Genomic DNA, 45,996 nt, shown 5'->3' with positions numbered 1-45,996 from the left:
GCACCGCACAATCCGAGCGCAGGTCGAACACACCCTGGCCAGGATGAAGAACTGGAAGATCCTGCGCGATTACCGCCGCGCCGCCCGCACATTGATCGATGCCGCTTCCGGCATCGCCAACCTGCACAACATCGCCCTGACCTGGTGACAACCAACCCGCCTACGGGCAACGCCTCGACCCAGTTACGAGACAGCCCTTAGATCCCTCGTCCCCGCCCAAGAGCGCCGACGGGCGACCAGCTCGCGAGGAATGAGGATGAGAGTCTCCCGCTTGCGAGCTGCGTTCGCCGCAAGCCCACCGGGCGGCGACCGTACGACGGCATTGCGATCGGGCGCAGGCAAGTACAGTCACCCGGGCAGCGGTAAGCCAGCGAGAGGGCGATGACATGGCTGACCCGTCCATCCGGTTGAGGCCGGTAGTCGAGAATGATCTGGCGATGTTTCGGCGATTCGCGATTGAGCCGGGCTTGATCGGTCTGGACTGGGCGGGCTTCCGCGACGCCCAGGCGCCTGCACGGCGCTTCGCAATTGACGGCTACCTCGGTCCAGATGACGGCCGGCTCATGGTCGAAGTCGAACAAGAGCGCGTCGCAGCCGGCTTTGTGAGCTGGCACGCCGGCTCGTACGGCGCCACGGCGAAACACTGGGAAGTCGGGATCGCGTTGCTGCCGGAGTGGCGTGGGCGGGGTATCGGTTGGCGCGCGCAAGCCATGCTGTGCGATTACCTTTTTACGCACACACCGGTCCAACGAATCCAGGCCGGCACCCATCCGGAGAATGTCGCTGAGCAGAAGTCGTTGGAGAAGGCGGGGTTCCAGTTAGAGGGCGTGGTACGAGCGTGCGAGTTCCGGGCCGGTCAGTGGCGTGATGGGTATCTCTACAGCCGCCTGCGTGACGACCCGTCGCCGTTGTGACGTCCTACTCAACCCTCGACTGCTTACCAAAGTAGTCGGCGGCATAGGGCCTTCTACCCGACCGACCGCCCCCGGCGACCGCACTCTCATCGGCACGAGCGGTCGGCTGACTTGTCGGTCTCGCAGGTGCGGCCCCTGACGCCCGCTCGGCGGCATGTGCGGATGTCCCGCATTCGGGTCAGCGCCCTCGTCTGTCACCATGGGCTCGTGGACGAGCAGATCACGTCGATCCTTCGCACCAACAATGCTGAAGCTGCCGTGGCCTGGTATGCGCGGCTGGGCTGGCTCATCCCAAAGGCGGTCGGTGCGCCGCTGATCAAGTGGCTCGCCCACCGCGCCCGCACAGCGAACGTGACCGTCCCTACCGTTGTCGGCGACGAGGTTGCGCCGTGAACGCCGGCGCGATCAGACTTCGCCGCGGACAGCACCGGCAAGGAGCGGACGTGCTAGTCGCGAGCCACGCCGCCTACCCGGCATTCCGCCACGTCTTCCCTGACCCTCGGCGCCGCTTGCAGGCACTGCGTCCGTTCTTCGAAGCCGCCGTGCGCGACGCGATCCCGTTCGGCTCCGTGTACGCCAGTACCGATGCCGACGCAACGGCCGCCGTCGCGGTTTGGCTGCCTCCGGGCGCGTTCCCCTGGACCGGCACCCGGCAGGCGCGGGCCGTGCCCGCACTCATCCAGACCATGATCGCCGCGCCCCGATCCTTCCCCGCCTTCATGCGTCTTGGATCCAACGCCGCACGCGCACACCCCACCGAGCCGCACTGGTACCTCGTCGTGCTCGGAGTACGTCCGAGTCACCAGGGCCACGGCCACGGATCCCGGCTCGTCGCCGCGGGACTTCGGCATGCCGACCGCGCCGGCACCGCCTGCTACCTGGAGACCTCCGACCCGGACAACGTGGCGTTCTATCAACGGTTCGGCTTCACCGTCGTCGACGACGCGTTGCCCCTCGTGCCCGGCGGCCCGACCCACATCGCGATGCGCCGCCCACCGGTCAGGTAGCGACCGCCGATTTCAGATTCCGAGCCCGCAGTCAAGCGAGCTCCTGGCCCGCCTGACCGGTCCCACTTGACGCTCTGATCGAACGTCCCCAATTCGGCAGGACAGCGCCTCGGTGTGAGCCGGCGACAGCAGGGCATCATTACGGACGGCGGCGGATGGCCGCCTGCCCGGCGCTCGCCGGCCGGCACGGAGTACGTTGCGTGACCATGTGGAACGCTTTGTAACCCGTTGGTGGCGGCGTAGCCCAGCACTATGGACGACCATTCGGGACGACCCAGCCGATGAGGGCGGGGCAGTTCACTGTTTGATCGCTCTGCGTCCTGTGAGTTTGATCAACGACAGCGTGTGCGCGACGAGAGTGATGGGGACGCCGAAAGCTGGGATAAGGCTCATAGGCAGTGTGGCCATGATGCCGGTGTTGACGTCACCATGCAGGACGCCGACCGGGTTGTCCGAGTAAAGGACACCGAGCGTGACGGCGGCGATGAGGTCGGCGATTCCCAGTGCCGTCCAGGCGATGAAAAGACGGTTGGAGCGATGGATCACGAACAACGCCACGAACGGCGCGGTCAGCCCGATAGCCACATCGCCGAGACCGGCGGGCATGGCGAAGCCGTCCGGCAGGGCGTCGACGGCGGCGAGCGCCAGAAACGCTAGCCCCGCGACTCGCCAGGTTTGCAGGAGGGTGAGGAACCGCAGATCGAGGCTTCTGGCCCAGGCGCGGAATCGCGACGAGCCGAGAGCGAGTATGAGTACCGCTAACGGCGCAGCGCCGGCGGCAAGTGCGAGCGCCACGGGGGGCGCGCCCTGTGGCGTACGGAAGGCGCCGAGGGCGCTTGCGGCGAGTGCGGCACCGAACCATCCGATGGCGATGGCCGCAGCCGGGGTCAGCGAGCGGGGGGATTGGGTGAGCGGTGGCACGGTCTTTGATCCTCCCGTTACTTGTGTTTTGCAAGTGACCTTAGGAGGGTAACTTGTACGATGCAAGTGACGAGGAGGTGCGAATGTCATCGGCCCGGAATCCGGCCCCGCGCTCGGACTGCGCCATTGCCGGCACGCTCGATCTTCTCGGCGACAGATGGTCGTTGCTCATCGTGCGCGACCTGCTGTTCCGCGGCGAACTGCGATTTGCGGACCTAGCGACCTCAGCCGAGGGCGTACCGACGAACACGCTCGCAGACCGGCTGCGTCGGCTGGAGGAGAGCGGCATCCTCGCTCGCCGTCCTTACAGCGAGCGACCGCGGCGATATCAGTACCGGCTGACTGAACGTGGCCGGGACCTCGCTCCGGTCCTCGACGCCATCGCCACCTGGGGAGTCACCCACCTGCCCGGTACGCGACGGCTGGGTAGCCCCTGACGGCGCCGCAAGAAATGCCGTAGGTGCTCAACCCTTCCGGTGTACACCGTCGACGTGCGACCGCTCCAACACTCCCACAACCAACGCGCTCACATCGGCCAGATCCGCACCGTGAGCCCCGAGCGGTCACGTAGACCTCCGTAGCGCGGTCGACGCCGTGTTTGCAGGGCTGCGCCGACATCCGATGTAGGCCCCCGAGGACACCCGCTATCGCGAGGAAAAGGGGCTCGAAGGGCTGCGACGTCGCGATTGCACGCTCTGTGCATCGCGCACACGTCCAGGAACGGCCGCACGCTCGGAGCTTCGTCCATACCAGTGCTCCTCAGCGTGCTTCCGTCCGGCGTGGTTGCTGTCGACAGCCACCCGCCTCGCTGGTTCGCCGCGCCTGGACCTGGTCCTCGTCGACTCGCCCGGAGCACGCCCGGCAGCGTCGGGCTCAACTGCAACTCCGCTCAGCGCCCATGGTGCCCATACGCCACATCCCGCCGCATGTTCGTTGTCGGATGACAGCCCTGCCAGAATTTGGAGATGATCCCGCGAGGGCTGGTCTGTGATCTGCCGGTCTTGATCTTGTCGGGGGCATCGTTCACATACGAGGCCGGTACCTTCTACGTCGATCTTCGTTTTCGGCCCTGCCCGGGGACTCACCACGAGATGAGCTTGTGCTTCTCGGGCTCCTGGTTCGACGCGGTAGACGAGCCCGATCTGCCGTCTGAGGAGCGCCGATACCGAGCGTGGTACGGGGCGACTGTGGGCAGTACCGGCAACTGGGTCGATGGCGGCGGTGTGGCCTTCTGTGGGATGTCTCGTGGGGTGCTCTACCTTGAGTGGCTGCCAACCGCGGCGGCGGAGCTGGGCCTACCGCAATTCACCGTGATCGAGCTACACGTCGACAACAACACGGTCGAGGAACTTCGTACCGCGTTGAGGTCGCTGTTCGACTGGAACATGCCGGACGGGCCTCGGCTGGAACTCGCACGACCGACGGGGCCAGCCGTCGAGCAGCTTGAGTTGTGGCTTCCCTAGCGTTCGCCCACACCCCGCCCTCTTCGAGGAGACGCCGTGCGGGTGCCCTACGTCAAGCAAGCCCTGACAGCTCGTGCGGGTTGGCGGGCGCCCGTTCCGCTCACCGGCAGCGCTGGCAAGCCCCTGAGCTCACCAGGGACGTCCGGGCCGCGCTCGCTGAACCTGCCGTTCAATCTCCCTCATAACCTCGGCGATTTTTCTTCAACTCCCTTTCAGGGTCCGCGTGCCAGCGGTCGTGCAGCCTCCTGTCACCCATGGCCGCACCGCATTTCTGGCAGATCGGGTACTCGATCTCATCTCCTCCGGCTTACACGTCCCGAAGGCTCGGGTAGAACTCCTGCGACTGGTGGCCGACGCGACGGTCTCGCCACGTCACGACAACCCAACGCGGCCTGGCCGAACCAACCCACAGCCCGGCTCCGCTGCGCTACGCCGGGCGCTGCCGCCTGCCCACTCGCTCACCGATTTTCGAGTCTGGAAGGACGAAGACCACCGCCAGAAAGCACCCGGTGGCCCAGGTCAAGGCAGGAGACTTGTGACCGCTTGTGCCCCCGGTGACCGTCTGGGGTACCGGCTACTGGCACGTGGGTGGCGCGGCGAGCGTGTCGGTCAGCTTTCAAAGATCCGGCGATGCCCTTCTCGGCTAATCACCTTGAGCGTGGCAGACGGCGCGGCGGGGGACGGCCAGATCTGCAGCAGGTACTCGTCAACAACCTCGTAATAATCCCAACTGCTATCTCGAGCCTCGTCCATCCCCCGGCAGTGGTAGCGCATCCGGTACGAGCCGGAACCGGCCGGAAGTCGCGGCAGCGCGTGGGACTTTTCTCCGGCCCATTGAAAGAGCTTCAATTCGGCCCTGGACGTCTCGAACGGCACCTCTACCACGTCTTCAAACCCGTCAAGGTCAGCCCCTGGATCGTCATCGTTGACCCTGACCGCGTACCCAACGGTGCCGGTATGGCGGCCCGTGACGAGGAAAACTTCGCCTGGAGAGGTGGCGATGAGGCCGGTCGGGCGCCTGCCGAAGAAGACGTTAGCCCAATCGGTCCGGCCATAAGATTTATCGTCGGCGATCTCAAGGAAGCCGTAGTGCACTCCGATATGCGCTCGAAACTCCGCCACGCCGCGACAATAATGCACCCTGCGCCGCGATGGCTCCCCCACGTGACGCCGGTTTGGTTCGTCTACGCCGATGGCATCTGGTGGATCGGATGCGACGGTCGCAGCGCCAAGGCCCGGAACGTGACGGCCGACGCTCGGGTGTCCCTAGCCTTGGAAGATGCGGGCGCTCCCGTCGTAGCAGAGGGCGCCGCCCATGTTCACCGCGACTTCCCAACCGAGGTCGTCGAGGCGTTCGTAAGCAAATATGGAGGGTGGGACGTCAGGCAGCGGGTCATGAAGGAGGGTGACCGGGTATTGCTGGAGATTCCTGTCCGACGGTGGTTGCTCGCGGGCACGGCTCAGTGATCCGTGACAGCCGCCGAGACGCTCGCGTGCCCGCCTTTCGGTTTGTGAGTGCGCCGCCACGGTTGCTCAGATGTCACAGCCTGTAGCTGGGTTGGCCGAGCGGGTGCGCAGCATCATCCTGTGTCATCCCGTGCTGTTTCGTCGCGCCGACCATGGCCGCCATGCGTGCCCCGGCGATCGTTGTCGCCCGGGGAGGAGGTTCTCGCTGCCGTCTCGCTGCCTACGCGCGCCAACGCCGCATTGGCCGTGCGGCTCATGGATGGTCGCACCACGGCGGGTGAAGCCACCGCCGGCATCATGATCACGGTGCCTGCGATGTAGGGCCGGTGAGGCAGCGGGCCGATCCACTACCTTGGTGGGCGGGTTTGCTGGGCGTCGATGGTCATACGGTGCGGCGCTCGGAGCAGAGGTCGGCCGCAGGTTGTCAACCGTGGCGCGCTGGTCAGGGGACGGGCCGTCGTTGGCCTCACGCCCGAGACGCTCCGCCCGACAGGGCCCGCAGTTGTGCGCCGGTGATCCGCGGTGCTGGGGACATTGCCGAGCCCGGACGTCGGCTGGTGAGGCGATGCGGCGTCGTGGGCGCGCGCGTGTTTGGTTCTGGATGGTTAAGGACGGTTCGTCGGACGTGTGCGTCCGGTCGTTCGGACGTGTACGTCCGGCCGTCTGGACGTGTGTGTCCGGCCTGTGGATAACCGGGGGGACGTGGACGTCCTCCCGGTTATCCACAGGGTTGTGGACGTCGGTGGGGCGGCCGGGTTGCGGTTCGGCGTCCGGGTCGAGGCTTGCTGGCAGCGGGCGGCGGCGGTGCGTCGCGAGGTCCCAGACGACGGGCCGGCGGTCCGCGGGCAGGAATGCCGTGTGGCGCTGGTTGCCGCGGCGGATGAGGTCGAGGCGTTCCAGTTCGTCGAGGTCGCGGCGTACGGATCGCACGGTCTTGCGGGCGTAGTGGGCGAGGCGTTCCTGGGAGGGGAACGCGGCGCGCCCGGCGGCGTCGGCGTGGTTGGCCAGACCGATGAGGACGGCGAGGCACTGTGGTGGGACGTCGGGGGCATGACTGAGCGCCCAGGAGACAGCTTCAATGCTCATGGCGGGGCGGAATCTCCGATGCTTGTCGGTGGTTCACAGGGCGGAGCCCGCAACCCGGAGCGTGCGTACGGCTCACGGGCGGCGGTCGCAGGTGCGCCATAGCGGGCCGAGCAGCAGTTCCCCTGCTCGCCCCTGCGGCGGCCTGGCGGCCGCGCTTGGTGGCGGCGTTGAGGCATCGACAGGCCCTACAGACGGGTAAGCGGAAACCCTGCGCCGTGTGGCGGGTTCGGCGACGGGCCGGTGTACCGCCGGACGTCACCGCGTGTGCTGACCAGGCCGTCAGGCGGCACTCGGTGTGGGCAGTAGCCGGTGTGGGGGTGCCAGCGGTCGTGCGGGCCGGAACCAGTCGGCGTACCGCGCGGCAGCGGCCGGGGTAGCGACTTGCGCCCGACCTCGTGCGAATGGTCGGGGACGGGTCGCCGCCTGGTAGGCGCGGTGGGCGTCGCGTGCCGGCGAGCACGGGTACGGCTGGCCGGCGCAGCGCAGGTTGGCGCAGCGGCCGGGATGGTGGGCGTGGGGGAGGTGAGCGGAAGCGACATCGGTGGCGAGCAGCCACAGCAGCACGTCGGTGACGGTGGGGGGTACGGGGCGGCGGTGCGGCTGGTTCATCGGTTATCCCTTCGCGGGCGGTGTCGGCTTGGGTGGCTGCCACCCCGGCCAGCGCTGTGGGGATGTGCGCTGTCGGGTACGCCGGGGTGGCGGCCGCACGAGTGACGCTCGACTTTGCGCCTAGATCAAGTCGCCGACCGGCTTCTGGGATCACCAGCCACAGGCGGCCGGGGCGGGTGTCCTCCGCGCCGACCGGTCACGCGGGTCTGGCCGGAGCTGCGGGCGCCGGATCGGTAAGGAGGCAGCCGTCGGCCGGCTGTCTGGACGGCCGTCGCCGGCCCGTTGCCAGGGCGGGCGGCTGGCGTCGCCATGGCGATGCGGACGCCAATGCGAGGGACGCCGGCTGTGCTCGTCACTGGTCGAGGCCTGGGTATTCGGCTGCGGTGACGTCGAGCTCTCCGGGGTCGGCGTTGTCGCGTTCACGGCCGTCCCACTTCGAGTTCGGCGCCGGTGAGGGCGGTCTCGACGGCGGCTTCGGCGGTGTCGAACGCGTCCTCACGGCTGGTGGCCGTCACCTCGGTGACCACGGTCAAGATGAGGCGGACCTGCCAGCGGCGCGGCAGCAGCGGCAGGTCCACGGCGTCCAGGACGTGGTTGGCGGCATCGACGTCGATGTCTTGTGAGATGACCGCGTCGCGTAGCGCGTGCCACACGCAGCTGCGCAGCTGCAGCAGCGATTCCGCGGGCACGGTCGGCGGCTGCGTCTGCGGGTCGGTGTGGTGGTCGTCCAAGTAGGCCTGGATTTGGGTGGTGGTGTGGGTGAGCCATCCCAGTGGGGCGGGCTGGCCGGGATGGAAGGCGTCCCAGGCGTGGCGCAGGACGGATTCGAGTATCGGCGGTGCCTGGCTGGCCGCCGTGGGTTCGGTCATTCCGGTTCCTCCGTGGCGTACTTGGGGGCGCACCCGCCGCCTCTGTCAGACGGCGGGTGCGGTCGTGGTCAGGGCGTCGCCCGGCGCGTCGAGGTGGATGCGCGGGGCAGGCGGTCAGGCAGTGGGCTGTTCGGGGTGGGGCCAGCCGTCGAGCACGGACGGGGGCAACCCGGCACGCAGCGCCCGGTCGATGAGCTGCGCGAGGGTGTAGCCGGGGTGGGCGGCCAGAGCGCGGTCGATGGCGACGCAGGCGAGCGCGCCCTCGCCGCGGCGCCACGCGGCGAAGGCGAGCAGGCTGGCCGGTGGGGCTGCGAGGGGCGGGTGGGCGCGTCGGGTGATGTCGGCCCACATGGCAACCTGCCAGGGTTTGTCGTCGGTGGCCCGCCAGGCGGCGTCGCGGATCGCCGGGACGGGGAGCAGGACGGTGAGCCAGGCCAGTTCGTCGTCGGTGAGGGTGTGCTCGGCGGCGTAGCGGGCGAACGCATCCCGGACGGCGTCGTCGCCGGCGCGGATCAGCCCGTCACGTCCGGCCTGGATGATCAGGGCGCGGCGGCGGGATCTTGCGTGAGCGGTGGCGCGGGTGACGGCGACTCGGGCCGGCCCGGTGGTGGGCGCGACGCTGGCGACGAGCGCGGCCCGGTCGGGCAGGGCGTGGCAGCCGGCGACAATGGCGTGCAGCGTGATGTCGCTGCGGCGCGGGTCGAACGGCACCCCGTCGACGGGGCAGCAGGCGGGGTCCTGGCATGTGTAGGAGAAGTAGCGGCTATCGGTGACTCGCAGGGCGTCGAAGATGTCGATGCCGGCGGCGGTCAGCCGCGGGATGACGGTGTCCATGACCCTGGTGACGGTGGTGGCAGGCCCGTAGCCGACGGCGATGGCGCGGGTGGCCGACACGTTGGCGAGCATGCGGATCTGCGTCGGGGTGTATTCGTCGGCCCAGGCGGCGACGCCGCCGGGGTGGGGGAGGTCGGTGCGGCTGGCTACGACGACGCGGGCGCCGGTGAGGCCGAGGATCACAATGCTATCGATGGGATTGAAGCCGAGCAGGTAGGGCACGGCGGTGAGCAGGTCGCCGGTTGAGGTGATCGGTAGCCGGGGGATGTTCGGGTCGCTCACGATGTCTCCTGTTGTTCCGAGATGAGGGCCCGGGCACGGCTGATCGGCCGTGCCCGGGCTGGAATGCGCGAAGTGGCCGGGCATGCGGCCGATAACGGTGGGGTGGCTTCTCAGCCGGTTGCCGCTCACCGCCGTGCGGGCCAGTCATCTGGTGGACCGCGAGGGGCTCGGCGAGCGCGGAGGCCTGAGCAGTCAGGCGTGCTCGAGGGCGGTGACGGCGGCGTCGGCGATGTGCCCGATCGCCTGCACCGGGTCGGCGACCTCGATGGTGATGGTGTGGGCGAACGTGTGCCCCGGCAGGTCGGCGGGGCGTAGCCACAGCACCGGGCAGCCCGCCTGGTGCAGTGCGGTGATGAGGCGTTGAGCGGGACCGGTGTCGGGCAGGTCGCCGTCGGAGACGACGGCGAGCATCCGCAGCCGGCCGGGCTGACGCAGCTGTAGGAGCTGGTCGGCGAGTTTCACCGCGTCGGTGAAGGCCCTGCTGCCACCGGCGGCAGCGAGTTCCAGCACCTGGCTGGGCCGACGCCGGGGCGGCACGAGCAGGGTCGCTCTGCTGCCGAAGGCGATGGTGGCGGTGACCGCCTGGTTGCTGCCGGCGGCGTGGGCGAGGATCCACCCGGCCGACGACATCGGCGCCGCGTAGGGGTGCATCGAGTAGGAGGCGTCGACGATGACGCCCAGGTGCAGGGTTGGTTTCGGTGGCGGCAGCTGCGTGCGTCGCGCCCACGGTGTGGCGGTGGGCAGGGTGCCGGCGGCGATCTGCGCGTGGGCGGTGATGGCGTGGCGGGTGCGCAGTCGTCCCGGCGGAACCTGGCTGGGTCGGGTGTCGGGTTCGGGCTGGTGGGTGCGGGCGCGGCGCAGCTGGGCGGCGAGGTGACGTGCGGCAGCGTGTTCGGCGTCGGTGGGGTCGCGGCGGGTCCACCTGGCCGGTGCGGAGAACCGGCCGGTGAGCTGCTGGTCGCGGTATTGCGCGGGCGTGAGCCCGGCAGTGTGGGCGAGGTAGTCGGTGAGCGCTTGGGCGAGCAGGCCGGCGAACACGCCCGCGTCCGGGACGGGTGTGTGGGGTTGGCGGTGCGGGTTGATGTCGAGGATCCGGCACCACCGCCACGCCAGGTCGATCATGGTGTCGGCGTCGCTGTCGTCGGCGTTGTGGGCCTGCCGCCACAGGTCACGCAGCTGCAGCAGCCGCTTGCGCCCAAGGACGGTGGTGATGGCGGCCCGGATTCCTTTGGTGTCTTTGGCGGTGAGGATGCGGGCGTCGACCCGCGCCAGCAGAAGACCGGCAAGGTGTGCGGCGTGCCACGGGTCATCAACAGCCCCGTCGTCGGGGCTGATCAGGGTGGTGACGGTGTGCCGCAGCCACCTGCGGTCACCGCGCCGGCGGCTGCGCTGCCGGTACTCGATGCGGGACTCCTCCAGCAGCTCCGTGACGGCGGCGACAACAGCCGGGGTGCCGGGCGGGGTGCGCCACAGGCTGTGGGCGGCGTGAGCGGCTTCGTGCACCAGCAGCCCGTACGCGGTCGGGACGAGGCGTTTGTGGCCTGCGCGGCGGGGGTTGGCGACGTCGGGGGCGCCGATGTAGGTGGCGTCGACCTCGATGCGGCCGGCGTCCGGGTAGCAGCAGGCAGGGGCGCCGCCACCGGCGCCGGGAGCGACGGTGACGGTCAGGTCGGTGCGGCCGGTCAGGGTCGGGATGTGCCGGGTCCAGGCGTCGCTCCACACCTGCCAGTCCGGGTCACCCGCCGTGGTCGCGGCCGGGCCGGTCTGCAGGTGGCTGTGAGGGTGAGGCATCAGGGTCTCCTTGTCAGCGCTGTTTGCCGAGGGTCAGCGCGGTGATGTCGGTGCCGAACTGCTGCCGCAGCGCGGAGAGGACCTGCTCGCGGTCGTCGGTGGGGGCGCGGCCGGCGAGGTTCGCCACGGCTGCGGCGAGGCCGAGGGTTTTGCGGACGCGGGCGAAGCCGAGCAGCTCCCGCAGTTGCGGCGCCCAGCCGATGCGTCCGGCGGCGAGGTCGGTGTTGAGGGCGATGGCGGCTTGGACGGCGGGGTTGGGGACGCCGAGGTGGCGGGCGAGGTCCCAGTCGGTGGTGACCTCGACGTGCACGTCGAACCGGGAGGCGAGGGCCTCGGTGAGGATCGCGCCGTGTACGCCGGGGTTGTGGCCGGCGATGACGTAGAACCCGTCGACGGCTTCGACGCGTTCGTTGCGGTAGCCGGGGATGGTGATGACCCGCCGGCCGTCCATGGCCGGGTAGAGCACGGCGAGGACTTTCGGTGGGATGAGGGTGGCGTCGTCGACCAGCAGCGCCCGCCCTTCGCGCATGGCGGTGACGAGGGGGCCGTAGACGAACTCGAACCCGCCGTCGGGGAGGGGGATGAAGTTGCCGAGGAAGTCCTCTACGACCGTGTCCCCGGTCCCGGCGACGGTGAGCAGGTCGGGGAAGGCGGCTTCGACGAGGGCGGTCTTGCCGGTGCCGGGCGGCCCGTACAGCAGCACGGGGATGCGCTTCTCCCGCAGCCTGCGCAGCACGTCCACGTCGGTGGCGCCCGCGAGCTTGCGGGGGAAGTACAGGTCACCGTTGGGGCGAGCGACGGGTTGCCGCCGACCTGCCCCTCGGCCGCTGCGGGGTGTGCGCGGGGCGGGCGGTGGCATCGCCCCGGCCGCGTCGATCCCGGCTTGGGTGATCTGAAACCGGTGCGGGCCCGTCTGGTGCGCGGCGTACCCGGCGGCGGCCATTTTCTTCAGGGCTTCGAACACCGCTCCGGTGGAGCGGGCGGCGATCGCCGTGGTCAGCTCCCCGACCTTGAACACCTGATCGGGATGGGCGGCCAAGTGAGCGGCCACTTGGCGGTAGAGGTAGCCGGGCCGGCGGCCGTCACCCGGGTCTGGCGGGGGAGAGGCGTCGCCGGCGATCGGGGTTGGGCTTGGGGTTGCAGGGTCCATGCAGGCCTCCTGTGATCTGGGATTGGGCCCGCGCACCCCCGTCTCCGGGTGCGCGGGCAAGCTGGTGCGGTGTCCGCGCAGTGGAGACGGGGCGGTTGACGGGCCGGGCCCCGTTGGCAGGACGACCGGCAAGCTCCGTGAGGCGCTCAACAGGCAGCCCGAGAGGGCTACGGCTCGGTGATGCCGCCGCCACCGGGTGGTGGGCGACGACAAGGAACGCACCCGCACCGGGATTGATCAAGTCGATCCGGCGCGGTGCGTCAGTGCGGTTACCTGCGGCGCAGGGTGACCTCACCGCGGGGGCGGCGAGAAATGCCGATGGTCAGGCCGAAGACGCTGCCGTCGGACAGCTCCAGCCACACCCCGCGGTCCAGAGTCAGGACCCCCGCGTCCCGGTACGTGCGCGCCGACATGATCGTCACCGGCAGCCCGTCGTCGTAGGTGAGCTGCGGCAGGTCGACGTCGTCGCACAGCTCGTCCAGGTCGGCGCTGCTCAGCAGCCTCAGGACAAGGGCTTGCAGGATCTCCTCGTGGGCGTACTCGCCAAACTCGTCAGTCAGGTCGTCAGGCATCAGGTGCCCCCTTGGTCGGCGTAGGTGGAGTGCTGACGGGGGAGGGCGGGGCGGGGATGTCACCTGCGATGCGGTCGCAGTCGTACGGGTGCACCGGCAGCCAGGTCCAGGCCCGGCCCATCACCATGTACTGGCCATCCGAGTCGGGGCTGATCCGTTCGGTCGCGTCCGGGTCGTCGTGCACGCGGGTTTCGTCGGCGACGATGACGTCGCCGTCGAACCACAGCCGCGCCATGGACTCGTCGACCATCCGGTCCTGCCGCTGGCCGCTGATGCCCTCGCCGGCAACGTGGCGGCGGTAGCGGTCGCGGGCGTCGCGCTGGTCGGCGACGATCGCCTCGGCTACCTGCCGGGTACAGGTGAACACCGCCCACCCGTTCCACGTGTCCACCAGGGTGCCGACGAACCCGACCGGGATCCGCATTTCCCCGTCGCCGTCCGGCGCCCACGCCCAGTCCCCGGCGAAGACGCCCGGCCCGCCGAGGCGCACCCGGTCGGGAGTCAGGTGGCTCATGTCCCGGTCGTCGCCGTGCGGGTGCAGCACGATCCGGCACTGCCGGGCCACCTCGGCTTCGGCGGCGTCGTCGAACCCCTCGCACCACGCCCGCCGCGTCTGGTCGCGCTGGCGGGCGGTCAGGTCCTCCCACGCCGGGCCACCCTGCGGGGCGTGCTTGGCATACCGGTCGCGGTCCTCGGCGAGGACGTACCGGTCGGCGGCGGGCAGCCCGTCAATGACGGGCGGGTCCACGTCGTCGATGCCGGCCAGCACCTGCCGCGCGACCTCGCGGACGTCGCCGGTCGCCCTCCCGCCGATGAGGTTCTGCGCGCACAATACGGCTGCGTCCCGGCCAGCCGCCGCGCCAGCGATCCGCAAGCCGTCGAGCACCTGCTCCCAACCTGGGCCGCCGGTCTTGTCGGCGGGGAGCCGCCGGACGCGGTCACCGGCCTCGAGAAGCATCGACAGACGGGAACCGCTGTCCCAGTTCACCTCGAGGACCTGCTGATCCGGGTTGTAGTGGCGCACCGTGCCCTCGTCACCCGGACGCAGAAGAGTGTGCGGGTCGCTGGTGTGCTCAAGCACCACCCGCTCGCCAGACTGGTAAGTCATCGGGTCCCCTCCCGCGCCGTCAGCACGGCGCGGCAGCGGACGGCGACACCGTCGCGGACGGCGTCGGTGAACCCGTCCCGCACCGCGTCGACCACCAGCGCCTGATCGTGGCCGGGCAGCTCCGACCAGCCCGGGGCGCCGGCCGGCGCGTGGGCCTGGTACCGGTCGGCGTCGTAGCCGGCAACGTCGAAGCGGGGCAACGCCGCCAGGACCCCGTCGTCGCTGCTGTCGATGCCGTCCAGAACCGTCCGGGCGGTCTGCGCCTGCTCGGACGCGCCGCGTCCCTCGAGGGCGTGCTGCTGCCACCAGCCCACCGCGAGCCGTCCCTCACGCTCACCCGCGTTCCGCAACGCCAGCAGCACGTCCGAGCCGACCGGCGAAACGGGCGCCAGCTGAGGGCTACGGGAAACGGCGCTGGTCTGGGACCTGGCGTACGGGGATGCGGAGGTGGCCGGGTCGAGCCAGTCGGCGGCGAGCAGCACCCCCTCACGGCGGTAGCGGGCCGGCACGGTCCGCTCATTGGCGACCCGGCGCAGCCACCCGGCCAGCTCAGCGCGGATCTTGCGGGAGGCGGTGGCGTAGCGGGCGCGCGCCTCACGGGCCCGCCGGTTCGCCTCCTGCACGTTGCGCCGGTCCACGTGGGTGTGCAGGTCGAGCAGCCACTGGTGCTCCGCGGTGCTGATCCAGCCGGAGCGGGAGTCGCTCAGCAGCCGGCGCAGCGCCTCGGCGTAGTAGTCGTCGCCGTAGCGCGGGGTCTCGTCGTGGTGGACCAGGGTGTTCTGGATGTTCTGCAGCCGGCGGCCCAGGGCGACCCAGTCCGTGTGGTCCTCGGGCCGAGTCCCCGGTTGCTTCCTGCTGCTGGTGTGGTCCGTGTCGGTCACGGTGATGTCCTCTCTGAAGGATGGGGATCCGCAGCGGTCGGCGCCCAGAGGGCCGCCCTGGCCGACGGGATCCGCGGTTTGTGGATGCGGTTGCAGGTCCTCGTTGATCTTGGCGGCTCGTTGTCGGCTCACCTCGCTCGTCGGCTTGCCGTCTCATCGGTTTGTCGGCGTGGTCTTCTCACCTGTCTGGCGGTTTCTTCGATCGGCCTTTTGGTGAGCCTGGGCGGCGGGGTGTTGACGGTGCCGCTGCCGTAGCGCTGTCATGGCGTTGCCGCTGCCGTTTGGGGCAGGGTGAGCTATTGGCCGCCGACGGGCGCCGAGAAAGAAGTGTGGGTAGACATTCTGGTGCCGCCTGCTGGCCAGAAGGCGCGGTCGCATGGGCTGCGCCGGTGTTCTGGACCCTGGCTCAGTTGCCGTTGCGGCGAGAGCTCAAGCCCGGATTGGCGCAATACCTTGGATTAGCTCAGCAAGTTGGTCGGCATGATCACCGGGCGGGGCACGTGCAGCAGGCTGAGCTGGACCAGCAGCAGGAACACGGCGCCGGACACGCCGACGGGCGAGGTGATACCGGAGATGATCAGCCCGGCGAGGAAAAAGCCGATAAGCCCGGTCTGCCAGCTGGTCATGACGGACAAGGCTGGCCCCTCTCGGACGGGCCGGTTATAGCTGGCCCCAGCATGATCGAGTAGGTCGCCCGCCCCGCCTACTGTTTGTAGTCGGCGCAGTGGTGCAACCGGTGCGCACTCATGCCGATGAGCGGATGTTCGCGGCCGAGATAGCAGCGATGGCGTTGAAGCTCATCGAGGCCGCCCAGGACCGCGAAAAACGATAACGGGAGCCCGGCCCCCGTGACGCGGGGGAATTCGGCACGGGGGGCGGGCCGTTCAGGGGTGCCGGGCCGGTCGGCCCGGCACCTCACTCGGCGGAGGCCGCCGCGGTGCGGCGGGCTCCGCCCACCACGACCAGCGTCAGGACGGCGAGCACTGCGCCGATCCACAGCACGCTCGTGGTGGCGATGCCGTCGACGGCGAAGCCGCCGAAGAGGGCGCCGAGCGCGATGGACAGGTTGAACGTGGAGACGTACAGCGAGGAGGCGGCCTCGGTGGCGTCCGGCGCGGCGTCCAGGATCCAGGTCTGGAAGGTGACCGGTACCGCCCCGTAACCCAGGCCCCACAAGAGCATGATGGCGCCCGCGGTGACGGTGTCGGTGTCGACCAGCGCGAGAAGCAGCATGGCCACGGCGAGGACCACGGAGATGCCTACTACGATCTGCCGCAGCCTGTTGGCCACGAGCGCCCCCGCGATGAAGTTGCCGCAGATCCCGGCGATGCCGAAAGTGAGGAGCAAGGCGCCGATCAGGCGGTCGCCGATGCCGTCGTTGAGGAGGACCGGCCGGACGAACGTGTAGGCCAGGAAGTGACCGGTGATCACCAGGAAGGTGATCACGATCCCGGCCCGCACGCCCGCGTTGCCCTTGAATACCTTCGGCAGGTCGGAGAAAGTGATGGTCTGTTCGGCCGGCACCTTCGGCATCAGGAAGAGGATGCAGGCCAGGGAGACCAGTCCGAGGATGCCCACGACGGCGAACGCGGTACGCCAGCTGCTGAGATCACCGATGATCGTCCCGGTGGGCACTCCCAGGACGGACGCGGTCTCCACGCCACCGAAGATCACGGCGGTGGCCCGCGGAACGTGCTTCTCCGGGACCAGCCGCAGTGCTATGCCGCCGGCGAGGGACCAGAAACCGCCAACGCTGATACCGATCAGGAAACGTGCGACCAGGACGATCGCGAAGCTGTCCGCGAAGGCGGAGGCCAGGTTGGCCAGGCCCACCAGACCGATCAGGACTGCCAGCACGACGCGGCGGTCGACACGGCCGGTGGCCACGGTGACCAGGGGCGCCGAGATGGCGGCGACCACACCGGGAACGGTCACCATCAGTCCCGCGGTGCCCTCGGAGACCTCCAGCGCGGAACCGATCGGCGTCAGCAGGCCCACGGGCAGCAGCTCGGAGGTCATCAGGGAGAAGATGCCCAGCGTCACGGCGAGGACGGCGAGCCAACCCTTGACGGGCGAACGGCCGGTGGCTGGCACCGGTATGTCGACGGCGGTCACGGCTACATCAGCCCTTCGTCAGGATTGGGGTCATGAGAGGCCGCGGGTGGTGGCCACGGCAGGAGGGCCACCACCCGCAGGAGAGCGGTCGGTCACTGTGTGCCGGGCGTCTTGCGCGTGGTGACGTTCATGCGGTTCCACGCGTTGACGGTGAAGATGAGCGCGATGAGCTGGGCGAGCTCCGACTCGCCGAAGTGCTTCGCGGCCTCCCCGTAGACCTCGTCCGACACGCCCTCCCGGAGCAGGGTGACGGCCTCGGTCAGGGCCAGCGCGGCCCGCTCCTTCTCGGTGAACAGGCTGGACTCCTCCCAGGCGGAGAGCTGGTAGATCCGCTCCTCGCTCTCCCCCGCCTTACGGGCGTCGGAGGTGTGGTAGTCGATGCAGTACGCACAGCGGTTGACCTGCGAGGCGCGGATCTGCACCAGCTCGAGTAGTACGGGGTCGAGTCCGTCGCGGGCGGCGGAGTCGAGGGCGAGGACCGCCTTGAAGACCTTGGGGGCGACGGTGGAGAAGTTCATGCGCTGAGGTACCTGGAACGTTGTCATGCTTCGACCCTAGGAGCGGAAATGGCCTGGGGTATGGTTCATTTTCATGCCAGAAACATGGGTCAATGCTCCTGCGCCCGGAGCCTCCGAGGACGCATCGGAGCGAGCCGCCGGAACCGACCTCCACCTCGAACTCTCCGGCGAGGGCAGCCTGCGTGGCAGGCTCATGAACGCCCTGCGGGAAGCCATCCGCTGCGGCCGGCTGACCCCCGGTACCCGGCTTCCGCCGTACCGCACGCTCGCCCAGGACCTGGGCATCGCCCGCAACACCGTCGCCGACGCCTACGCCGAACTCGTCGAGGAGGGCTGGCTCTCCGCCCGCCCGGGCTCCGGGACCCGGGTCGCCCGACGTGCCGAACCCCTGCCGACGGAACGGGCGCCCCGCCCACAGCGCCCTGCTCACCGCCGCGTCCTGCACGACCTGATGCCGAGCTCGCCGGACGCGGCGGCCTTCCCCCGTGCCGCGTGGCTCAGCTCCGCTCGCCGGGCCCTGGCCGCGGCCCCCAACGACGCCTTCGGCGTGGGCGATCCACGCGGGAGGCCGGAGCTGCGCGAGACGCTCGCGGAGTATCTGGCCCGCGCCAGGGGTGTACGCACCGAGCCCGACCGGATCGTGATCTGCTCAGGCTTCGCCCACGCGCTCAAGCTACTGGGCCGCGTACTAGAAGGCCCGGTCGCGGTGGAGTCCTACGGGCTCGGCTTCCACCGGGAACTGCTGGAGGACGCGGGCCTGGCCACCGTCCCGCTCACGGTCGACGCGCACGGAGCGCTCGTGGACGAGTTGCCGGAAACGGGTATCAGGGCCACCATGCTCACGCCGGCCCACCAGTTCCCCACCGGCGGCCCGCTCCATCCGGAACGCCGGACGGCAGTCATCGACTGGGCCCGCTCCTGCGGCGGACTGCTCGTGGAAGACGACTACGACGGCGAGTTCCGCTACGACCGGCAACCGGTCGGCGCCGTGCAAGGGCTCGATCCGGACCGGGTCGTCTACATCGGCTCGGTCAGCAAGAGCCTGTCACCGGCGCTCCGGCTCGGCTGGATGGTGACGCCGGGCTGGCTGGTCGACGACGTCCTGGCCGCGAAAGGGCCGCGGGAGCTGTGGTCGAGCGTCACCGACCAGCTCACCCTGGCCGACTTCATCGCCTGCGGTACCTACGACCGGCACCTGCGGCACATGCGGCAAAAGTACCGGCGCCGCCGCGATCTGCTGGTAGGCACGATCGCCGAGCGGGCTCCGCACGTGAAGGTCCGCGGCATAGCGGCAGGACTGCATGCCGTCCTCGACCTGCCCGACGACAGCGAGGAGGCGGCCCTGCGCGCGGCCCGTATGCAGGGGCTGACCGTCGAGGGGCTGGGCCTCTACCGTCACCCCGACAGCACGATGCCACGGCGCGACGGCCTGGTCATCGGGTACGGAACACCGCCAGACCACGCCTTCACGGCGGCTCTGGACGCCTTGTGCCTGGCCCTGCCCGATCTGCCGGACGACGACGGGTGACACAAGCGCCGCCGGCTGCTCGGGAATGGACGCCTCTGGTGCTCCGGCATCGAAGCGCTGACCGGCCACGGACACCCTGGACGCGTCCCGCTACGCCGCCGGCCGTGACGACCTTCAGTGCCACGCCCATCGATTTCTCGCGATCATGGCGGATCCGCCAGTCTGTCTGTCCGCCAAGACCATGATAAACCGTCATCGGCGGTGAGAACCTACAGCGGTGGTTCAGCCGATGACGCGGCGCGCGGCGGCGAGGTGCGCGGCCCACGCGGACAGGCGGCTGATCTTGACGACGTCGCCGCTGTGCGGCGCCTGCACGATCAGCCCCTGCCCGAGGTAGAGGCCCACGTGCCCGGGCTTGGCGGTGGTGCCGCGGCTGCCGGGAATGAACAGCAGGTCCCCCGGCCGCAGGTCCCGGTAGTCGGTGACCGGCCGGCCGGCATGGATCTGGTCGCCGGTGGTGCGGGGCAGGCTGATGCCGGCGGCCCGGTAGGCCTGTTGCATCAGCGATGAGCAGTCGCATTGGCGGGCGGGTATGCCGGAGTGCGGTGCCGTGCAGTCCCCGCCGAAGGTGTACGGGCTGCCGAGCTGCGCCAGGGCCCAGCCGATCGCCGTCACGACCGGCCCCGGCGTGCCCGCCGGCAGGGTGAACCCCGCCGGCAGCGGCACCTGCTCACCGCCGGGCTGGCCGTCACCTGCGTCGAACAGGCACAGCGGGTTGCTCATCGCCTGCTCCAGACCCCCTGCGACAGGCCCGGCGGGGGTGCCGCCGGCAAGGACGCGGACCAGAGCGATCGCATCGTCCTCCCACTTCGCGTAGGCGCCGGGGTAGGCGGAGCGCTGCACCGCTTGGGCAGCGTCGGTCAACGGCATGGCCTGCCAACCGTCGACGGCCAGCAACGCCCGGTAGAACCTGCCGGCTGTGTAACGCGGGTCCTGTAGTTGAGCGGGTGTGCCCCAGCCTTGGGACGGGCGCTGCTGGAACAGCCCCACCGAGTCGCGGTCCCCGCCGGGGAGGTTGCGCAGGGTGGACTCCTGCATGGCGGTGGCCAGGGCGATGACCCAGCCTCGGGGCGGGACCTTGAGCTCGACGCCGACGGACACGATCACCGCGGCGTTGGTGACCTGCTCGCCGGTCCAGCCCCCGACGTCGGCGGCGGGCGGGGACATGGTGACGGTGGGCAGCAACGGCTGCCGGCCCGGGCCGATGATGCCGCTGCACGCGGCCGTGGCGGTGCCACCGCCGGTGAACAGCATTCCGACCCCGCCCGCGCACAGCATCAGCACAGCGAGCACTCCGGCGACGATGGCGGCGAGACCACGCCCGCTCACCGCAGGGCTCCAGGCGAAGGCTGCGGGGCGTAGCGGGCTGCGGGGGAGCGGCTCGCGGGGGTGCAGGTGGCATCCGGTGACGGGGGCAGGCAGCCGGCGAGCCGGTAGCGGGCCAGATGCTGCCCGTCGTCGGTGTGCACGGCGACCGTGGCGGTGAGCGGGTCGATCAGGTAGATCCATTCCGCGTCGAGGTGCCGGGCGTGGGACAGGGGGAACACGGTGACCGGTTCCGGCGTCTCGATGGCACCGTCGGTGGTGCTGGCGAGGGTCATGCCGACGCCGGGTACCGGGCGCTGCCCGCCGAACCCCGGTTCGGTGGCGGCGGTGATAGCCGGGTCGAGGTACTCCCAGTCGGAGGCGAGGATCGCGGAGTTCAGCGCTGGGGCGTCGCGGCGGGCGTGGCCGACCCAGATCGCGGCGAGGGCCGGCACGACGACGCCTGGGTGGCCGCCGAAGCGCACGAACCGGGCGTGCACAAGGTGAGGGTTCGCGGAATCGGTGGTGCCGACGAAGCAGTGGGTGCTCACGGGACAGGTCTCCTTCGCAGCAGATGCGGGAATGGGAGGGCACGAGGTGCGCGGACCGGTGGCCGAGACGCTCGACGGGACGGTCACGGCTCGTCCTGTCGCTGCGGTGCCGGCCAAGGCGCGGGCTTGGCACGCCAGCCGAAGATCGGGTCGCTGGTCTCGACCGATCCGCAGCGGCTGCAGCGGATGTAGGTGTCTTCGCCAAAGCCAGCCATGGACGGCATCTCGTCCTGGACGAACTCGTCGACGGCCCCGCACACCCGGCAGCGCAGTGACATCCCGTCAGGCCCCCACGTGATGAAGATCGGCTCCTCGTCGGTGGCGTCAGGTCGCCGTCGCAGGCCGGTCATGCCACGCCCCCCGCGGCCGCTGCTGCTGCTCGGCTGGGCGGTGGCGGTGAGCAGAGCGGTCAGTCCCGGGTAGGTGGCGGGAACGTCGCCCGGGTCGGGGGTGTCGTCGATGAGCAGCAGCGGGTGGTCATCGCCGCGCGGATGGGTGAGCTGGTAGAGGCGGCCGTCGGTGTCGACGGCGTCGATGCGGCGGGCCTGCCGTGGCGCGCCGTCGATCGTGCGGATGTCGTCGTAGCAGGCGGCCCACGCCAGCAGCCGCGCATCGGGTTCGGTCGCCCGGATCAGGCGGACGATCGTGTCGAGGGTGGCCTGGTAGGGCGTTGACGCGTGGGGCTGGCGCAAGCCCGCGGCGAGGCGGTGCAGCAGGGCAGGCAGGCCAGCGGGATCAGCGAGCAGGTCGCCGCGGCGCAGCGGGAATTCCACGCTGCGCAAAGCGTGCGCGGGCGAGGCCGTGTGCAGGGGCCGGGTGTGGATGAGCAGCAGCGTCGGGGGCTGGCCCCAGCCGAGGGTGTCGGCGTCGACGTCGGTCGCCAGGAGGCAACCGGCCAGGGCGTGGACAGCGGTGAAGGACAGCACAGGGGTCTCCCTTGTCAGGGCGGAAAAGGGGGGAGGGCCCCGCAACCGGGTGGTTGCGGGGCCCTCAAGGCGTCAGATCTGTCAGTGGTGGTGGCGGTCGCGGCTACGCCCCACTGAGGCGGCCAAGGGACGGTGGCCGTACACACCGGTACCGGAACGCTTCGCGTGGTACATCGCCGCGTCCGCCTCGGCGAGCAGCTGACGGGGGTTGGCGGACAGGTAGGCGGGGTTGTGGGTGTAGCCGACGGAGCTGCTGACACTGACCTCGCCGCTGTTGAGCGGGAAGGGGGTGGCGCCGATGGCCTGCCATGCGGCGCGGGCAGCGGCGGCCACGTCCTCGTGGTCGCCGCGCACGAGGAGGGCGAACTCGTCGCCGGACAGCCGCGCGGCCATCTCCACCGGCGCGTCGAGGGCGGCGAGGAGCCGGCCGACGTGGGCGAGCAGCATGTTGCCGGTGTCGTGGCCGAGGGTGTCGTTGACGGTCTTGAACCCGTCGAGGTCGAGCAGCACCACCCCGACCGCCGCCCGGTCGGCGAGGGCGGCGCGCAGTCGGGTGAGGAACAGCCGCCGGTTGGGCAGCCCGGTGATCTCGTCGTGGCTGGCCTGGTAGCGGGCGACTTCGAGGGCTTGCTGTTGACGCCACAGGAGGGCGCTGGCGAGGGCGAGGCCGGCGAGGATCCCGCCGACGGTGGTGACGATTCCTTGCAGGATGGGAGACACTCGGAACGCTCCTTGTATACGAAGGAGCACCGGGGGCGGGCGTGAGTCGCCAAACTTCGACGCCCGCCCTCGGGCTGCCTGACGAGTGGGACTACCGGCCGCCGGCGGCGGGGGCGAGTTGGAAGGTGGCCGGGCGTTCGACGGTCTGCATGGCCGTGCCGGCGGCGGCCAGCTTGATCGCCGCGTTGTACACCGCGCCCTGGCTGGCTTTCCTCGCGCCGCTGCCGGCGTTCGCGGCGTCGATGAGCTTGCACAGCTCACTGGTCTTGTACTGCCGGTCGGGGTGGGCTTCGAGGATGTCCAGTACCGCACCCCGCAGGGAGCCCTTCACCCGGCGGCTGTTCCCCGTCGCGGCTGCCTGCCCCTGCGGGTCGGAGTTCGACTCGCCCCCTGCCTCGGCCTCGGTCTCGGCGTCGTCGGGCGCGGCGTCGGACTGCTGACGGTCGTGGCCCGCCTCTCCCGAGGACGGCTGCTCGTCGCCGCTACTGGAAGACGTGACTGTGTCCAGGGGCGCAGGTGCGCCGCCGGTGGAAGCCAGGGCGGGGGACGCACTGTCCGTGTCCCGGGCTGCCGGTACAGGGGGTTCGCCGTCCCGTTCAGGCCTGTCGACGGTGCTGGGGGGATCGGTCGGGGTGGCGGTGTCCGAGGTGGCGACAGCGGTCCCGCCGGGTGGCGTGTCAGCCGCCCCCTGGGTGGATGGTGGTGTGGCGGTGGTGGTGCGGCCGGTTTCGGTCAACCGCCACATGGCGCGGTTGTCGTCGCTGCGGAACCGCTCGGCCTGCCCGGTCTTCTCCCAAGCGCGCAGCTTCGCCGTCGCCGTGGAATAGCCGAGCCCGGCGTGCTCGGCCACGGCCGTGGCAGTGGCCTCGCCGAGCTCGCTGAGCGCGGCGAGGACCGTGAACATCGTGTGCGCCGGCACGGGCTGCGTTGCATCCGTCATGGGCACGTCCTTTCTGGTGTGGAGGTCAGCAGTGATCCACGCTTCGACCGCGTCGCTGATCAAGTGCGATGACCAGATCTCGGGACATCCCCTCGAGATTCGCGCCGCGGTCGGTTGTCAGCCGGGGCGTGGCGGGCGTGCGTGGGAAGGAATGAGTGATCGGCCGGCGGGCGGCGGCTGGGTGCGGTCAGAACGAGGACTCGACGTCGGCGGGAGATGCCAGCCAGGGCCGGCTCGCTGCGCTCGGCCGCGGGGACTTGCGCCCCGGTCAGGTGGTGGGCCGGGCAGGCCATGGCGTACTCCGCACGGGGCAGCACGTCTTCGATGCCGACACCGTGGGGGAGGAGGACCTCCTGCCGATGAAGCGGGCTGAAAGAGGAACACGGCGGCCTGTATAGGCCAGGCGGGAGAGGGCGCCCCACGCCTGGGGCGCCCGGCCTGTAGAGCTGTGTGAGGCGGTGCGGCAGCTGGCCGTTGAGGCAGCTGCGGTGCGTCGACAGCCCCAGAGGAAAGCCGGCCCGCCGGGTTGACGCGGCATGGACCGATCGCTGGTGCCCCACAGCTTGGGGTTGGGCCTGCAGCGGATTCCGGTGCGCTCGGCGCCGGGGCGTGGGCGGTGAGGGTTAGAGAGCGACGGCGAGTAGCCGTTGATCGGGGTCGAGGGTGTCGAGGTGGGCCAGGGCCTGCTCGAGGTAGGTGATGCGGTGGGCGAGGGCGTCGCTGGCCGGGGCGAGCTTGCGGCCGTCGGCGGTGAGCATCGCGTCGCCGGCGATGGTGCTGGCGGCGCGGTAATGCTGGTAGGCGATCTGGCCCGCCTGATACATCTCCAGCTCGCCGACGCCGGGCTGGCCGGGGCCGGGAGCGGTGGCGGCGTGCAGGCGCATGGCGTGGACGCGGGGTTGGGCGTGGAAGTCCGCGATCGCCGTGTCGAGGGGGTAGCGGTAGGGGTCGGTGAGGTGGCGGGTTTCGAACACCGGCCACGGGGTGGCGGGTCTCGTGCCGTGCACGACCTGCTGCCAGATCTGGTAGCGGATCCCGGCGCCGACAGCGGCCGCGTGGCGCATCCCGTGCAGGTCGAGCAGCCGCACCGGTCCGCCTGCGCACGGCGCGGGCCTGCCCTTGCGCAGCCCGATCATCTGCTGGCGCTGCCACACGCGCAGCTGCGCGACCGCCCAGAACAGGGGCGCGAGAGCGCCGGTGACACCGAAGTGGGTGTCGAGCTGGGAGCCGCTGAGTGCCTCGGCAGGCAGCGCGTCAGGCAGGCAGATGACCATCGTGGCGATGGTCGGGGCCGGCGTGACAGGTGGCCGCGCGTTGGTGGCGGCCCGGGTAGGAACCGGGCGGGGCGCGGGCACGGGCGCCGCCTTCACCGAGACCGGTCGTACCTGGATGGCTGGCACACGGCTGCCGTGGCGGGTCAGCGGGGTGCCGTTGACAGTGGACATACGGCTGTCCTCCTTCGATGGGTGCGCGGGCGCGCAGGAATGACCGGCCCACCGGGTGCGCGGGTCGGATCAAGGCGGAAGCGAAGAGGTGGTGCGGGTGGCTGGTGCGACCTCGAGGGGCCGCCGCGCGGGCCGCGTGCCGACCGGCCGAAGCGGGTGGGCGTCGCGTACCGCTGTTGTGCGGCGGGGGATCCCTGAGGTGGGACCGAACCGGGGTGCAGCGATATCTGGGGTGTGGTGTTGCCGGAAAGGTAGCGGCTGCCACTCACAGCGCATCCCAGCGGCAACAGCGGCAGGAAAGGCGGTTGACCTGCACCGTGAGAGATCAACAGCCGCTGTCTGGCGGGTGAGGCGGTTCGCGCTGTGAGTGGTCGATCCACTCACAGCCGATCTTGCGGTGTGACAGTCAGCAAGGAACTGGGGGTGCGGCAGGGCCGCGACCTGCGCTGTGAGCGGGGGACCTGGGTGTCAGGGGCCGCCGTCGGGATCGGTGTAGCGGTGGGGGTTCGTGGCGGTGTTGCGGGGGCCGTGGTCGGAGGGCAGTTCGTGCAGCCACCGACGTGAGCCGGGCTCGGCGGCGAGGGTCCAGGCGGGGCCGGCGGGGTGCTCGTCGTGCAGGCCGGTGACCACGGGCATGACCGTGGGCACGCCGGCGAGGGCGTCGAGGAGGTGGGCTTCGCGGCGCCGGGTCGGCACCCGTAGAAGGACGGGGTAGCGGGGGCCGAATTCGGCGAGGCGTTCGTAGCCGCGCAGCTTGCGCAGCACCCTGGCGAGGGGTTCGGTGCCGTTGTCGTGCTCGAGGAAGAACCCGACGGTGCGGCCGGCCGCGGACCAGATGCCGTGGCCGTCGGGGCGGATACCGGCGAGGGTGTACGCAGTGGTGGCGTGCTGCTCGGACCACCACCGTGCCAGTTTCGCGCTGGGGTCGGTGCGGGTGTAGGCGTGCAGGTCGATGAAGAGCTGGTTGGTGCCGAGCAGGTGCCGCAGGCGGGGGCTGCCGATGATGCGTTCGGTGCGTTCGATGCTGGAGCGCGGCGGCCGGGCATCAGGGTGTTCCGGGTCGCTGTAGGTGGTGGGGTGCACCAGCATGCCGAGGGGGCCGAGCGTGTGGAGGTGTTGGCCGTCGCCGGTGGTGATGTCGACGAAGCGGTGCACGGCGTCGATGCGGTGCAGGGCGGCCAGGCGCAGCCGTGCGGAGCGCGGCGACGGGAACAGGGCCGTGGCGATCTGGGCGGTGGACAGCACGTAGTGCTCGGCGAGCCAGGCTAGAAGTTGACGGTCGCGCAGGGTCAGCCGACGCAGGTGGGCCAGCCGCTGAAGTTTGCTGGAGGGGGAGCGGGCCGGGCGGGACTCGGGGTTGGTGGATTCGCGGGACACGAGGGATCTCCTCAGGGAGTAGACGAAGAGAGACTCCCTCCCATGGGGAGGGAGTCTGGAAATGTCACCGCCGTTCAGCGGAGGTCCTCACGGGCGGTGTGCTGCGCTGACAGCCGGACACGGCCGCGGAGCCGGTCGGGAGGTCGTGAGAGGTGGTGAAGGCGCGGTGAAGCCGCAGAGGAAGGCGTCATGGAAAGCCCACGCAGGCCGCCGGATCAGCCCCCGCCGCCCTGACGGCGACGGTGTCGGCCACACGGTGGTTGGCAGTCAGGCGGGGCGGGGATGGCGGCTGCTCCGCCTGGCGTGGCCACTGTCCGCTCCGGTGGGCCGGTCGCTCTTGTCTGGGCGGGAGAACCGGTCGACGAGGGCGTCGATGGCGCTGGTGTCCTGGGGTTTGATGGCTTCGGCGGCGGTCTGCCGGATCGCGGTCGCTTCCCCGACCACCGGTTTCGGCGGGCGCGTCTTCATGGTGAATGCCGGTGTCTGGCGGCCGTCGGCGAGGAGACGCGTCGCGGTGGTGTAGGCGTCGAGGTGGGTCAGGTCGTGCTCGTCGAGCTCGGGCAGGGTGTGGCGGGCGAGGACGCGGGCGTCCTCGGGCGCGCACGTGAAGTAGACCTTGTTGCGGGCGTTTGCCGAGGCGGCGGCGAGGAGGTCCTTCGGGAACTGGGCGAGGTCCTGATGGCTGAGGACGAGGGACAGCCGGTACTTGCGGGCCTCGGCGAGCATCGTGTCGAGGCTGTTGGCGAGAGTGAGGAAGTTCTGCGCCTCGTCGATGATCAACGTGGCGTCCCGGCGTTTGTCGGGGGCGATGCGCGCGCGGGCGGTGGCGGCCTGCCACACCTGCGCCAGGACCAGGGAGCCGAGCAGCTTGCTGGTGTCCTCCCCCAGCTGACCTTTCGGGATGCGCACGAGCAGCGCGCCGCCGTCGAGGACCTCGCCCATGTCGAAGCTTGAGCGCGGGTAGCGCATGGTGCGCTTGACGAAGTCGCGCAGGAGGAACGCGCGGAGGCGGGCGAGGACGGGGCCGATGACCTGCGAGCGCAGAGCGGGGTTGAGTTCGTCGTACCACTGCCAGAACCCGGACAGGCCGGCCGGGTCGTCCAGGTCGACGGTCATCGCCGACCGGAACTGCGCCGAGTTCAACAAGGGCGGGATGTGCTGCAGGGTGACGTTGGCGTGACGCAACAACGTGAGACAAGCGACCCGCATGACGTCGTCCATCCGGGGGCCCCACGCTTTGGCGAAGATGTTCCCGAAGATCGACACCAGGTTGTCCACGACCAGGTCGGGGTCATCCCCCGCGAGAGGGTTGATGGTCGGCGGATTCGGCTGGTCCGGGTCGAAGATGACGAGACGGTCGGCGACAGAGGCAGGAAGCCGGTCGAGGATGTCCAGGACCAAGTCGCCGTGCGGGTCGATGACGACAGTGCCGCGGCCGGCGGTGATGTCATCGACCGCCATGTTGACCAGCAGCGTCGTCTTCCCGCTGCCGGTGGATCCGATCACGTGCAGGTGATACCTCGCATCCGGCACGGACAGGGCCACGCCGTGGCCGCCGACCTCGGCGCTGCCGAGCACCTTGGCGCCGCGCCCGCCGGTCGGCACGGCGACCGGTGCGGGCATGGACTTCGCCCGCGCACGGTCCAAACCGGGGACGGCCAGATCTTGGGGCAGCGCGGCGAGCGCGGCCAGCTCGGGCGTGGAGGTGAGGAACCCGGCGCCGAGGCGCCGCCGCGCGAGGACCGCGGCGGCGGCGGGCATCCGGGCCCGTGGAGTAAGGCGATTGCGGCCCGAGTACACGGCGAACGATGAGGCGATGGTGTCGGCGATGCCCCTCAACCGTGGCCGCTGGTCGGTGCCGGCGCGTCGACTGTCCTTGCCGACGGCGTATCGGATGGCGGTCTCCCACAGTGGGTGGGAGGTCTTGTCGAGGATGGCGCGCACGTCGCGTTCCACTCCCGGCTCGCGGCGGCTCGTCGGCCACGGTCGACGGGCGGTGGAGGCGCGGCCGGGTAGGAATGCCTCGACGAGCCACAGCAGCGGCGTGGCCGGGTTGACGGCGGGTACGGCAGTCTTGCCGTCGCGCAGCCTGCCGGCGGCGCGTCGGGCGCGCAAGCCGCGGCGGGGTGCGGCGGGGCGGGCGAGGACCTGCACGCAGGCATGCTCGTCGGCCCGCAGTTGGGAGCCGGCGGACATCAGCGCGCGCAGCGGGTCGTTGTCGTGGTCGATGCGCAGGGGCAGCCATTCGGCGGTGGTGGGCAGCAGATATCCGCCCACCACCGTTGGCACGTCGAGCGGGATGGGCGGGGCAGGGGTGTCGACGGTGGTGCAGGCGGCGCCGGGCCATGCGGCACGGACGGCGGCTTCGACCGCGCCGGGCGGGACGGTGCCGGGCACCCACACACCGATGAGCAGTCGCCGACCGGTCCAGGTGTATTGCCAGGCGACGTGGGGGCTGCCGTAGAGCCACCGGAGGCGCCGGGATGGGGTGAGGGTGCCGGCGAGGTTGGCCCACAGCGCGGACGCGCTGTGAGGGTCGACCTCAGGTGGTGGGGCGATCGTGACGAGGCGGGCGCCGTGGGCGTGCCGGTGGTGCCGCCACAGTTGCAGGAGGTTGCGGCCGGCGATGTAGGCGACAAGCGCGGCTGCGGCGACGGCGAGCAGCCAGGGCCGCTGCGCCGCCCAGCCGGCGGCGTCGAGCAGCCACCGCGCCGGCCCTGTCGGGGGCGGGAGGACGTCAGTGCCCGGCGCGGACGGGCTGGGCATTGGCGTAGGTGAGAGCAGGTGCCTGATGAGGGGTGGTGTCACAGGTCGTCTCCTTCGTCGTCGACGTCGGCCACCTCGCCCGGCGTCGTGGTGCATAGCAGGTGCTCCGCGTGGGAGGCGATGGCTTCGAAGCTGGTCCGGTTGGTGCCGGAGATGAGCAGGCCGGTCCCGACGCGGGCGGCGATGAGTAGGCGGCGTTCGCCGGCGGTGAGCCGGAAGGCGTCGCCGATGGCGTCGATGGCTTGCGGGGCTTGTTTGAGCAGGATTTGGGTGGCGGCGTTGGCGACGACGGCTTGGCCGAGGTCGGTGCCGAGGAGGTCGGCGACGTCCTGGGTGATGACGGTCAGGCCAGCGTTTCGTTTGCGGGCGGCCTTGGACATGCGGAACAGGAACCGGGCGCCTTCACCGTCGCGCATCAGCAGCCACGCCTCGTCCACAACGGCGAGCCGCCGCGCGGCCATACGGCCGGGAGCGTCGACCTGCCGCCAGATCGCGTCGAGGGCGAGGAGGGTGCCGACGCCGCGGAGCTCCTCGGGCAGGTGCCGCAGCGACCACACCACGAGGTGCCCGTCGAGACGGGTAGTGGTGGGCCCGTCGAACAGGTCCGAGAAGGAACCCTCAACCCAGGGGGCGAGACGGGCGGCGAGCTGCCGGGCGGCGGGGTCGGTGTCGGCGTGCAGGCAGTCGGCGAGGTCCCGCAGGAGTGGGGCGGGCCGGTGGTGGGTGGCCGGGTCCGGGGTGATCCCCGCGGCCCGGTAGACGGCGAGGATCGCCCGGTCCAGGGCGGCCCGTTCCGCCGGCGGTGCCTGCTGCCCGAGCAGCACGCTGATGAGGGTGTGCAGGAACAGGCCGCGCCGGGTGAGCACGTCAGGGCGGGAGTCACCTGCCGGCAGGTCGAGGGGGTTGACCTTCACGCCGGCGGCGCCGAGCCGGACGACGGCTCCGCCGACTGCGTCGGCCAACCGGAGGTATTCGTCTTCGGGGTCGATGACGGCGACCTGCACCTGCTGGTAGAGGTTGCGCAGGATCTCCAGCTTCACGAAGTACGACTTCCCGGCTCCGGAGCGGGCCAGGACCACGCTGTTGTGGTTCTCCTGGACCCAGCGGTCCCACCACACAATCCCGCTCGAATCGGGGTTGACGCCGTAGAGCACCCCACCGTCGGCGGGCGGGTCGCCGGGCAGCGGCGCGGGCAGATCTGCGCTGGCGAGGGGGAACGCGGCGGCGAGGGCGGCGGTGTCCATGGTGCGGCGCACCTGCAGCGAATCCGTCGCCAGGGGCAGGGTGGTCGTCCAGCCGGCCAGGTGCCGCCACGTGGCGGGCTGCACCTCGATCAACGTCGAGGCGGCGGCGGCCTTCACCTGCGCGCACGCCTCGAGGAGCTCGTCTTCGGTACGGGCGTGCACGGTCAGGTAGAGGCCGACGCGGAACAGCTTCGCCGCACCACGCGCCAACCGCTGGGCAAGGTCCGCGGCGTCGTCGGCGGCGGCCTCCACGGAGGGGTCGGGCAACTTGCCCCGCTCCGCGTCCGCCCGCCGGGACGACTCGAAGCGGGCCCGCTGGTTGCGGAGCCGGGCTGCGGCGATCGGGGCGGGCAGCGGGTCGATGTGCAGGGCAAGGTCGAGCCGGCCGGGCCAGGACAGGAGGGGTTCGAGCCAGGCGGGGCCGACCTCGGCCGGGTAGCCGGTCACCACGAGGGTGGCGGCGTAGCCGTCCCCGACGCGCAGGAACCGCGGGGTGACCTCGACGGCGGCGGGGGCGACGGTGGCCGCCAGCCCGTCCGGCTGGCAGCCACCGTCGGCAGGCTGGGATCGATGGCGCAGCTTCATGTAGGTCGGCTCCTTCCGTGCTGATGAGGCGCGGTTGAGGTGATGACGGTGTCGGGGGCCGCGAGGCCGCCGGGACGGGGCGGCCGGTAAGGGTCGGCGGCTGCGGCGAGCGCCGCGGTGGCCGCCGGCCCGTCGAGGGCGCGGGTGGTGACGCCCAGGCCGGACAGAGCGCGGACCGTGTCGTCGGCGCGCCGTCGAGCCGCGTGCTCGCCGCGCTCACCGGCGCTCGTGCGGGTGACGATGAGGACCTGCCGGCGCAGCGGATCCTTGCGCGCTGCGAGGTCGTCGAGGAAGCGGGCGTGGTCGCTGGCCGCGTCGGTCAGCGCCGGGTGCGGCAGCCGCATGGCGGCTTGGGCGAGGATTCGGGCGGCCGAGTGCAGGTCGACCGGCTGCGCCGATACCACGATTTGCGTCGGGGTCGACAGGCTGTTGAGCCAGCGGCCGAAGGTGTCGACCAGGGCAGCGTGCTCATCGCCGGTGCGCAGCGCGAGGTTGACGTTCGTCGTAGCGACCATTGCCGCTCGTGCGGCGCCGAGTCGGATTTCCCCTCCGTCGTCGATGGCGTCGGCGGGCAGCTTCAGCGGCGCTGGCAGCATCACCTTCGTCGTCGGCGCCTGTACCCAGTCCGGTGTCTTCGACGTGGTGTCCGTTGTCGAGAGCGCGCGGGGAGCCCGCGCGTGACGGACGGCGGCGAGCAGCCACACGTCCAGCGGCAGGCCGTCGCGGCGGCCGACAGCGACGCCGAAGACGAGGCCGCCGATGACGACGGCGGCGCCGACGAGCACCGGCGCGGGCACGACCTGATGCAGGGCCCGCCAGGCGCCGTAGAAGGCCAGGGCGGCGACGGCGAGGATGGCCAGCTGCCGGAACGTCAGCCCGTAGAGGACCTTGTCGGGGGCGTCGACGTCGCCGGGCATCCGCGCCCGCCCCGCCTCGCTGGAGTCGTGGGCGCTCATCGGCCCACCGCCTTCACCGCCCGGCCGAGGCCGGGGACCGAGCGGGTGACCTGCTGCACGACGATCACCCGCACCGCCGCGCCGAGCATGTTCACTCCGCGGCCGCTGCCGCCTGTGGCCACGTAACGGCGCATGAGGGTGGGCACCCGCAGCGCCGTCCACAGCATGACGATTACGACGAACAAATTGACCACTCCGCCGGGTTCGACCGGCAGGCCGAGCATGGGCAACAGGTGCTGCGGGTCGGTGAGCATCCACTGCCCGGCGTAGAGGGTGAAGCCCTGCACCACGGGCACCGCGAGGACACCGGTGTAGGAGCGCCACCACAGGCGCGCCAGCGGGTCGGTGTGTGGCAGCGCGTGACAGGCCAGGGCGAGGGGCGCGGCGGCGGTGAGGACGAGCACGACGGTGAAACGGACGATCACGCTGAACGCGGTGCCGGCGAGCAGGACGGCGATGATCGCCACGCAGATCACGAACAGCAGCAGCGCCGTCTTGTCCTGCCCGGCGGCGATGTGCGTCTTGATCGCCCGCAGGGCCCCGTCGCTGTCCCCCACCGGCGTGGTGAGCGCGCTGGTCAGGGCGTTGGCCAGGTCGATGAGCATGCCGCACCACAGCTGTGAGAAGTGCGCGGTGACGAACCCGACGATCAGCCGGGGGATGAGGTCCTTGGCGGTGTAGCGGGTGGTCTCACTGCCGCCGGCGGTCATGGTGAGCACGCCGGCGGTGACAAACGCGAGGACGAAGACGGTGTCGACGACGAGGACGGAACGGCCGGTCAGCGCCTGCACCTGAGGCAAGGCCGTGACGTCCGGGGTGACCAGCAGCACGCCGGTGATCACCTCGAACAGCGCGTCCAACGTCGCGAGGATCGCCGCCGCCGCCAGCCAGTCCAGGATCTGGTCGAGCAGCCAACCCATGTCAGCCTCCGACGATTCCGCGGACGACCTGCAGCAGGATCGGCGCGAGAACGGCGAGGCCGTAACCGATCAAGGCGTTCTTCAACGCGGCCTTGGCCCGCTCGACCTGGGCGGGGTCGCCGCCGGCAGTGGCCCAATAGACCCCGGCGAGGACAAGGAACAGAGTGGCGAGCGCGGCGAGGATGCCCATCACCCAGGTCTGCAGGTTGCCGATCACGACCGGCAGCGGATACGGACCACCGTCCTTGGGGTCCGCGGGGGCGGCGTGCGCGGCGGTCGGCGCCAACAACAACACCATCACGCCGGTGACGGCGGCGCGGCGGACGGTACGGGAGCGGGTGAGGGCACGAAGACGTGCCGGAATGCGGAACATGACTCTTTCACCTCCGGCCCCGCCGACGCCCGGGGGCGCGGCGGGGTGCTAGCGGATGGTCACGGAAGACCGCCGCCGGGCCCGCCGGGCGGAACGCGCCACGAACCAGACCGTCCCCGGGAGGAGCTCTTCCTCCCTTGTCGGGTAGCGGTGTGTTCGATGAGGTGTCAGCGCACCAAGCACTGCGCGGCACCCGAGGCGGCCGGCACGGCGGGCGGCCCAACCGGGTGCGGACCCGGCGGCGGCGGGCGGGATTCTCGCCACCTTGGGGGTGCGACGAGAAGTCCCGCACCCCCAAACCGGCGGTTGTGTGCTGTGGCGAACGCCCCCGGTTCTCACCGCCACTCACAGCGGCACACAGCACCTCACAACAGCTCGCGCCGATTGGGCTCCGCCTCGGGCCGGTGTGAGGGCGGATGTCGGCCAAGGGCGACTGAGGTGCGACACCTGGTCGAGTCGTGACGGTGTCAGGCGCGGCTGTCAGACACGAAGCATCACGGACAGCGTGCCCGAGTCAGCGAGTGGCGTCGATGACGCGGAGCGGAACCTTTGACAATCGCCGCCGATGTCGCCGCTGCTCCTGTCATCCTGCCGCTGACATGACATTCGGTCGCGGTGTCCCGACCGGCTCTGTGGCGTCCTGGTGGCGCTGACATCGATGCCGCCCGCGCGAGATTCGGCACTGGTGACATCGTCGCCGTCGACCGATGTCACAGGTGCCGGGATGTGAGTCGTTGTGAGCGGCCGTGAGTGGCTGTGAGTGCCACCTCCGACCGATGGCATCGCCGTAGTGCTTCGTCCGGTGTCGACGGCGTTGCCGTCTGCGACCGGTGGCATCAGCGCCTGGCCTGTGTCACAGCCCAGCTCAACGACACTGACAAATCCGAACGTCAACGACATAAGTCGATGTCACAGGTTGCCTGTCAGGGGTGGTGTCACGAGTGCCGGCGCCGCACCGCAGGGCCGTGGCCTGCGCTGCGAGGGGTTGTGTGACGGCCGTGGCCCAATCGATGCCGCCGCGCCGCCATGGCATCGCGGCCTTGCCAATCGACGGTCATCTCTGACAGGGGGAGTTGTGACATGAGCGTGTCCGCCACCGACTGGCCAACCTCGCCTCTCGCGGCCGCCGACGCCGCTTTCACCGCGCTGACCGGCGAGCCAGCACCTCTGACGCTCGACCTAGACACCTGCGGCGTGCCCACCGCAGATGGGTCGGGTGTCATGACACTGCCGGCGCTGCGCGACTGGCTCCTGCGTCACCCTCAGGCATACGCGCTACGTGACAGCGTGTGGCGGGAGCTGGTGCGCCATGCCCGCCTGGACGGGCCGGCGTGGGTGATCGCCGCAGTCGGGATGGCCATGCCCGCCCTGCGCCGCTACGCCGGCCAGTTGTGCGCCGGCTACGACGGCGACCCCGACGACATCGACGCCGAGATCCTCACCGGATTCCTCACCGCCCTGCGCGACCGCGTCGACCTGACCCAGGACGCCCCGTACGCGGCGCTGTGCCGGGCTGCCTGGCGCGCCGGGCACCGGCTACGCCTGCAGACCGGCGAGTACACCTCAATCGCCGACGTCGACCACCTGCCCGGCCCCCGCACCCCCAAGGTGCCCTACGGACACCCCGACGTGCTCGTGCGCCGCGCCGTCGGCCTGGGCATCCTCGACCCGGAAGACGAACAGCCCTACATCGACGTGCGGCTCGGGCGGCGGGCGATCGAGCCGATCGCCGCCGCACTCGGCATCACCGTCGACGCCCTACGCATGCGTCTGGGCCGCATCGACACCCGCATCGCCGACGCACTGCACAGGGGCCTGCTCACCGGCATCACCTCCCCGCACACCGCCGCAACCCTCGCGGCTCAAGCCGAACACCGAACAGCCACTCGCGCCGGCCGGGCCACCACCGGCCGACCACAACCCGTGTCTGAAGCCGCGGCCGCCGCCTGAGGCGCGCACTGCCACGGCCATGCCCGACCGACCCGAACCCGCAACACCCGGCGGCGCCCTCACCACTTCAGGTTGGGGCGCCCCCGCATGTCCCCACCGAGCTGCAGCCGAACGACACACCCGCCTCGCCCAAGCCGGGATGGGCGGGCGCACGCCGCTGGAACCAGGAAATGAGCCGCTCGCGACCCCCTCACCAGTGTTCGTTCTCAGTGAAGCTGATCCGGGCGGAACGCCACCGAGCTGGGCGGATCAGTTCGATTGAGAATGCGGGTGGTCGGCTTTTCTCAGTTGATCTGCTGCGGGGCACGGTTTGCTCGCGGATCTTGCCGATGATGTAGTTGTTCTGGTCTACCGGCCGTGATTCCAACCGTTAATCCGGCGGCGCGCATGGCCCGCGGCCCGTGTGACTTGACCTCAACTTAGGTTGAGGTGATCGACTCGATCGCGACCGAATCGGGCCGAGCGAGAAGAGAGCACACCGTGGGCAGTACGTCAGCCACGACTCCCGTCGAGAAATCCGGCGAGCACGCGGACACCCCGTCGCCGTTGACCCTTCCGGTGGTTTTGGTGGGCGTTGCGCTGGTCGCGATGTCGATCTCGGGTACAGCCGTGGCGTTGCCCAGCATCGGCCGTGATCTCGATGCCTCGGGGTCGCCGCTGAGCTGGGTGGTCGCCGGTTACAACTTGGCTTTCGCGGCGATGACGCTGGTCGCAGGCTCCACCGCCGACCAGGCCGGCAGGCGTCGTGTGTTCATCGTCGCGGCGCTCGTGTTCTCCGCCGGTTTCGCGGTGACCGCGTTCAGCTCGTCGATCCTTCTCACCGACGCCGCGCGGATCGTCTCTGGCGCCGGGGGCGCGGGAATCATGGCGGCCGGTGGGGCGATTCTGGCCTCCGGCTACGACGGCGCGGCGCGAAACCGGGCGTTCGCGCTGATGGGCACGATGGCCGGAGTCGGCATCGCGATCGGTCCGACGCTGTCCGGCCTGCTGATCACCGCGGCCGGATGGCGTGGCAGCTTCGTGGTCTACACCGTCGTCGGCGTGTTGATCACGCTCGGCGCGACCCGCTTGCCGGAGTCGCGCGCCGGCGACACCGGCCGTACGGACTGGGCGGGCAGTCTGCTGTTCATCGGCGCCCTGACCGCGTTGATGTTCGCGATCCTCGAAGGTCCCGCGCTGGGCTGGGCGCATCCGGCGATCCTGCTCACCGGCATCGCCGGCGTCATCGCCCTGACCGCCTTCGTGATGGTGCAGCGGCGCAGCGCTTCACCGGTGCTGGCGCCGTCGTTGGTGGCCAACAAGGGTTTTCTGGGCTGGAGCCTCGCCACGTTGACCACGTCGATCGGGTTCCTCGGCGCACTGGTGTTCCTCCCCACGTTCCTGCAGGCGGCCGGCGGCCTCAGCGCCGCGAGTGCGGGGCTGACGATGCTGCTGCTGACAGCGCCGGTTCTGGTGATGCCGATGGTCGCTGTGACACTGGTCAATCGTGGCGTCCCGGCGCGGTTGCTGATCATGGTCGCGCTGGTACTGGTTGTCGCTGGCAACCTGTGGCTGGTGACGCTGTCGTCCATCGGCGTGGTGGGGGTAGTGCTCATACCGTTGCTGCTGGTCGGCGTCGGTATGGGAGTGTCCTTCGGGATCACCGACGGGCAGGCGATGAGCCTGGTTCCCGCGGACTCCGTGGGCATGGCGGCGGGTTTCCTCAACACGCTCCGCGGTGCCGCCGAGGCACTGGTGATTGCGGCGTTCAGTGCCGCCCTGCTCAGTCTCCTCACTGCCCGGCTCGGGTCCCCGAGCGTCGCGGCGCAGGTCAGCGCGGGTGAACTCAGCGGCGGAGACCCGAGCGCGAAGATCGACGCGTGGACGTGGTCGTGGCAGACGACTCAGCTCGGGGTCGCCGCGCTGTGCCTGGTTCTGTCGATCATCGTGGCTGTCCTGATCTTCACCCCGGCCCGGACCAGCACCCCTGAATGAGGCCGATGAGGATCGACCCGGCGGAGGACCTGACCATCGGTGAGGTCAGCCGTCGCACCGGGGTGTCCGTATCCGCGCTCCACTTCTACGAACGCAAGGGCTGATCCGCTCCGAACGCGACAGCGCGAACAACCGGCGCTACCGGCGGCACATGCTCCGCCGCATCTCGCTAATCGTGGTCGCCAAGCGCCTCGGTACCCCGCTCGCCGACGTGGCAGAGGTTTCGCCACCCTGCCGACCGATCACGCACCCACCCAGCAGGACTGGCAACGCGTCTCGCGCAACTGGAAGCGGCAACTCGAACAGCGCCGCCAGACGATCGAGGCGCTGGAACGCGAGCTCCTGGGCTGCATCGGTTGCGGCTGCCTGTCAATGAAGTCCTGCCTCCTGCTGAACCCCGACGACACCCTTCGAGATCAGGGCCCTGGACCGGTCCGGCTCCAGCAGACCCCCCGCCCCTGACAGCCCTGCCACGAGGTGCCGGCGAGCAAGGCATCGCGCACGGTTACGTCCCCTGGCGCCTCGGCTCCTACGTGCCGTCGGCCTCCTCCCTCGGTTCTTGGTCGACTCCTGTCTTACCTGGAGCCTCGCGCTCATCGATGACCGGGTTCCCCGCACCTGCCCTGAGCTGCCGGATCAGCTTGGAAAAGGCTCAGTCGCGGACGGAGCCGTAGGAGAGCTCGGCTCCGTGTTCGTCGACAAGGTGTTCCCAGATCGCCCACCCGGAGATGGCCAGGTCTTGGGCGAGGAGGTCGTCGATGATGTGGGCGTAGGGGTCGTAGATGCGGTTGCGTCGGGGTGGTGTGCGCCTGAACGACGGCGGGTTCGGATCGGTGGTGAGGGCGAGGAGGACCCCCGAGGCTAAAGATCAAGTTAGGAATCGATGCCGCCTACCAGCCGCCGCTGTCGTCCCGCCCCAGGCGGTACCTTGGGGTGCCACTGGACGTGAGGCAACTCGACGTCTTCGCCGCCGGAGACTGGAAATTGACGCCTGGGAGGTACCCGTGTGGTGGCAGCGACGCCCACGACGACGGTGCCAGCTGTGCGGTACACGTATGCCTAACATACCGTCCATCGAGTCCCCCATGCTGACGAGCGACGTTTGCGGCGCCTGCCGGGAACGTCATCACGACCTGCTGGAGCAAGAGCGGCGACGCGCCTACCTGGACTGGCTGCGACGGGCTCCAGTGCTGAATCGGTCGGACATTAGCGGACGTGGCGATACCATCAGCCTCGATGAGGCCACCGAGCTGTGCATGCGCGCGGAGATGGCCGATACGTGGTTCTACCTCGGCGGGCCTTCTTGGAAGATCTTGGCGGGCGGCCACCACCGCGTCCTCAGGAAGCGGCACTACTCGAATGAATGGGAAGGCTGGGTTGAGGCCGGCAGTGTTTACCGAACGCCGGACGGAAACGTGATCTTCGTCTGGCGCTACCTCAACTCGTTTGACGACGGCCGGTAGCCCGGCACGTTACGCGTCAGGTTAGCTGGCAAGACGACACCCGCAATGTGGATCCGGACTTCGCAAGATCACCCGCAAGGTAAATCCGGACACCGCAAGGTTCACTTGGACTGGACACGAGTGCCGCACCCGCGGCAGATTCAATGAGACGCGGACAACCAGCCCGGTACGGCCATACCGCCGCTGACCTGCGATGTGAGCGTCACGACCGCCCCACCGTGAGCGCTTGCGAGCCGCTGTGAGAAGCGGGGGCGTTCGCCAGAGCACACAACCGCCGGTTTGGGGGTGTCAGCGCACTACCCGCGTGGCGCGGAGCCGACATCCAGATGAGCGAGCACACGCCGCAGCACCACCACGAACCCGCCTACCCCGTCGACCCCCATGTCGACCCAACCCTCATCGACCTGGTGGCCGGTGACCCACCGGTCCCGGTCACCGTATGGCGCACCGCCCACACCGACGCCGACACCGGCCGCGCGATCGGCGCCCGGCTGGCCTACCGGCTCGTGGCCGCCTACAGCCGCCCCGGCGACGCGGTCGTCGACCTCACCACAGACCACGCCCTCACCAGCGCCTGCACCACAGGCGGGCGCCGGCACCACCCCGGCTGGTTCACCGACACCTCCAGCCTCATCATCGGCCAGGCGACCCCACCGACCCGCACCGACCCGGCCACCCCGCCCGAAGACGGCGACCTGCCGGACACGGGCGCCTGGTTCGGTGACGACCTCACCGACGCCAACCTGCCCCCGGCCAGCAACCCGGCTGTCCCTGTGCCCAACGGCGCGTCCCTGGCGGAGGCGACCAGCCTGGTCGTGGCCTGCTGGCCCCTCGACACCGCCGACGCGACCAACCGCATCCGACTGGCGTGGCTGCTGACCGCCTGCGCGCGGCTGCTGCGCCCCGGCGGCTGCCTGATCCTCGTCGTCACCGCCCCGACCAGCCCGGCCGCCCCAGAGGACTTCACCCCCGTCGTGCAGGCGGCCGCCGGCATCGGGCTGGGCTACCTGCAGCACATCGTCGCCGTCACCGCCGACGCGTGCGGCGACGCGTTCATCTACCACGTCACCGACGAGGAACTCCTCGCCCTCGCCACGCAGGCCGAGCAGCCGTGGAGGGTGACGCACCTGCGGGTGCACGCGGACCTGCTGGTGTTCAGCGCACAGGCGCCGGCCCCAAAGCGGAACCCGCGCTCTGGGGGCGATCGCCGTGGCTGAGCACATGCCCTTCCCCGCCGACCCGAACCAGCCGGCCATTCCGGCCGAGGACGCCCATCCCGACCGGCACCGCCGCTACGAGGGCCGCCACCGCGACACCGACGGACGCCACCGCACGCCGGGCGGGCCGGAGGGCCTGTCGGTGTGGGCGACCGCCCAGCGCACCGGGCCGGTGCAGCGCCGCGGCCGGTACGTGCCCGAGTCGGTCAAGCACCCAGCCCGGATGCTGCCCGCGATCGCCGCCCACGCCATCGCCGCCTACACCCAGCCCGGGGACCTGGTCCTCGATCCGATGTGCGGGATCGGCACCACCCTTGTCGAAGCGATCCACGCGGGCCGCGACGCGATCGGGGTGGAGTACGAGCCGAAATGGTCGAACATCGCCGACGCCAACATCACCCACGCACAGCAGCAGGGCGCAGGCGGCCGGGCCTCCGTGGTCCGCGGCGACGCCACCCGCCTGCGATCGCTGCTGCCCACCGCCCTCACCGGGAAGATCGCCCTCGTCGTCACCTCACCGCCGTACGGGCCCACCGTTCACGGCCTCGTCCGCCCCGGCGCCGACGGGGTGGCGAAGTTCGACAACGCCTACAACGACGGCACCGACCGCGGGAACCTCGCCTACCGGGACCTCACCGGCCTCACCGACGGGTTCGAGCAGATCCTGTCCGGCTGCGCGACCCTGCTGCGCCCCGGCGGCACCATCGTGGTCACCGCCCGCCCCTGGCGCAAGAACGGCCAGCTCGTCGACCTGCCCAGCGCGGTCATCGCCGCCGGCATCCGCGCGGGCCTCATCCCGACCGAGCGGTGCGTCGCCCTCCTCGCCGCCGTCCGCGACGGGCGGCTCGTCGCCCGCCCGTCGTTCTTCCAACTTCAAGCCGTGCGTAAGGCCCGCACCGCCGGCACCCCACTGCACCTGATCACACACGAAGACGTGTTGATCTTCCGGCGGAGGTCGAGTTGCGCGAGTTCGGTTGAACCCAAGTGCTCGCAAGGCGAATCCGGGTGTCCTGAGGGGACATCATGCCATGCGGACACCGGGGTTCACGGCAACTCAGGGAGGCGGTCCGTGTGAGGGCCGCCGATGAGTTCTCGGGCGTTGGTCGCCCAGCGGATGGCGGTGTCTTCGCTGAATCCGAAGACGGCGGCCAGGTGCAGAGGGTCGGCGCCGGTGAGACGGCTTCCTCGAGTTGCCGGTCGATGCGCAGTCGTTCGAGGGTGCCGGGCAGTCCGCGCAGGTTCAGGATCCAGGTGGCGCTGACCGGCGCGAGGCCCATGGCGGTGGCGGAGCTGACGAGCAAGTGCGGGTTGGCGGTGTTGGGCCAGCGTTCGCGCCGGAAGGTCAGCCAGTCGAGCAGCGCCTGGGAGGTGAGGTTGTCCAGCGGGCGGGGGTTGCCGGCGATGGTGATCCGGCGGCTGGCGAGGTCGACGTCGGTGAGTTGCAGGGCGCGGATGTGTCCTGGTCTGGCGGCGTGGGCGGCGGCCAGCACGACGCAGAGCCGTGCCTGGGCGGTCGTGGCGCCGGTGACGCTGGCGCTGATGTCGTCGGGTTCCAGCAGCGGCCAGATCGGGTCGGGCAGCTTCGGGCCGCGCAGGCCATGGGTGGGGTTCCGGAAGACCAGCTTGTGGGTCTTGGCCCATCTGAACAGGCCGCGCAGGGCGGTCGTCGCCACCTCACGGCGCCGGCCGTGCAGCGTAGCGAGGTAGGTCTTGACGTCCTCGCGGGTGACTTCCCGCAGGTGATCGCGCTGCGGCCAGCTGGCGGCAGCGTCGATCACGGCAGCGACGTATCGGCGGACTGTGCCTCCGTGGCGGGGCTGGCTTCGCGGGCTTCCGTCGCGCAAGGTGCGCGCCCAGCTGCTCAGGTCTCAGCCTGTCCGCCGCCCAGGCCAAAGCACAGCGTCAGCCGTTCAACGATCCGTGGTAAATTCCTCGGGCGACATTGATGCGACATCGGATCGGTGGGGATAGAGGGGGGTGAGGTTGATGACCGCGAAGGCGGCTGCTGCCGCGTGCAGCGCCCGGACCAACCTCGCGTCCCGGGCCTCGGCCTGACCCAGCTGATTTCCCCGTTCGACGGGACGTTCGATCCCGCCCGGGTTACGCCGGTGTCTGTCGGGGCCCCTCTTCCGAAGGGTCTCTTCCGTTGTCATCGCCATCTTCCGCGCCGATCCCGTCCTCGAACGTGCTGCGTTCATACGGCTGGGACGAGGCATACGAACACGCTTTCGCCGAGCACCGGGCCGCCGGCCTGCGGCCCGCCCGCGTCGTGCTGGTCGACCGTGGCCAGGCCACAGTCGTCACCGTCACCGGCCCGGTGCGCGCCACCTGGTCGGCACACGCCGGCCCCTCACCGTCCCCGCTCCCGTGTACCGGGGACTGGGCGGCCGTCACCCCCGCCGCGCAGCCGGAGTTGGCTGCGTTGCTGCCCCGCCGGACCGCCATCGTGCGGTCCACGGCGTCGCGCACCTCCCGCCCGCAGGTCCTTGCCGCGAACGTCGACACAGTCGTCATTGCGGAGTCCGTCGCCACCCCAATCTCCGCCGGCCGGATCGAGCGCATGCTCGCGCTCGCCTGGGACAGCGGGGCGCTCCCGGTCGTCGTCCTGACCAAAGCCGACCTCGCCGAGCGCAACCCCGCCGAGGTACGCGAGGAGGTCGTCGCGCTGGCCCTCGGCGTCGACGTCCTGGTCACAAGCGTCGCCACCGGCGAGGGCCTGGACCTCCTCGCCGCAGTGCTGACCGGGACGATCGTGCTGCTCGGGCCCTCCGGCGCGGGCAAGTCCTCGCTCGGCAACGCCCTGCTCGGCGCCGAGCTGCTGGCCACCGGAGCGGTCCGCGCCGGTGACGGCAAGGGCCGGCACACCAGCGTCCGTCGCGAACTGCTCCCCCTGCCGAACGGCGGCGTGCTCATCGACACCCCCGGCCTGCGCGCGGTTGGCCTGCACGACACCGAAGACGGCATCCAGCAGGTCTTCGCCGAGATCGAGGAACTCGCCCACGACTGCCGGTTCACCGACTGCCGGCACACGAGCGAACCCGGTTGCGCAGTACGTGCGGCGATCGATGCGGGCACTGTGTCGCCGCGTCGGCTGGACAGCTACCGCAAACTCCAGCGCGAATCCGCGTGGGCGGCCTCGCGTGACGACGCACGCCTGCGCGCGGAACGGGAGAACCACCGCAAGGCGGTCACCCGCCACCTCCGCGCAACCTACAGCTTCCGTGAGCAGCAGTCGTGACCGCCCGTCATACCGAGACGCCGACCCCGCCGTACACCTCGACCGAGGAGGCGTCCTTCGCTCGGCACCACGGTGCCGGGTACGTCCTGCGCCCAGTCACCGAATCGCCGAAAACGCACCCCCACGAGGAGTCGTACCCCGCCATGACCATCCGCATCTGGCACACCCGCCCTGAAGCCGGACGGGACGACCACGTCGCGATCCGCCGGATCAACCTGGCCGCGTTCCCCGGCCCGCTCGAGGCCGACCTGGTCGACGCGCTGCGCGAGGACCGGCAGGCGTGGCTGCCATGGTCCTCGTGGCTCGCCGAGGACCCCGACGGCACCCCCGCCGGCTTCGCCCTGCTGACTCGGTGCCACGTGGACGACGTACCGGCCCTGGCCCTCGGTCCCTGCGCGGTGCTGCCCGAACAGCAGCGCACGGGCGCCGGATCAGCGGCGATTCGCGCCGCTCTCGACGCCGCCCGGGCGGCGGGCGAGCACCTCGTCCTCGTTCTCGGTCACGCGCCCTACTACCCCCGGTTCGGCTTCACGCCCACCTCCGGGTACGGAATCCGGCCGCCGTTCGACGTACCAGACGAGAACATGATGGCGCTGGTACTCGACCCCGGTCGCCCTGTCCCGCGCGGAACCATCCGCTACGCGCCGGCCTTCGGCGTCTGATCTGCACCACCTCCGTCAGGTGCGGGGCGGGCCAACTGCCCCGCACCTGACCCGGCCCAATCGGCACAGAGGCTGCGTCCAAACGCCTCCGAGCGAACCGGCGGATCCGCGGCGTGTGGACGCCGAGTCGAGGAACCTACCCCGTGCTATCGGCCCCGGTAAAGCAGTCACCCTCCTTGGACGAGACCCACGAGAAGGCGTTCTTCTGACGTTCTCGTGGGTGCGTCGCCGCGGCGGCGCCCGCGGTGCTCACCACGGCGTACCGAGCGCTCGCTGGAAGCGGACGTCTCCAGGCCCGGCGAGACAGACCTCATTCACGCCGCGGCCGGCGGGGTCGGCGCCATCGCGGCGCAGGTGGCGCGGGCCATCGGCGCCGGGCTGATCGGCGCCCGGGCCGGGCGGACCCATGCGTCCGCCTCGCCGTTCGGCCGTCAGTGTTGCTGTTCCTCGTCGGTCAGGTGGGCGAGAACGACCTCGCTAATGTCGCCGAGCTGCCGGATCTGTTCGGGGGTCAACAGGTCGATGAGGTGGGCGCGCACGCTCTGGAGGTGACAGGGCGCCCTTCTCCAATGCCGCCAGGCCCTCGTCGGTCAGGGTGGCGAGCCAGCCGCGACGGTCGCCCTCGTAGTGCTTCCGACGTACCCAGCCGCTCTCTTCGAGCTTGTTGACGGCTGTGGGATTCGGCTGGGCTTGGAGTACCACCAGTAGATAAGTAGCCGCCGACCGCGCGTCACGCCAACGTCACAGAGGGTCGGTCAGGTCAACATCCGGTCGTGCCAAGAGACGGATGACTGCACCCGTGTCGCGGCATCGAGTTGCGCGGCCTGAAAGGCAAGGAGGTGGTGGCGGCTGTGCACGACCGCCGGTACGGCTGTAGGCGCTCTCGTCGGAGGGTGACTGTTTGGTGCCCGAGCCACCGCGCGCGTCGTGGCCATGAGCGTGCACTGATCCAAGATCGGCGCGCGGTGAGCCAAGCTGTCAGCCCCCAATGGGAGGCTGGTCATCATTGCTGACGCAGAACACGCAACGTACCCGGAGGTTCGTGGAGGTGGCCGAGTGAGCAGCCAAGAGCCGAATGCGGATGACGTGATGACCCTTGCCATGCGAGAGCGTGGCGACTTCGCCGATTTCCTCGGCACGCTGACCCCACAGCAGTGGGAGGCGCCGAGCCTGTGTGATGGCTGGACCGTCCGGGATGTGATCGCTCACGTGATCAGCTACGAGGAACTGGGCTGGGCGGGCACGATCAAGCGTTTCGCCCGTGGCGGGTTCGTTTTCAGCAAGGCCAACGAGATTGGCATACGTGAGTACTCCCGTAGCCCGCAGGAACTGATCGATCTGCTACGTGCCCACCAGCGGCCCAGAGGGGTGACCGCCGCGCGCGGCGGCATGATCGCGCTCGTGGACGGGATGATCCACCAACAGGACATTCGCCGCCCACTCGGCATGCCCCGCGAGATACCCCACGACCGTCTGCGAACCGCGTTGCGGCTAGCGCTGACCGCGCCGCCTATCGGCGCACCCAAACGAGCCCGCGGCCTCACCCTCGTCGCCACCGACCTGGACTGGTCACGCGGCTCCGGCCCCGAAGTACGCGGCCCAGGCGAAGCCCTTCTCATGGCCATCGCCGGACGCGGCCACGCCATCAACGAACTGTCAGGCCCTGGCCAAGCCCTACTCGCCGAGCGAACCTGACAACCACACATCGGCTAGAAGCGGTTAGGCCGTACGGTCGATGCCGGCTCACTGGTAACGGAACGTCACGATGGCCGCCCGCTCGTACCTGTGGGTCTCGCTGAATCCGCTGGCCGGCTTGCGGACGGTTGAAGGCTCGGACGCGCCTCCGCCATCTGCACGACACTGTGCACGTTCAGCTGTACCTGGCTGTGCACATTGACCCGTACGCCGACAGGCCTCGACCTGGCCGTCGAGCTGGTGCTCGGCGGCCAGCTCACCTGGTACGCCGAAACCGACCGACACGCGCGCACCGTCCTCGCCCGCCACTGGCCCGGCGTGCCCAACCTCGGCGACATCCGCACCGTCGACTGGACCCGCATCCCGCCCGTCGACGTCCTCACCGCCGGATTCCCCTGCCAGGAGGCAGATAGAACGACGGCCACGAGGAAGAGCTCACCAACTACGGTGGGTTACGGCGGGCGATCCGGCAACGCCCGGCGGCCAGCTCACCTGGTACGCCGAAACCGACCGACACGCGCGCACCGTCCTCGCCCGCCACTGGCCCGGCGTGCCCAACCTCGGCGACATCCGC

The 45,996-nt window shown here is 70.4% G+C and carries 44 protein-coding genes and 1 pseudogene; 19 read left to right on the top strand and 26 right to left on the bottom strand.

Annotation, left to right across the window (positions count from 1 at the left end):
- From ACFYML_RS31535 to ACFYML_RS31520, 4 genes and pseudogenes are all read left to right on the top strand, one after another.
- Window positions 1–148, top strand: a pseudogene (locus ACFYML_RS31535) (IS5/IS1182 family transposase); the annotation flags it as partial.
- A gap of 238 nt (window positions 149–386) precedes the next feature.
- Window positions 387–914: a GNAT family N-acetyltransferase gene (locus ACFYML_RS31530; protein WP_387424092.1), complete on the top strand. Its 528-nt coding sequence runs from the start codon at window positions 387–389 to the stop codon at window positions 912–914.
- A 207-nt stretch (window positions 915–1,121) separates the two neighbouring features.
- The gene (locus ACFYML_RS31525) at window positions 1,122–1,307 is read left to right on the top strand and encodes a hypothetical protein (RefSeq protein WP_387424091.1); all 186 of its coding nucleotides are present in this window, start codon (window positions 1,122–1,124) and stop codon (window positions 1,305–1,307) included.
- A complete protein-coding gene (locus ACFYML_RS31520; protein ID WP_387424090.1) occupies window positions 1,304–1,921 on the top strand; it encodes a GNAT family N-acetyltransferase in 618 nt (205 codons plus the stop codon). Before ACFYML_RS31525 ends, ACFYML_RS31520 begins: the two co-directional genes overlap by 4 nt.
- A gap of 297 nt (window positions 1,922–2,218) precedes the next feature.
- On the opposite strand, the gene ACFYML_RS31515 is transcribed toward ACFYML_RS31520, so the two are convergent.
- On the bottom strand, window positions 2,219–2,842 hold the full coding sequence (locus ACFYML_RS31515) for a hypothetical protein (RefSeq protein ID WP_387424089.1): 624 nt from the start codon (window positions 2,840–2,842) through the stop codon (window positions 2,219–2,221).
- 83 nt (window positions 2,843–2,925) lie between these two features.
- Between ACFYML_RS31515 and ACFYML_RS31510 the strand changes: the two genes are divergently transcribed.
- Both ACFYML_RS31510 and ACFYML_RS31505 read left to right on the top strand, forming a co-directional pair.
- Entirely contained in the window at window positions 2,926–3,279 is a 354-nt protein-coding gene (locus tag ACFYML_RS31510; protein WP_387424088.1) for a winged helix-turn-helix transcriptional regulator, read from the top strand.
- Window positions 3,280–3,807: 528 nt separating this feature from the next.
- A complete protein-coding gene (locus ACFYML_RS31505) occupies window positions 3,808–4,305 on the top strand; it encodes a hypothetical protein (RefSeq protein WP_387424087.1) in 498 nt (165 codons plus the stop codon).
- A gap of 609 nt (window positions 4,306–4,914) precedes the next feature.
- Here ACFYML_RS31505 and ACFYML_RS31500 read toward each other — a convergent pair.
- The gene (locus ACFYML_RS31500) at window positions 4,915–5,427 is read right to left on the bottom strand and encodes a hypothetical protein (RefSeq protein ID WP_387424086.1); all 513 of its coding nucleotides are present in this window, start codon (window positions 5,425–5,427) and stop codon (window positions 4,915–4,917) included.
- Between ACFYML_RS31500 and ACFYML_RS31495 the strand changes: the two genes are divergently transcribed.
- Entirely contained in the window at window positions 5,407–5,772 is a 366-nt protein-coding gene (locus ACFYML_RS31495; protein ID WP_387424098.1) for a pyridoxamine 5'-phosphate oxidase family protein, read from the top strand. The genes ACFYML_RS31500 and ACFYML_RS31495 overlap by 21 nt on opposite strands.
- A gap of 123 nt (window positions 5,773–5,895) precedes the next feature.
- Here the strand turns inward: ACFYML_RS31495 and ACFYML_RS31490 are convergent, their stop codons facing one another.
- From ACFYML_RS31490 to ACFYML_RS31435, 12 genes are all read right to left on the bottom strand, one after another.
- A complete protein-coding gene (locus ACFYML_RS31490; RefSeq protein WP_387424085.1) occupies window positions 5,896–6,858 on the bottom strand; it encodes a helix-turn-helix domain-containing protein in 963 nt (320 codons plus the stop codon).
- 279 nt (window positions 6,859–7,137) lie between these two features.
- Entirely contained in the window at window positions 7,138–7,467 is a 330-nt protein-coding gene (locus tag ACFYML_RS31485) for a hypothetical protein (RefSeq protein ID WP_387424084.1), read from the bottom strand.
- Window positions 7,468–7,886: 419 nt separating this feature from the next.
- Window positions 7,887–8,336: a hypothetical protein gene (locus ACFYML_RS31480; protein ID WP_387424083.1), complete on the bottom strand. Its 450-nt coding sequence runs from the start codon at window positions 8,334–8,336 to the stop codon at window positions 7,887–7,889.
- Between the two features lie 114 nt (window positions 8,337–8,450).
- Window positions 8,451–9,452, bottom strand: coding sequence for a DUF4192 domain-containing protein (locus ACFYML_RS31475; protein WP_387424082.1), 1,002 nt, complete (start codon window positions 9,450–9,452; stop codon window positions 8,451–8,453).
- A 192-nt stretch (window positions 9,453–9,644) separates the two neighbouring features.
- Window positions 9,645–11,243 carry a VWA domain-containing protein gene (locus ACFYML_RS31470; protein WP_387424081.1) on the bottom strand — a complete coding sequence of 533 codons (1,599 nt, stop codon included), beginning with the start codon at window positions 11,241–11,243 and terminating at the stop codon, window positions 9,645–9,647.
- Between the two features lie 13 nt (window positions 11,244–11,256).
- The gene (locus tag ACFYML_RS31465) at window positions 11,257–12,393 is read right to left on the bottom strand and encodes an AAA family ATPase (RefSeq protein ID WP_387424080.1); all 1,137 of its coding nucleotides are present in this window, start codon (window positions 12,391–12,393) and stop codon (window positions 11,257–11,259) included.
- 269 nt (window positions 12,394–12,662) lie between these two features.
- On the bottom strand, window positions 12,663–12,965 hold the full coding sequence (locus tag ACFYML_RS31460; RefSeq protein ID WP_387424079.1) for a hypothetical protein: 303 nt from the start codon (window positions 12,963–12,965) through the stop codon (window positions 12,663–12,665).
- The gene (locus ACFYML_RS31455) at window positions 12,958–14,073 is read right to left on the bottom strand and encodes a DUF4314 domain-containing protein (protein ID WP_387424078.1); all 1,116 of its coding nucleotides are present in this window, start codon (window positions 14,071–14,073) and stop codon (window positions 12,958–12,960) included. Before ACFYML_RS31455 ends, ACFYML_RS31460 begins: the two co-directional genes overlap by 8 nt.
- Window positions 14,070–14,954 (bottom strand): hypothetical protein, encoded by an 885-nt coding sequence (locus ACFYML_RS31450; RefSeq protein ID WP_387424077.1) that lies wholly within the window; start codon window positions 14,952–14,954, stop codon window positions 14,070–14,072. The genes ACFYML_RS31455 and ACFYML_RS31450 overlap by 4 nt, the downstream gene beginning before the upstream one ends.
- A gap of 458 nt (window positions 14,955–15,412) precedes the next feature.
- Window positions 15,413–15,580, bottom strand: coding sequence for a hypothetical protein (locus ACFYML_RS31445; protein WP_387424076.1), 168 nt, complete (start codon window positions 15,578–15,580; stop codon window positions 15,413–15,415).
- Window positions 15,581–15,869: 289 nt separating this feature from the next.
- Window positions 15,870–17,069: an MFS transporter gene (locus ACFYML_RS31440; RefSeq protein ID WP_387424075.1), complete on the bottom strand. Its 1,200-nt coding sequence runs from the start codon at window positions 17,067–17,069 to the stop codon at window positions 15,870–15,872.
- 92 nt (window positions 17,070–17,161) lie between these two features.
- Window positions 17,162–17,614 (bottom strand): carboxymuconolactone decarboxylase family protein, encoded by a 453-nt coding sequence (locus ACFYML_RS31435; protein ID WP_387424074.1) that lies wholly within the window; start codon window positions 17,612–17,614, stop codon window positions 17,162–17,164.
- Window positions 17,615–17,780: 166 nt separating this feature from the next.
- On the opposite strand from ACFYML_RS31435, the gene ACFYML_RS31430 reads away from it, so the two are divergent.
- Entirely contained in the window at window positions 17,781–19,115 is a 1,335-nt protein-coding gene (locus ACFYML_RS31430) for a PLP-dependent aminotransferase family protein (RefSeq protein WP_387424073.1), read from the top strand.
- A 222-nt stretch (window positions 19,116–19,337) separates the two neighbouring features.
- On the opposite strand, the gene ACFYML_RS31425 is transcribed toward ACFYML_RS31430, so the two are convergent.
- The 12 genes from ACFYML_RS31425 to ACFYML_RS31370 all read right to left on the bottom strand — a co-directional run bounded on the left by ACFYML_RS31425 (window position 19,338) and on the right by ACFYML_RS31370 (window position 33,223).
- Entirely contained in the window at window positions 19,338–20,393 is a 1,056-nt protein-coding gene (locus ACFYML_RS31425) for a C40 family peptidase (protein ID WP_387424097.1), read from the bottom strand.
- Window positions 20,394–20,440: 47 nt separating this feature from the next.
- Entirely contained in the window at window positions 20,441–20,971 is a 531-nt protein-coding gene (locus tag ACFYML_RS31420) for a hypothetical protein (RefSeq protein ID WP_387424072.1), read from the bottom strand.
- An 83-nt stretch (window positions 20,972–21,054) separates the two neighbouring features.
- Complete coding sequence (locus ACFYML_RS31415; RefSeq protein WP_387424071.1) at window positions 21,055–21,897, bottom strand: hypothetical protein; 843 nt, start codon at window positions 21,895–21,897, stop codon at window positions 21,055–21,057.
- Window positions 21,898–21,978: 81 nt separating this feature from the next.
- Window positions 21,979–22,617: a GGDEF domain-containing protein gene (locus ACFYML_RS31410; RefSeq protein WP_387424070.1), complete on the bottom strand. Its 639-nt coding sequence runs from the start codon at window positions 22,615–22,617 to the stop codon at window positions 21,979–21,981.
- A gap of 91 nt (window positions 22,618–22,708) precedes the next feature.
- On the bottom strand, window positions 22,709–23,557 hold the full coding sequence (locus ACFYML_RS31405; protein WP_387424069.1) for a MarR family transcriptional regulator: 849 nt from the start codon (window positions 23,555–23,557) through the stop codon (window positions 22,709–22,711).
- A gap of 623 nt (window positions 23,558–24,180) precedes the next feature.
- Window positions 24,181–25,002 carry a hypothetical protein gene (locus ACFYML_RS31400; protein ID WP_387424067.1) on the bottom strand — a complete coding sequence of 274 codons (822 nt, stop codon included), beginning with the start codon at window positions 25,000–25,002 and terminating at the stop codon, window positions 24,181–24,183.
- A gap of 468 nt (window positions 25,003–25,470) precedes the next feature.
- Entirely contained in the window at window positions 25,471–26,379 is a 909-nt protein-coding gene (locus ACFYML_RS31395; RefSeq protein WP_387424066.1) for a replication-relaxation family protein, read from the bottom strand.
- Window positions 26,380–26,646: 267 nt separating this feature from the next.
- A complete protein-coding gene (locus tag ACFYML_RS31390; protein ID WP_387424065.1) occupies window positions 26,647–29,145 on the bottom strand; it encodes a type IV secretory system conjugative DNA transfer family protein in 2,499 nt (832 codons plus the stop codon).
- Between the two features lie 38 nt (window positions 29,146–29,183).
- On the bottom strand, window positions 29,184–30,974 hold the full coding sequence (locus ACFYML_RS31385; protein WP_387424064.1) for a VirB4 family type IV secretion system protein: 1,791 nt from the start codon (window positions 30,972–30,974) through the stop codon (window positions 29,184–29,186).
- Complete coding sequence (locus ACFYML_RS31380) at window positions 30,971–31,930, bottom strand: PrgI family protein (RefSeq protein WP_387424063.1); 960 nt, start codon at window positions 31,928–31,930, stop codon at window positions 30,971–30,973. Before ACFYML_RS31380 ends, ACFYML_RS31385 begins: the two co-directional genes overlap by 4 nt.
- Window positions 31,927–32,850: a conjugal transfer protein TrbL family protein gene (locus ACFYML_RS31375; RefSeq protein WP_387424062.1), complete on the bottom strand. Its 924-nt coding sequence runs from the start codon at window positions 32,848–32,850 to the stop codon at window positions 31,927–31,929. The genes ACFYML_RS31380 and ACFYML_RS31375 overlap by 4 nt, the downstream gene beginning before the upstream one ends.
- Window position 32,851: 1 nt before the next feature.
- The gene (locus tag ACFYML_RS31370) at window positions 32,852–33,223 is read right to left on the bottom strand and encodes a pilin (protein WP_387424061.1); all 372 of its coding nucleotides are present in this window, start codon (window positions 33,221–33,223) and stop codon (window positions 32,852–32,854) included.
- Between the two features lie 1,080 nt (window positions 33,224–34,303).
- Here ACFYML_RS31370 and ACFYML_RS31365 point away from each other — a divergent pair.
- The 11 genes from ACFYML_RS31365 to ACFYML_RS31315 form a co-directional block, all read left to right on the top strand.
- A complete protein-coding gene (locus ACFYML_RS31365; protein ID WP_387424060.1) occupies window positions 34,304–35,173 on the top strand; it encodes a hypothetical protein in 870 nt (289 codons plus the stop codon).
- A 429-nt stretch (window positions 35,174–35,602) separates the two neighbouring features.
- Window positions 35,603–37,147: an MFS transporter gene (locus tag ACFYML_RS31360; protein ID WP_387424059.1), complete on the top strand. Its 1,545-nt coding sequence runs from the start codon at window positions 35,603–35,605 to the stop codon at window positions 37,145–37,147.
- A gap of 5 nt (window positions 37,148–37,152) precedes the next feature.
- Entirely contained in the window at window positions 37,153–37,251 is a 99-nt protein-coding gene (locus ACFYML_RS31355) for a MerR family DNA-binding transcriptional regulator (protein ID WP_387424058.1), read from the top strand.
- Window positions 37,252–37,378: 127 nt separating this feature from the next.
- Entirely contained in the window at window positions 37,379–37,609 is a 231-nt protein-coding gene (locus ACFYML_RS31350; RefSeq protein ID WP_387424096.1) for a MerR family DNA-binding protein, read from the top strand.
- 623 nt (window positions 37,610–38,232) lie between these two features.
- A complete protein-coding gene (locus ACFYML_RS31345) occupies window positions 38,233–38,610 on the top strand; it encodes a hypothetical protein (protein ID WP_387424057.1) in 378 nt (125 codons plus the stop codon).
- Window positions 38,611–38,936: 326 nt separating this feature from the next.
- The gene (locus ACFYML_RS31340; RefSeq protein ID WP_387424056.1) at window positions 38,937–39,827 is read left to right on the top strand and encodes a hypothetical protein; all 891 of its coding nucleotides are present in this window, start codon (window positions 38,937–38,939) and stop codon (window positions 39,825–39,827) included.
- 4 nt (window positions 39,828–39,831) lie between these two features.
- Window positions 39,832–40,902: a DNA methyltransferase gene (locus ACFYML_RS31335; protein ID WP_387424095.1), complete on the top strand. Its 1,071-nt coding sequence runs from the start codon at window positions 39,832–39,834 to the stop codon at window positions 40,900–40,902.
- Between the two features lie 1,110 nt (window positions 40,903–42,012).
- The gene (gene rsgA / locus ACFYML_RS31330; protein ID WP_387424055.1) at window positions 42,013–43,065 is read left to right on the top strand and encodes a ribosome small subunit-dependent GTPase A; all 1,053 of its coding nucleotides are present in this window, start codon (window positions 42,013–42,015) and stop codon (window positions 43,063–43,065) included.
- A complete protein-coding gene (locus ACFYML_RS31325; RefSeq protein ID WP_387424054.1) occupies window positions 43,062–43,727 on the top strand; it encodes a GNAT family N-acetyltransferase in 666 nt (221 codons plus the stop codon). Before rsgA ends, ACFYML_RS31325 begins: the two co-directional genes overlap by 4 nt.
- Window positions 43,728–44,783: 1,056 nt before the next feature.
- Window positions 44,784–45,422 (top strand): maleylpyruvate isomerase family mycothiol-dependent enzyme, encoded by a 639-nt coding sequence (locus ACFYML_RS31320; protein WP_387424053.1) that lies wholly within the window; start codon window positions 44,784–44,786, stop codon window positions 45,420–45,422.
- Between the two features lie 198 nt (window positions 45,423–45,620).
- The coding region (locus ACFYML_RS31315) for a DNA cytosine methyltransferase (RefSeq protein ID WP_387424094.1) at window positions 45,621–45,996 on the top strand (376 nt) is incomplete at its 3' end.

This window comes from Micromonospora sp. NPDC007230 (assembly GCF_042869115.1).
Lineage (GTDB): Bacteria > Actinomycetota > Actinomycetes > Mycobacteriales > Micromonosporaceae > Micromonospora.
This window is presented reverse-complemented; position numbering and strand designations above follow the sequence as displayed.

Coding starts and splice junctions, on each gene's coding strand:
- ACFYML_RS31375 (WP_387424062.1), bottom strand. CDS start 32,850: ATGGGTTGGCTGCTCGACCAGATCCTGGACTGGCTGGCGGCGGCGGCG.
- ACFYML_RS31455 (WP_387424078.1), bottom strand. CDS start 14,073: ATGACTTACCAGTCTGGCGAGCGGGTGGTGCTTGAGCACACCAGCGAC.
- ACFYML_RS31370 (WP_387424061.1), bottom strand. CDS start 33,223: ATGTTCCGCATTCCGGCACGTCTTCGTGCCCTCACCCGCTCCCGTACC.
- ACFYML_RS31470 (WP_387424081.1), bottom strand. CDS start 11,243: ATGCCTCACCCTCACAGCCACCTGCAGACCGGCCCGGCCGCGACCACG.
- ACFYML_RS31465 (WP_387424080.1), bottom strand. CDS start 12,393: ATGGACCCTGCAACCCCAAGCCCAACCCCGATCGCCGGCGACGCCTCT.
- ACFYML_RS31485 (WP_387424084.1), bottom strand. CDS start 7,467: ATGAACCAGCCGCACCGCCGCCCCGTACCCCCCACCGTCACCGACGTG.
- ACFYML_RS31445 (WP_387424076.1), bottom strand. CDS start 15,580: ATGACCAGCTGGCAGACCGGGCTTATCGGCTTTTTCCTCGCCGGGCTG.
- ACFYML_RS31380 (WP_387424063.1), bottom strand. CDS start 31,930: ATGAGCGCCCACGACTCCAGCGAGGCGGGGCGGGCGCGGATGCCCGGC.
- ACFYML_RS31510 (WP_387424088.1), top strand. CDS start 2,926: ATGTCATCGGCCCGGAATCCGGCCCCGCGCTCGGACTGCGCCATTGCC.
- ACFYML_RS31355 (WP_387424058.1), top strand. CDS start 37,153: ATGAGGATCGACCCGGCGGAGGACCTGACCATCGGTGAGGTCAGCCGT.
- ACFYML_RS31405 (WP_387424069.1), bottom strand. CDS start 23,557: ATGACGGATGCAACGCAGCCCGTGCCGGCGCACACGATGTTCACGGTC.
- ACFYML_RS31505 (WP_387424087.1), top strand. CDS start 3,808: ATGATCCCGCGAGGGCTGGTCTGTGATCTGCCGGTCTTGATCTTGTCG.
- ACFYML_RS31335 (WP_387424095.1), top strand. CDS start 39,832: ATGCCCTTCCCCGCCGACCCGAACCAGCCGGCCATTCCGGCCGAGGAC.
- ACFYML_RS31390 (WP_387424065.1), bottom strand. CDS start 29,145: ATGCCCAGCCCGTCCGCGCCGGGCACTGACGTCCTCCCGCCCCCGACA.
- ACFYML_RS31340 (WP_387424056.1), top strand. CDS start 38,937: ATGAGCGAGCACACGCCGCAGCACCACCACGAACCCGCCTACCCCGTC.
- ACFYML_RS31495 (WP_387424098.1), top strand. CDS start 5,407: ATGCGCTCGAAACTCCGCCACGCCGCGACAATAATGCACCCTGCGCCG.
- ACFYML_RS31345 (WP_387424057.1), top strand. CDS start 38,233: ATGCTGACGAGCGACGTTTGCGGCGCCTGCCGGGAACGTCATCACGAC.
- ACFYML_RS31530 (WP_387424092.1), top strand. CDS start 387: ATGGCTGACCCGTCCATCCGGTTGAGGCCGGTAGTCGAGAATGATCTG.
- ACFYML_RS31480 (WP_387424083.1), bottom strand. CDS start 8,336: ATGACCGAACCCACGGCGGCCAGCCAGGCACCGCCGATACTCGAATCC.
- ACFYML_RS31490 (WP_387424085.1), bottom strand. CDS start 6,858: ATGAGCATTGAAGCTGTCTCCTGGGCGCTCAGTCATGCCCCCGACGTC.
- ACFYML_RS31435 (WP_387424074.1), bottom strand. CDS start 17,614: ATGACAACGTTCCAGGTACCTCAGCGCATGAACTTCTCCACCGTCGCC.
- ACFYML_RS31425 (WP_387424097.1), bottom strand. CDS start 20,393: ATGCTGTGCGCGGGCGGGGTCGGAATGCTGTTCACCGGCGGTGGCACC.
- ACFYML_RS31385 (WP_387424064.1), bottom strand. CDS start 30,974: ATGAAGCTGCGCCATCGATCCCAGCCTGCCGACGGTGGCTGCCAGCCG.
- ACFYML_RS31400 (WP_387424067.1), bottom strand. CDS start 25,002: ATGTCCACTGTCAACGGCACCCCGCTGACCCGCCACGGCAGCCGTGTG.
- ACFYML_RS31460 (WP_387424079.1), bottom strand. CDS start 12,965: ATGCCTGACGACCTGACTGACGAGTTTGGCGAGTACGCCCACGAGGAG.
- ACFYML_RS31365 (WP_387424060.1), top strand. CDS start 34,304: ATGAGCGTGTCCGCCACCGACTGGCCAACCTCGCCTCTCGCGGCCGCC.
- ACFYML_RS31430 (WP_387424073.1), top strand. CDS start 17,781: ATGAACGCCCTGCGGGAAGCCATCCGCTGCGGCCGGCTGACCCCCGGT.